We start from the raw sequence: 57,671 nt of genomic DNA on the forward strand, positions 1-57,671 counted from the left end.
CTTGCCTGCCGGGCCGAGGTGCTTGGCGTCGAGCTCCAATTTGGGTCCGCCCTCGGCATCCATTTTCCAATACCAGCCGGCATGCAGGCTGGCTTCCTGTCGCGGCAGCATTCCCTGCGGCGGGTCATCGAAGTTAAACGCCGGATCGGGCGCATACGTCCAACGCGAGTTTTTACGCGCTCGCGCAAACGCATCACCGACCGGGATCACCCGGAACCCCGTTTGCCGGGAGATCGCGAGATACGTCTCCCTGATCTGCGCTTGCATGCACTCCTGCGTGAAGCTGGGGTCGAGTTGAAACCATGGATGATCGTCGCGATACGACCATGTAGAGTGGAAAACGATTTCCGCCGAGGGCGCATGGCGGCGGATGGTTTCGATCAGTTGCTCGACGCTCGGCTGGAAGGACTCGAGCTTATGGCTAAGCTCGCTGAATTGCTGGAGCGTGACCACGTCCCACCGCGCCGCGGTCAGTGCCTCCTGGAGGGTGGCCGCACACGGCCCGCCGGTGCGCGGATCGATAAAATCCTTATAAGCCCGTCCGACGGCATCCCCCGCCTCGGCCAGCCCCAACCACCTGACATGAGCCTCGAACGAGGCTCCGCCGACGTTGGCCTTGCCGAGCACAAGGCGCTTCCCTCCAGCGGAAGCGAGCGCAGGCAGGTATTCGGTGGCATTGTCCGAAAAACTATTCCCAATCGTCAGGATGCTGATGCTTTCACGCGGCTGTGCATGCCGTTCACTCCGGGGCGGCTGATTGTTCGCGCAAGTATTCATCGCAAAAAAGAAGGGAGGTGCCGGCGAACGGCGCCTCCAGTCGGGCCTTTGGGCTTATTTCACTCCCTCGAAGACGTAGAGGAAGATCGCCGCCGGCGGCAGGCCTTTCTTGTCGCCACCGGTCGTCTCGTTGATTTGCCAGGCGCCGTTTTGGTTAAACTGCGGCTGTCTCGGGTTAAGTGACAAGGATTCGATTTTAACCTCCTCCGAAGTAATATTATTCGCACGCGGATTACCTGCGAGCTTGTGGAGGCTGATCTTAGCGGCCGACTTGAACGGCAGCTTGAGGGAGACCGCGGAATAGCCGTCCCCGAAATCGATCCCGTGTGCCTGGCCATCGATCTTGCGCGAGAGCACAAAGACCGACCATCGGTCACCGTCCCGCATCGCATACACGCCAACCAGCGGAATCTGGGCCGTGGTCTCTTTGCCCTCGGTGTGCTCTATGGTCGGCAGTTGCACAGTCTCGACCTTCATGAGCGCACCACTGGCGAACCTGTTGCGCAGGGTCATCGCAAGCCAGGAGATATGTGGACGAAATCCATCCGATCTCATGGTGTGACTCGACCAATACTGGCCTTGCTGGAAACTGAAGTAGTTCTGATACGTCCAACCCTGCAGGTAACTGCCAAGCCAAGCGTCAAGCGATGCCACCGCCATCGCCTGTGATTTACCATAACGTTCAGCTGATTCAACGAGGCCGGGTATCTTGCGTGTTTCACGATCGATCGAATACCCGCTGGGGCCCCCTTCATAAGCGATCAAGTCGTAAACAATGCCCTTTTGAGCCAAAAGCTTTTGGGCTTCGAAAGTGCGTTCCTGACTCGCCTTCACGCCAATCTGATAGCCCATGATGGTCGCGAGCAACCCATCGTTATCGAAGGTGGCCAATGGCTTGTCTCCCGTTTCCCATTTAGGACCGACGTAGTTCGCCCGACCGACATAGGCAGCCTGCGAAGTGCGTTGGATGGCCTCCTCGCCGTAGCCACGAGCCATGCCGTGCTCCACGCGGCCGGAATAATTGCTGCCTAGGTTAAACTTAATTTTGCCGTCGAGCTTTGCCTTATTCCACCAAGGACTGCTCTTGATCTGGGTGATCAGGAAATCGGCGAACAATCCGTATTCGGGTCCGCCTCTGTGCACTGCTCCCAATGTTGAAAAACCGATCCAGTCGTCAGGCTTTCCGTTGTGCCAGGTCTCGTTGCCCAGCTCCACAATGACCTCGCGAAATTCATCCGTCCAAGGCGTGCCGTTGCCGCCGCGCTGCAAGGTGCGTTTGTAGGCCCAAGGCTTCGTCTTCGGCGTGTCCGTCTTCGCATCGTAAGGCGCGGCCATGTATTCGACAAAGTTCAGCCAGTCCTGCTCATCGTGCAGGATATGCTGCATGACGATATGCGGCATCATGCGCGTGCTCGGGCTGTCGCCTGTCGCAAAATCAAACAGGAGTTCCTGCGGGAGCGACAGGTCCTTGTTCTGGCTGGTGATTGACGTGCGCCAACCCGGGTTGAGCTGGCTGCTGGGATGCAGACTGAGCAGCGAGTCCATGGTAATGTCCCGCTCAAGCACCCAGATGCGGTGCGTGCCTTTTGGCCCCGTCGCGGGCTGGGACGCCACCAACGCTGCCAGCATGTCCGGATCGGGCACATAGGGGAGCTCCAGCTCCTTGGGCGAATCGAAGCGAAAGAGCCGGCTGTTATCCATCCAGAGCTTGCCGGGGCCCGTGAATGAAAAGGCCGGGCCGTAATGTCTGGAGCCCACGGGACGCGCTGGAGCGACGAAATCATAAGTGTATTTTTTCCACATGCCATCGACCGTGAACGCGCTGCGAATCCCCGCATGTCCCGAAGTTTTTTCCGGATTGATGAAAAACGTCACCTTGCCGCCGTCGCCGAGTCCTTCCTGCCGCAGCCAAACCTCGAGGCGGTAATTTTTTCCCGGCTCGAGTTGTGTGTAGTAAAGGCTCTCCTTGTCTTGATCAGGACCGATGAAACGGGTCTGGCTCATGGTCGTCCGGCCCGCGGTGGGTTCGATCAACAACGCCGAGTCGCCCGGCTCGATCATTCCTGCGGGAGGTTGTCCATTGTAAGAAGAAAACGAGAGTTTGGTGTCCTCCGGCTTGAGGGTCCAAGGCCACTGGGGACGCACTGAGGCATTTGGCAACGAGCGCACACGGTTGTGAACCCAGTCCATGTTAAAATCAGCGAGGTCTTTTTCGAGCACCACGTAATCGAACTCCTTCAGTTCAGGGGAATCCGCAGAGAGATAGACGCGGTTCGGTTTTTTCCCCGGCGGAGGGGCATCCACAACCCACCCACCCTTGGGGAATCCTTCTTTTCCTTCAGGAATCACCGTGGTGGAGCCAACCAGAATGACGTGAGCGCCCGCTGGAATCTCCTTGAACATCTTTACGCGTCCATTGTCGGCCACCTCGAGGGCGCCGCCCGCTTTGTCCACGATCCGATAGATGCGAACCTTTGCCCCGCTCAGGAAGCCATCGGCCCAGAGTTTATACCACGAGGTGCCGCCAGGCGAATCCAGCTCGAAGGAGCGATCTTCGACTTTCACCGCGCGGTGCATGTTCTGCCACACCGGACGTTCATTGCCGGCATTGACGATGTAGTTTCCAGCCGCGGCTTGGACTCCGCGTCCACCAAAATCATTGGCTCCGAGCGGCGGGACTTTGTCCGCGGGCCGGGCGACTTCAGTGGTGACGACGATCTTGGCTTCAAGAGTCACATTGGATTGGGCATGGCCCGCCGTTATGGAAAACGCCAAGGCGATGGCCGCGACGGGAAATGACAACGAATGCTTCATGGGGGGGGTAAAAGTGGGAGTCCTGCACGCAAAAGGCGTATCGGTTCCTGCCAGCAATTCACTGCCGCGCCAGGCTCGCAAATCCTCCGTTTCGGGACCGTCCCGTTTTAGCTTTTTCAGAGGCCCGCCGTTGTGTTGGGGACTGGTCCCGCCTGCATGAAATTGAGATCAGCGTTAAAGCCAGCCCCAATGTGCCCGCCCTCTTCTATGCCGGCCTAGGCCGGGCGGGACCTGCGCAAAAAAACGTCACGCACCTCGTCCGCATTCTTCCTTCAGATTTTTCCATGAGCACACCTCCCACCAAACGCCTGCTGATTCGCCTCGATGACGCCGGTCTCAATCTCGATACCAACCGAGGGATCGAAGCCGCCGCCCGCACCGGCCCCGGTCGCTCCGTGGGCATCATGGCCTGCACGCCCGCTTTTGAAGACGCCGCCCGCCGGTTGCGCAACCTGCCCCGCCTCGCGATCGGTGTTCACCTGACGCTCAACTCCGAATGGACCAACCTCCGTTGGGGTCCCGTTCTTCCCGCTTCAGACGTTCCCTCATTGGTCGATGAAGAGGGATTCCTTCCCCTGAATCACCAACTCTACCGCAACCGCCCCCCGGTCATTGCCGAAGTCATCGCAGAGCTTCGTGCGCAAATTGCGGCGGTGCGCGCCGCCGGCCTCAAGCCTTGCTACGCCGACGAACACATGGTGTTCGCCTCGATCAGCCCGCAACTGGCCCAACCTATTCGTGAACTGCTCTCCGATGAGGGCCTGTTTTATGCCCGTGACGCTCGCCTACTCACTTTCAAGCCGGAGGACAGACCCGCCGGATCGCGGATGTCCGCTTGGTGCCAGGCACTCCACGCCGCGGCGCCTGGCGACTATCTCTTGGTTACTCACCCTGCCTGTGCAGGTGAGGAACTCGCTGGCCTCACCCTGCCCGGTAAACCACCGGGAGAAGCCGCCCTGTCACGTATCGACGAATACACTGCGCTATCGGATCCGGAACTGGCGCAGGGCCTGACCACGGCAGACGTGCGCCCCATCACTTACCGGGACTTACAACAGGCTTGAGACTATAAGGGCTGATCCGGTTAGCGTTTTCCGGGCATGGACAAGATACCCGTGCTACGGCCACAAGCATCCTGCCAGTGAGAGCCTGTTCAATGCCAAGTGCCTTAGGGCTAGAAAATCGGGACAGGTCCCGAAGTCATTCGTTTGCACTCACAGGTCCTTGGGTCGCCCTTTTAAAAGGTAACGCCAAGCCCATCATTGTCACATCGCCATCGCTTCGTCTTTATATTCCCCGTGTCTGACGCCCCTACCATCCGTGACCTTGCAGATAAACTGGGACTTGGAAAATCCACCGTGCAGCGTGCTCTCGCGGGGCTTTCAGGTATCTCTCCCGCCACCGCCAGGCGGGTGCAGGCGGTGGCCGCGGAAATGGGCTATCGCCCCGATCCACTTTTCTCCTCGCTCGCTATGCAGCGTTCCCGGTCTCGGCGGCACACCTTGGAGATCGCCTACCTTCGTAGCTCCAATGCTCGGGGCGGTCTCAACCCCTTCGAACAGGTAAAAGCCCACGCATTCCCCCTCGGTTATGATGTCCAGATGATCGACCCGGAGGCTCTGGGTGTCGGCAAACGCCTGATGAAGGTGCTTTATCATCGCGGCAATGTCGGTGTCATTGTTGCACCGGTTAATCCCTCATGCCATGAGGCCATTCTGGCCAATACCCAGCTGCCGGTGGTGTGTTGCGGACGGATCGACCCGCTTCCCCTGCACACGGTGCAACCCGATATCACCGATCATGTGCGCGTGGTCTGGCGACACATCCGCGCGGCCGGTTATTCCCGAATAGGCCCCGCCATCGCCCAGCATACGCCCGCCGTTGAAGACGATATAGACCGCCTCGGTGCGGTTCTCGCCTGCCAGCTGGAGCTGCGCACAAAAGATCGCATCCCTCCGCTGCTCACCCCGCTTCCCGATCACGCTTCTCTCGTCGCGTGGTTCCGCCGACACAAGCCCGACGCCATCTTGGGTTTTTCAGCCGGGCAATATTATGCCCTCAAGCAAGCGGGCATCGACATGTCCCGGATCGGCTTCGCCTCTCTGCATGCCTCGCACGACGTCTACACCGTTAACATAGCCGGCACCGAGGAGCTCAATGACTCGGTCGCCCAAGAGGCAGTGCATCTCTTGGATCAATTCATCCGACGCCGCGCCGTCGGCCTGCCTCGCGAGCCCCTGCATCTGCTGATACCCGGCCGTTGGAAACCGGGCTCGAGTCTGCCCAACAAGGCCCGACGTAACCTCGCGTCCGCATAATTTCTCAAGCTTGCCGGAGTCCCTGCCACGAGGGACAGGTCCCGAATTGTGGCGGTTGTCCCGCCTGATGTTCTCTCCTGAAGTAGCGGGGTTTTACCACCCTTGCCACCCCGGCGCGCCCAGCCAGTTCTGGCTGTGTGCGTGAACCCGAGCAATCCGCCTCCGCCCCTGCCCTCTGCCTTACGCCGGACCTTTTCATGAGTCTCCCCCCCGCCGCGCCCTTCCCCTCTGGTCACACCGTTACGCGCAAGCGCGGACAACAAGGCTTCGCGCTGCTGATTACTATCACCCTTCTGTCGTTTCTGGTGCTGCTGCTCGTGTCACTGGCGAGTCTCACGCGAGTGGAAACCCAAGTGGCGAGCAACAGCATTCAACTCGCACAGGCCCGCCAGAATGCCCTCATGGGCCTCCAGATCGCCCTCGGTGAATTGCAGAAACATGCCGGCCCCGACCAGCGGGTGACCGCGCCGGCGACCGCTGTGTATCCAAAAAAAGATGTCACCACCGCCACGGGGGAACTCTTCGACAAATACCGCGCACGCGCCGTCACTGCCGCGCACAATACCTACCTCACTCCTGCTGAACGTATCAATTGGGAAACAGACCTGCGCGCGTGGTGGAACACCGGCAATCGCAATCCTTATTGGACTGCCGTTTTCGACAGCAGCCTGCGCCGTGACGGCCAGACAAGCTCCAGTCAATACGGGGAGCCGAAGCGCAACCAACTTCCGGTATGGCTCGTCAGCGGCAACGAGCGCCTTGGCTTCAATCCGCGAATCGACACGACCTATCCCACGGGTTACTTCACGCCTGACGTGGACGTGGCCACCCTCGCGCCCACGGCCGACGACATCATCAAACTCGTCGACAAGACCGGCCCCGCCGCAGCTGATTCGGTGGACGGCATGAGCGGACGTGTGCAGGTGGTCCGCCAGCCGGTCAGCGATCCCTCCAACAACACGCTCGGCCACTACGCGTATTGGGTGGCGGACGAAAGCACCAAGGCCAACTTCTCGGTCCGTGACCCTTATTTCAACAACAACGACCCAACCTCCGTAGATTATCGCAACCGGCTCCAAGTGCCCCAGCGCGTCGGCTGGGAGAGGATAACGGGTTTCGATACCTCGGGCAGCACCGTGGCGTTGAACGATCCCGTCTTCGAAAAGGCCCTCGTCCACCAACAACTGCAGCTGATCGACCCGAATTTCACTGCGCCCGTCAAAAATAATTTCCACCATCTCACCACCTATTCGCGTAGTATTTTAACGGATACAGTAATCGGCGGTCTTAAAAAAGACCTCACCGTCTTCTTCGAAGGCACCGGCGCGGGCATTAATCCAACCGATCCGATATTTGACCGATCGCTCTACGCATCCAACGATCCACGCTTCGGCACCTCCAATGCCGGGTTTCCCAAGATCGCCTCCGCAACCAATATCCCAACATGGGGCGAAGCGAAGGAGTGGTTCGACAGCACCGCAACCGGCTTCGCGGGGACGGTGCCGGTAACCCGCGGTCGTGCACCAATCCTCGCGAACTTCCAGGTTTTTTATGCGTTCACTCACGAAAATGGCGTGATCCAAATGCACATGCTGCCCTGCGTGGTTCTCTGGAACCCGTTTGATGCCGGTCTCTCCTCCACCACCTATCGTCTGAAATGGAGGCACAATTTCGCCTATGCCAATTTTGGCGTCGCAACCCAAGGCATGGCCGACCCGACGCCAGCAGACGCCACCGACGGCACGGCCATCACGGATAGCAGCAACGTCAAGCACCTCGTGCACAAGCTTCAGGGGATGGACTGGTTCGATGGCAGTGCATCCAATTTCAAGACATTTTACGCGAATTTCTCTGCCGCGAATCCATGGAGCTCGATCACCGGCCCCGCCTATCGATTTGCCCCTTTTGATCGCGGCCCCTCCGCCGCCGCCAATGCTTACGCACCAGCGCCCTCGGATCCGAACAGCACTTGGGTGACCTATGAGTTCACCACTTCGTTCGAAGCGGGACAGGCGAAGATATTCACAGTCGGTTCTTCCCAAAAAGTGAGTGCCTCTGACCTCCATGCAGGCACTCAGGTCGTGCAACTCCTCAACGACTTCGTTCCTGATTTTCCCGCCTCATACTATTTCGATGTCGCGCGGATTGTTGATCCTTCCGGCACCGGAACGGCCACGCCGTCGTCCTCCAACACGGTGCGCGTCTATGCCACGCAAAGTCCGATCGCCAGTCCCACCGTCATGTCGATGCAGCTCTCGACCAAAGGCGGCGACCTGCTCTGGCGCAACGAGTATAACGGAAATCCAGGCAATCCGGCCCACAGCGTCAGAACGAATCCGGGCATGGTTTACGATCAACCGTCCACTTGGCGACTCCTACGTGATCGACACCAGTGGGAAATCACACCCAAGGGAACGGTTTCGAGCGGGGATCCCGCATCTGCAGTGATTGGCATAACACGCGGCCGCCTCGAGCCGTTTTCGGTCAGTCAAAGCAGCTTTTACGGCAGCAGCCAAGGCACCCGTATGCAGGCATCCACCCTCTTTGTGCGTGCGTTTTCGCTCTACAACATTGCCGCACCGAGTCTCGACCTGAATACCAAACTCGAAGGATCTCGTGCAGGGGCGTCCACAAATAACACCGACAAGTTCTCTCTCCTCCAATTGATGCGAGGTGAGTCAGGGGAAAAAGCAGCTTGGGACATCGACCAATCTCAAGTCACGGGTGCCGACACCGAAGGGTTTGCGCTTATCTCTTGGACGATTTCGAACGGGCTCAACAATGACGGGCTCAACCGGCTGCCCCTTCGTCAGGTCAAACGCGCGAGCGCTCGCTTGCTCTCCTTGGGGCAGCTCCAGCAAGCCAATCTGTCTCCCCTCGCGTGGGAACCTGCATTTCCGGTCGGAAACAGCGAGGCCTCCCCTTACGTCGACCGGGCAAGGATCGCCGGCATTGAATCCTACCCCGTCGGCAGTGCGACCAGCTCCACATTTTCAGCCGACACCACCTACTATCGCCCGCAGGGCATCTTGCCAAACGACAGCCAAAACCGCGGTCTAGATAACTCTTACCTGCTCAACGAAAGCCTGTGGGACGGCTACTTCCTCTCTAGCATACCGCAATCAGGCAGCCTCGAACTCGACAACTCTCAGCCGCTCCCTAATTCACGTCATCGTTTTTCAAATACCAACGGGCTTACAACGGGCGACGTCCGCGATTTCAACACAGGCGCGGCTTATCTAACCAATATCGGCGCGCTCAACGTCAACTCCACTTCGGTGGAGGCTTGGAAAGCCCTGCTCATCGCCTTCCGTGGTCTCAGCTACGCATCGGATGACCGCACTGGAGCCGCTGTTGCTGCGGCCATTCCCATTTCACGCACGCTTGATCCTCTAGGCGGCAACGTGGAATTCACTTTCTCAGGAAAAAACAACGCGAGCATTGCAGCTGTCTCCACTCATCGGAACTACACCAAGCTTTTCACCGGATTCCGGTATCTAACGGACAGCATGATCCAGGCGCTTGCCGAACGGATCGTGGACGAAGTGCGTTTGAGAGGCCCATTTTATTCCTTGGGCGATTTTATCAATCGGCGCTTGGTGGCCCCTGAAGGGGCCTACACGTCCGGATCAACATGGCAGACCGCTCGCACCAGTAATCAAAACCCCGCTTATGCCACAGATGGTGTTCACACCTACGGCAACGGCGGCGGTTCGGCTTACAATTCCTTTGTCGGTCTTGCGGGCCTCAATGGCGCTTTGCAACGAGCTATCAATGTTTCCGGCATCAACGGCGGTATCAATTATCCAATCTCGCCCGTCGATAATAACGACCGGGTTTTCCGTTTCGAGCTCGATCCCACCAAGCTCAACAATGCCACCAACATCCCAATGGAGGTTCTGCCGCAGGTAGGTCACTATCTCGATACCGAGCACTTGGCCGGCGCCCCTATCGGTGAGGCGGGATCACTCATGTCACATGCCCCCGGCTTTGTTACCCAAGCCGATATTCTTTCGATGATTGGCCCGGCCCTCACCGCCCGTGGGGACACCTTTCTCATTCGCACCTACGGCGATACCCTCAACCCTGCCACCGGTGAAGTCACCGGACGGGCGTGGCTTGAGGCGGTCGTTCAACGCACCGTTACCCCGGTTACCCCGGCTGCCGTCACCGGAGCCGACCGGTTCAAACCTAACGACGCATTCGGACGACGCTTTGTCGTCGTTTCAATGCGCTGGCTCTCGCCCGAAGATCTCTGATCCCCATGAAAACGACCCTGCTATTCTGCCTCCTGTCGGGAATTCTGGCCTGCCCTCTGCCGCAAGAGGTCCACGCTGCGGAGCCGCCTGTGCTGCGCGAAATCTGCGCATTAACCTTGGGCGATACCCCGCCCCCCCTCTTCTTCTCCGTCCAAGGTAAATACCAACCGTTTCTCGTCGGAAATATCGAGCGTGGCCCTGCGAACAAAGTTCCCGTCAAGGACGCCTTGATTCTATTCCGCCAGGCAGTCGATGCCGAGGGGAAAACGGCTATGATGGCTATGGTCAGCGTGCCCTTGCCGGCGGCTCCTGGTCCGTTGCTGCTTGTGTTTTTCTACGACCAGTCCGGTCGCACCACGTATCGCCTCATCGAAGACGCTTCTTCTCTTTATGCCGCGGGAACGGTGCGTCTCATCAACCTTTCGTCCGAACCCGTTTACTGCAAAGTAAAGGAAAACATCCTGACTCTGGCGTCACAAGCGTCATCCGTCGGCGGCTCTGGATTGGTGGACGGAAAGTCCTTTGAGTTCGCTTACGGCGTTATGCAGCCGGACGGGATGCTTTTCAAGTCACCAGTCAAAAGACTTCGCCTGCCGCGGGAGGATATGCGCCTCCTGATTCTCTTCGCCTCTCGTTACGAGCAGCGCGATGGCCAGCCTCCGCTACTCACTGTTCGTGATGCGCGGATTTATGATGTGGTGCCGAAAACACCTACCCCCGCTCTCGCCCAAGTGTCCTCCCGACACTGATACCCCTCTTCGCCATCGTGCATACGCCACTTTCTGTGGGGTGTGCACGATGGCTTTGCCCACCCCAAACCCCCAAAAACATGAACATGATGAAACGAAATCCCGGCCTTCTTGTAGCCGCGGTGCTCGCCCTCACCTGCGTCACCTCGCGCAGTTTTGCCCAGACCGTCACCGTCTTCAGTGACAGTTTCACCTCGGCCTCCGCGTGGACCCTCACGGCGCCCGCCGGCCTCATCGGCTCCGCCGCCAACGGCAAAATTCGCATTCGCGATGGCAACGGCACGCTAGGCACGACTGCCTCTGCTCGTTATGCTCAATATGCCAAGACCGCTGCACTCACCGCCTCCGGGGCCTACAATCCCGTTCTCCGGAACAGCACCGCCGATCTCGAGTGGTATTTCGCCTTCACCAATTCCTTCGGCACGAGCACGGCCACTCCGCTCGCTGGCGTCGTCACCAACTCCGCAGGCGACGCTCAAGGTTTTGTAGTCGCCGCCTCCAATTCCGATTTCCGCAACGCTGGTGTTGGCTATGCGGTCACCGTCTCCGACAACAAGCGCTTATCGCTAGTCCGCTATTCCGGCGGCCTCGCGGGCACGGTGACCTCTTTGATAACCTGGACCACCACTACTCCGAGTGACACAGGGCTCTCCAATGTCGGAGCGAAGACGATCGTCGTGCGCCTGCGTTATGTTCCCGCGACCGAGCAATGGACGCTCTCCGGTGCTGCCATCGACTCGGGTAACGCCTACACCTACCCCTTCCCCGATCCGATCACCACGACCTACACGGCGGCCGACACGCAATCGGTCATAGATGGAACGCACACGGGGCAATCATTGGGGAATTTGGGCCTGACCGTCAGCTCCGACAATTCCGCTCCTCAGATCTATCTCGACAACCTCACGCTGCGCACCGTCGCCAGCTCCCTGCCTGTCGAAGTGCCCATCTACACCGATTCATTCATCAACACCGCATCTTGGACCAGCGTGCGCCCCGCCACCGGCTTTACCGCCGGCGTCGCCGGTGATCCCGATCCAAAATATCGCATCCGTGACAGCGGCACCCCGGGCACGACTTCCGCGGATCGCTTCGCCTACGCCCGCTTTACCAATGGCCTTCAGACCTCCTCCTCTGGCGGCTTTAATCCCACCTTGAGGAACGCCCTCGCCACGCAGATTCAGTGGTCGTTCGCCTTCGGCGGCAACCTCACCAACCTCACTAGCAATAACCTCGGTGGTAATCCGGTGAACGGCAGCGGCGACGCCATGGGCGTGGTCATCGCCGCATCCGACCCTGATGTGCGCTCCGCCGGCTCTGGCTATGCGGTCGTCGTGGCAGAGAACCGCCTGAAGTTCATCCGCTACACTGGCGGTCTTGCCGGCACTGTCACCGAACTGCTCGGATGGACTGCCGCCGACGCCTCAACAGGCAGTCTCCACGCAATCGGTAACCGTGCCGTCCATTGTGTGCTAACTTACACCCGGGCGACTGATACCTGGCAGCTCAAGGCCGGCGCCACCACCGCCAATCTCTACAGCGGCATCCTGCAGCAGCCTCGCGAGGCCGCCTACGATCCTACCACGATTAAGTCCGTCGTGGACGCCACGTATGTGACCACCGCCCTGCCCCAACTCGCGCTCTTCGCATCCACCGACAACACCGTGGGTCAGTATATCTACGACAATCTCGGCCTTTACATGACCGTGCCCAAGGCGTTGACCGCAACGCTCAATCTCACCCAGACCACCGGTGGCACGCTCAATACCGCCGCCACCACGACCTATGAGGTGGGCTCTCGCGCGGTCCTTCAAGCCACACCGGCAGCCGGCTATTGGTTCCGCGGCTGGACAGGCGGCGGCAATCCGCGCGCAAATCCGCTCCCCCTTACATTCAGTGGGGACCTCAGCCTGCAGGCCGTCTTCGAACCTGTGCCTGCGCCCGCCATGGCCGTCGGCACCAATCTCACCCAACCCAAGGACTGGGTTTCAAACTACCCCTTCACGGACCTATTCTCTCAGATGCGGGTCTGGTTGACCGCCACTCACGATGGCAGCGGTGGGGCCTTCGCCACGGGGTTTAGTGCCGAGATTCCAGTCAACGCCGATGGCTGGCCCACTCAAGTCCCCTTTCTGAGTTCCACCGGCGTTCTTCAGGATGTTCACACCCTCCTTACTGCAGGGCTGCCAGAAAGCGGCACCTACCTGCTTACGTGGGAAGGCGAAGGCACCTTCAAAATCGATGTTCAGAACAATCAGGTCGGAGGAACTCGCTACCAGGCAACCCTCACGCCCACATCCACCAAGCCAGGGACATTCCATGGAGACAGACGCGCGATCTTAGCTATTCGCATCACCAGTAGTAATCCGGCCAATCCGCTGCGCAACATCCGCATTATCCGCCCCGGCTACGCCACGACTTATACAACCGACAGACTTCATGCCGGCCTTCAAAACAGGCTCGTCGAGTTCGGCTGCAGCGCCTTGCGCTTCATGGATTGGGGCGGAACCAATGGAAGCGAGCTGATCACTTGGAGCCAGCGCACCCGACCCGCCACCTATGTCCAGACAAGGGACGTAGCCTTCGAGCACATGATCACCACGTGCAATCTTCAACAGGCTGACATGTGGGTCTGCGTGCCACACAAGGCCGACGACACGTTCATCACCAACCTCGCCCGTCTGATCCGTTACGGTAGCGATGGCGTTAATCCCTACACGTCCGTCCAGACCAATCCTGTTTACCCACCGCTCGACCCAGGACTGCGCGTCTTCATCGAATACTCGAACGAGACTTGGAACACGGACTTCGCCCAGACCAGTTATGCTATCACGCAAGGCACCGCCCTTGGCTACGGCGTCAATTCAGGAGACAAGTTCGTCGCCCATCGCTCCGCGGAGATTTGGACGCTTTTCGATGCGGTCTTCACTGGTCAATCCAATCGCGTAGTCCGGGTTCTCGCGACCCAAGCTGCCAACACCGTGGTCACCACCCGACGCCTTGCAGCCCTGTCCGATCCCGCCATCAATCCCAACTTGGCTTGGCCGGACGTGCTCGCATTCGCGCCTTACTACGGAAAAAACTATACCCCCACCGATATTACAGCTAACGGCTACCCAACCGAGGCCGATCTGGAAGCCGTTGCTGATTCCAGTATCGAGGTGCAACGCACTCAAACCGCTGCGCATTGGAACATGTGCCGCTCGGCCGGCCTCCAGTTGGTCTGCTACGAAGGTGGCCAGCACTACTCCGGTCGTTATGCGGCCCTAAGTGACTCCACGCTCTCCGCACGCTTCCACGATTATTTCGTGAGCCCGGCGATCTACGACGATTATTTGAACTATATGGACATGCTCAAAGTCGGGCACGTCTCGCTGTTCGTGCACTTCGCCTTCATCCAGCGCTACGACCCCACAAAGGCCGCTTGGTGGACGATTCTTGATGAACTTGATACGCCGACGAACCAGTCGCCACGCTATCAGGCACTCCTTGATTGGATGGCGGCCAATCCCACGCCCTAATCAGAGATCGGGAAAAAAGCCTCCGTCGCTTCATCAGCCCCCGGCGCCCACCCGCGCCGGGGGCTTTTTTATCCTAAAAGAAGCAACACGAGATTACTGGGGTCGGGCTGGGAGTATTCAAATAAAGCTGTAGCCGTATTGAGGTGGCATCGATGTCCCACCCATGTTCCGACGGACGGATCACCGAGACGGGTAGCCCTACCGTTGAAAAGAAGCTTCGCGTTGGAAACCACGGGCGGACCTGCATCGAATCGGACCGAGTAGTGTCAGGGGAAAAGCGACCGGCCCAGCGGCCCGTGCCGCCAGGGTCAACGCCAGCCCACCTTATAAATTCACTTCTGATCACACCGCCACCGGAACCGACGGATCCGCCTCATCCCGCGCCCGTGTCAGAAGACATCAAACCAGCTAAACGACAAAGGCGCCGCATGCATGCGGCGCCTTCACTTAATCGGGCTTATATATAGTAGCTGGAATCTTTAGAGCGGGTGCGATTAACGACGGCGCCTCCAGTATACGGTGCCGACGAGACCGGCCAATCCGGCAATGAACGCATAAGTAGACGGTTCAGGAACGGCCGAAGTGGATACAATTTGAATCGAGTTGAGGAAGCCTCGCAATTCCTGTCCACCTCCGGCAGAGGCAATATTGAGGTAGTCTCCAGAGGTTAATGAAATGGATAGTTTTACGTAGACACCGTCTTCCGTCCACGTCGTCGGGGAACTTGTGCTCGAATAATTCAGCGACTTGTTGCTATAGCCGCTGAAATCGAAGTTCCCGGCCGATGAAGAAACGCCTGCATACAACGCCTGACTGTATACGGTGGTGCCGGTGGCATTGGTGTTTCGAGCCGAAATGTAAATGTCATAGCTGCCCGCAGCGAGTCCGCCTACTTGAATGCCGGTGCTACTTGTGCTGCCAGCAGTGCCAGAAAAAATAGCGTCCCTTCCCACGGAAGGAGACGTGTAAATGCCGCCGCCAACCGTCGTTCCCAAGGCAGAGCTTGTAGCAGGCTGAGTTGCCAAGTTTATGGTGGTAGAGGTCGTTGACACGACACTGCCGAGGTTAATCGAGACTCCTGTAGCCGACGTGCCATCGGACCAATTCAGGCTGCCTGTCGCTATATCGACTTTTTCCACTTGATTCCAAAAGGTCCCCGTGAACGCCGTATCGGCTGAATGATAAGGGCTGTTTGTAAGCGAAGCGCCGCTGACTGGGGTCGGGCCGAAATCAATCATTAAGACCTGAGAACAAACAAGGGACGGAGCTGCGAGCGCACAAGCGCAGCATGAGAGGATGACGGGGAGTTTCATGTGATTATGGGGCGGAACCGGGCTAACGAAGGTGAAGCCCGATTGGACACTCGGATTACCTGATAACCATTCATCGACCAGTAAGCGGAGAACAACGGCCCCAATTCGGGACCTGTCCCGTATCGGCGGGACGGGTCCCGATAGGGCAAAATTGAGGCCGCCCGATCGCTGAGCCAATGTCATCAAAACACCGCCCATGAGTTTTGCGCGTTCCTGACGCCCGCGTCGTTGAGCGTGCCCTTCATGCCTTGCCGCAGCCGGCGTGCCCTTAAGACCCGTCGCAAGCTCTGCTGAACTGTCCTCCGTCCCTTTTTCATGCCCACATCCCCGTCCCTCCCGTCCCAACGCCCCGCGCCTGACCAGCGCCGCTTTAAGAACGCCGCCATCGAGGCGTTGATCACGGACGTTTCGAGCGCCATCGCCGACCCCGAACTCGCCTGGCTGTTCACCAATTGCCTGCCCAATACCCTCGATACCACGGTCGATCACCGCATCGACGAGAAAGGATCGCCCGATACCTATGTGATCACCGGCGATATTCCCGCGATGTGGTTGCGCGACTCGGCCGCTCAAATCTGGCCCTACCTCCCGCTCGCCCGCACCGATATCGCGCTGCGCTCCTTAATCGCCGGCGTCATCCGCCGCCAGACAGACGGCGTTCTACTCGATCCTTATGCCAACGCCTTTTATCGCGAGCCAGTCTTGGGCGAGTGGAAAGACGACGACACGGAGATGCGCCCCGGCGTCCATGAGCGCAAGTGGGAGATCGACAGCCTCGCCTACTTCTTGCGCCTTTCACACGGCTATTGGGCCGCAACCGGGGATGCCTCGCCTTTCGATGAACACTGGCGACACGCTGTCGCCGCGGTGTTCTCCGTCATTCGAGTGGAACAGGCCTCGGGCGACCCTGATGGCAACGTGCGTTCACCCTATTCATTTGTGCGACCGGGGCAGGCGCATGAGTCCCTGCCTTGCGATGGCTACGGCCTTCCCAGCCGGACCTGCGGATTGATCCGCTGCGGATTCCGCCCGTCCGACGACCGAGTCGCATACCCCTTTCTGGTGTCCGCCAATGCCATGATGGCGGTCTCCCTGCGCAACCTCTCTCTGCTGCTCGATGCCCTCGCCTGCGCCGAACTTGCGACCCAAGCGAAGGCTCTCGCGACGGAAATCAACCGGGCGCTGGATATGCATGCCGTCGTCCAACATCCGAGCCATGGCGAAATCTGGGCCTACGAAGTCGACGGGCTTGGGGGCATCAATCTCATGGACGATGCCAATATTCCCTCGCTCATCTCCCTGCCTTATTTCGGCTTTTGCGCAAAGGATGACCCCCGTTACTTGCGCACGCGCGCCTTTTTGTTGAGCACCGACAATCCTCAATACGTCGCCGGCAAAGCCGCCCGTGGAATCGGCGGCCCGCACACCGGCCCGGGCACGATCTGGCCCATGGCCCTCATCATGCAGGCCCTCACCGCAACGGAAGACACGGAGATCCTTGAATGTCTTCGTTATCTCAAAACCACCCATGCCGGCACCGGGTTTATGCACGAATCGTTTCACGGCGATGATGCCCACCGCTTCACCCGTCACTGGTTCGCCTGGGCCAACACTCTTTTCGGCGAACTCATCGTCACTTTGTATCACCAGCGCCGGCACCTTCTGGCATCCCATCCCGCGTAAGAAACGCTCTCTTTGAGGCCTCCATGAACACCTACAACCATCCAAAATCCCTGCCCCGATCCAACGCCTGCACGCTTCGGATCAACGACCATCCTGTTGAAGTGCTTTCCACGGGCGTGGCCGACTTCGCCCTTTGCGCTCTCGCCCCGTCCGATTTTCCCGCTCGCGTGGAAATCACATCGGTGCAGCCCGTATCCGCAGTTACATTACGCCCGCTTTCGAAAAAACTGATCGCCTCCGTCGAAGGGAAAACCGTGCGTTTTATTCTTCACAAACCGGAGAAGCTCTCGGTTGATTTCGCGCGAAGCCCCAAACCGCTCTATCTTTTTGCCCAGCCACCCGAGACCAATCCACCTGAGCCTGGCGCACCCGGCGTCATAACCTTCCCAGCCGGCCAGATCACCGAGTCACCGCTGCTTACCCTTCAGGACGATCAAACACTCTACTTGCCGGGCGGCTCCGTTTTCAAAGGACGGATTCATGTCAAGGGGAAGCGAGGCATCCGCCTGTGCGGTCATGGCATCTTTGACGGCTCATTTTATTCCAAGGAAGCGGGCGAAGGATTCCCTTCCATCATTCTCGAACGCTGCCCTGGCGTGCTCATCGAAGACCTCACGATGATACGTCCCCAGTCATGGATGCTCATCTTGGCCGCCTGCGTTGGTGCCAGCGTCCGCAACCTCAAACAGATCGGAGAAGTCATGAACTCCGACGGCATCGACATTCTCGGATCACGCGATGTCCTCATCGAGGACTCCTTCTTCCACAACAACGACGACTGTATCGTCGTGAAGGCCTTCGAACTTGGGAGAAAAGGCGCCGGTCCCATTCAGATCGATGGACGCGAAAACGTCGAAAATGTCCTGGTTCGTAACTGCACCCTCGCCAACTGGCAGGGAGGCAATGCCATGGAGATTGGTCATGAACTCTCCGTTGAGCACGTGCGTGGAGTTACTTTTCGTGATATCGACGTGCTTCACGTCCACGGGACAGGAGCCGTCTTCTCACTCCATAACAACGACCGGGCTCTCATCGAAGATGTTCTCTTCGATGACATCCGGATTGAGCACTGCTACGACAAATTGATCGACTTCCGCATCTCGCGCTCGCGTTACAGCACCGATCTCGAACGCGGTCGCATACGTAATATCACCCTCCGGAATATCCACTGGACACGCACGCCTTACAATCTCGGCTACACCGTGTCGCTCATCGGCGGATGGGATGCCGAACATACCATTGAGAATGTAATCATAGAAAATTTTATCATCGATGACCGCACTGTGCTCCACCTCGACGAATTGGAAATCAACACCCGTCACTGCCACGGGCTTCAACTTGTTCGGGAAGCCTCAAGTGACATCCTCAAATCGGGCGGTATTTAGTCTTAGCCAGCCCTAGACTGGTCCGGACAACTACTCAAAAACCGCGATGCCCATCTAGACGAACCTTGATGCGAAAGGACCGTGTCCGGTCGCCCGCATTTCGGTGTCGCCGCAGAGGAGCCATGCGACTCTAACGCTATGCAAATGGATGCCACGCCCCTCTTGTTTATAAGAATCAGTGGCAAGGAGCTTCAGACCAGAATGGCCGTGGCGCGGAAGCGCCCGACGCCCTCAAATCGGGCGACATGCAGACCGCTCTCCTCAGTCCAAGCGATGGCGACGTTGGACTCGGGATGTTCACTGCCTTCGATTGGAGAGAGACTCAAAGAACGCAGGCGGCGGGTGAAGACAAGTTCGCCGAAGCCGAAGGACTCAAGATCGTAGCAGACGGCGTCGCTTTCCGCGATGGCTCGATGAAGAGCGAGGTTGGACCGGGCCAGCACGGGGCTGGCTGGTAATGATCCTACAGAAACGACGACACGCCCAGGAGACAGCGATTCTGCAGGTAGCTGCAACGAGCCGACGAGGGGAAAGCCGTCGATGCACACGCCCTCGTGATTTGCACCGAACACGAAGTCAATGCGGCTCTCGCCCCAAGCGTAGGCGGAGAGCTTTTCCATGAATCGAGTCGGTCGGACCGCAAGACCGAAGGGCAGTCGTCGCACGCCGAGGCTGGTGCAGGCAGCGAGGTAGGAACTCTGCGAAAAGGCCTGCGGGCGGATGTCGTCGTAGGGAATGCCCTCTGGGGCGTCGTATTTTTCCGGCAGAGTGCCAGGCATGGGCAGATATTTTCCGGAACGCTGCCCTTGGGCAGCGATGTAATGGATCGCGCGAATGAGTTCCTGCTCATCGCACACGAGCGGATCCACTGCGGCGATCAAGGCGGTGATGGCATTTAGCCAGTGGCCTCGCGGCCGTGCCGTGACGTCGCGCAGGAGATTTAGCCGCACCGCATCGATGTTGGGCAAAGGTGCGAGCCCGGGAAGGGCGAAGGCCCAAATGTAGCATGCGGTCTTGGGAATGTAAGGAGGTGCCAGCACACAGGAGCCGTCATCGAGCACCAACTCGCCGGCAGGTGGCAGGCCTTCGGAGGGAAGGAAGGCGGCGAGCTGACGCCAAAGGCGCGCGGCCTTTGCTCGGTATTCGGCGGCCAAGGTGGCGCTAGGGAGCGCCGCAAGCATGCTGTAAGTTCCAAACATGAGCAGGTTCATGTAGGCGCTGTAGGCCCAGCGGATCTGACGCCCTTGGAAGCGCATACCACCTTCGCGCTGAAGATCGCCGGTAGCCGCGTCCCACCCGTCGTCGCGGGAACCGATGAAAGGACTCTCGTCCACGAGTCGCTCACGGAAAAGCCCGCGTCCCTCGTCAAATGCATAGGTCTCAGTCCAGCGGACGGTCTCCTCCAGCAGGGCGAGGTGCGCGGGTGTCACCAGCGTAGGGTCGCCGGTCTGGACCCAGGCGGTAAAGACGGACCAGACCACGTAGTAAGGGCCGTCTTCTTCCAGCTTGCCAAAGCGCTGTGCCACGAGTTGGCCGTAGGTCCTGCCCGGCGGCAGCGCGGGCTCTTCGGCACCGATCACTAGAGGATTAGCTAGCAGGTAGCGGCACCACGCAACGTGCTTGTGGAGCCAGCCGGCGGCGGCTTGGGAGTTGAAGCAGAAGGCGCCGTCGCGCACCCAGATCAGGTAATAGATGTCCTTCAACGCAGCGCGGAGCGCTCCCGAGTCGTCGATCGCGCCATGGAGGGAGCGACGCGTCTGCTCGTAGAGCCGGTCGAGATCGGGCGCGGAGCGGAAGACCGGCGTTCCCTCGGTCAAATCCTTGGCGACGTTTTCGTCGGTGGCGGTGTTAATCTCGGCGAGAGAGCGTGCAGCGAGGTCATCAAGCCGGCCGGCGATGTCCTTGCCCTCCATACCGACGCCGATCAAGAGCGTCTGGCCCTCGGCGAGTTCGACGCGCCCATGGATGGCGCGGCCAGACTCGAAGATCGGCTGGTGGCGAAAGCCCCCCCCGCCCTCGCCGACGCAGGCGGCGAACTCGAAGGTGCGCCCGCCCTCCTCGTGACGCACGGCCCAACTTCTGGCGTTAGCCGCGAGAAGCCTGTCGTGCCGCGCGCTCTTGAAGCGGACGCAAAGATTACCTCGACGGGCGGTGAGCAACACGACGGGCACGTCCGGCACGGTGGCGAGTTCGATGTCGCGGCCGGCGTAGCGCAGGTGAACTCGATAGGCGTCGTAGTCGCACGACCGAAAGGAATCTAGCGGCGTGTCCTCAAGGACGATGCGCTCGAAAACATCCAAATGGTCGTCGCGATTCGAGTAATTGCGCTCCAGCGCGTCATTGTCATGACCGGCACCCGGCGACCACCAGAGTAGGAGGCGGGCGTCATCGAGACGGAATTCGGCGCGGAGCGCCTGCGGGTTGTGAAGGAAGATTTGGGTCGGATGGGAAGTCATGGCGTGGCAGAGCGGCGTCCCTGAGTGGGCGAGGGAATAGGGCTTGGTGCGGAGATCAAAAATGTCACATTACAGAAAATGTGCTCTCGAATCCCAGATAGGGCCGGGGATTGGCGCGACGTGCCCCAGTCGGAAGCGGTGTCGGTCGAACAGGCGGCTGAATGGATGCGGAAGCTCGCGGAGACGCCTTGTGCGGACGCGCGCGCCTGGCATTTCCACGGACAGCCGGAAGGCATCGGCGGGCACCGATTGACGCGCCGCCCCTTTTTGAAATTTTTCCTCGCGGGCTCGGCGCGGCTGCGGGACGCCCGCGGCGAGACAGTGCGTGTGATGCAGCCTGGTGAACTGGCGTATTTCCCGCCTGGAACGTATTCGAATATTCATTACACCGGACCGGTGCGTTTCTTTCGCGTTACGCTGCTACAGGACATGACCTTTTTCGCGTGGAGCGAGATCACAGAGGTGAAGCCGGACAGCGGAGACCAGCAAAGCGGTCGTTTGCGAGGCATCTCGCTGACACGGCGGCCCTCGGGGCTGACGCGAGCGCTGCTATCGCGACTGGAGCGGTGGAGCGGGGCGGCGGCCGCCGCCGAGCTCTGGCCCGTCCTGTGCCGGGAGTGGGTCGAGCAGTTGCACGCACCAGAGATGGATGGGCGGGCCCGGGAGCGGGCAAGGCATTGGGAGATTCTACGATATCTGGAGGAGAACGCGCACGAGCCGATCAATCGGAAGAGCACGGCGCAGGCGCTAGGCCTCTCGGTGGGGCATGTGTCGCGAGTGTTTCGACGGGCCGGCGAGGACAATTTCAACACGGCACTGCTACGCCTGAGGCTAGAGCACGCGAAGGCCCTGTTGCGAAAGGGCAACTTGCCGGTTAGCGAGATCGCGCCGCGCTGCGGCTTCACAAGCGCGAACTACTTTGCGCAAGTGTTCCGACGGGTGGAAGGACTAAGCCCGCAGGCTTGGAAAACCGAAGAAAAGCACTAAGATTTCCTCTTCCTTTTAACCTTTACGACGGTAACGCAAAAGCGGCGGTCACTTTCGTGACCGCCGCCGAACAAACCCTGTGGCCGTTACGCCCGAATCCCCTGCGACGTTTTGACCGTTTGGTTCATCGCCTCCGTCTTCGCGGCCGTGAGGAACGCGCGCTGACGGTTGGCTTCCGGAACGTTTTTCACGCGCGCTTCGATCTCCGCCTTAATGTCGGGATGTTCCTCGACCCAAGCGATGATCTCTTCGTTACGTTGATTAGCGTATCCGGCCCTCTGCATTTTCCCCAGTTGAGCTATCTATTTGGGGAGTAACCGAAGCTAGCCTCGATTTACTCATAAGGTAATTTAAGGATTTGAGAGCTTATTAAGTGCTTTTCTAGGTCCATACGTAAACTCGGCCTCCATTCCACACATACAGTCCGGTCCGACTCGAACGCGATAATCGCCGTTACTTGTAGTCCATCCACGCTCTTGGGTAAAATAAAAGGCCGCGTCTTCAGGGCTCACCGAGAACCGCACGCGGCGCGATTCTCCTGGAGCCAATGTCACCTTATCAAAGCCGCGCAATTCCCACTTCGGCCTACTCACAGAAGGATTCACCGCGCCCACGTAAAGCTGGACGACTTCGGAGGCGGTGCACCGCCCCACGTTGGTGAGTTGAATCGAGACTTCGAAATCACCTCCGGCTGACAACTCACGCTTGGAAAGGATGAGGTTGGCATAATCAAATTTTGAATACGTGAGTCCGTATCCAAATGGAAAAAGCGGAGTGACCCTCTGCTGCGAAACAAAGTGGCGGTAACCGACAAAAACTCCTTCACCAAAAACCATATGACGTTCATCTCCGGGATAAAAAGCCATGCCCGCCACATCCTCCAGTCTTCGAGGAAGCGTGATCGGCAAACGTCCTGATGGGGACACATCGCCACACAGGATGCGCGCCAGCGCAGCGCCACCTTCCTGGCCGGGATAATAGGCATGCAACACGGCGCGCACTCGATCCAGCCAAGGCATCGCCATGGCGGTGGCTCCGTTCAGCACCACGACTGTATTGGTGTTTGCTGCCGCCACTGCCTCGATTAGTGCGTCTTGCCCGTCAGGAAGCGTCAACGTTGCACGGTCACAGCCTCCGCCCTCAAAGCGGTTGTTCAAGCCGGCGCACACGATAACCACGTCCGCAGTGCGCGCCAGCGCGACTGCTTCATCCTGAAGCGCGTGGCTTTCGACGGCGGGCCACTCCAAACGCAACGCAGACCCTGACGCAAGCTGGCGGAAATCGATACGCACCGAGACGGCAACGCCTCGTTTGAAGACGATCGGGATGTCTGCGATAAATGCGCCGTAACGGTTTTCAAAAAGTCCGTGCTCTGCCGGGTCCCAGTTATCGTGCACCAATTCACCATCGATCCATACGCGGGCTCCACCGGATTCATACAGCAAGTGCAGAGTCTCAAGCCCCTCACGGTCCGGAGCGTTAAGTTCGCCACTAAATCGCACGCCAAAATGTCCGCGTCGCACCCCCGTGGCCGGCGCAGCCCAACCCCACGCATAGTTTATTTGCGAAGTAATGCTCCGGCACACCGGTGCCCCGTCGAGCGTGATGTTATTAAAAAACTCAACGCTCAGGCCGTTACCCCCGCTACCATCTGAAGTGCTATGCGCAAATCCCTGATCCACCGGACGGCCCTTTCCATGAGACGGACTGCCCTCCGCATAAACCACCTCGATCTCCGGACCAAGTCGCTGGCGCAGTCCGGCCAGCGGCGAGATAGAATAACTGGGAGTGACGGAGGCGCTTCCGCTGCCACCGAGCCGGGCGGTGGCTGCGTTAGGTCCGATGACTGCCACGCGGCGCAACCGGTGGGGATTCAATGGAAGAAAGTCGTCTTCATTTTTTAGCAACGTAATCGACGACTCCGCCACCTCTCGCGCGAGCTGACGATGCGCCGGAGAATCCAGCTCCGCCGGTTGATCCGGTCTGATGGCATGGCGCAGATTCGTCCTCAGAACACGTGCCGCGTGCTCATCGATTTCATCCTCGGTTAGCGCGCCGGAAGCGATCTGCGCATACATGGATTCCGCGGTGACGTGCTTGGGCGGACCAGGCATTTCCAAGTCGAGTCCCGCCGCAATCACCTCGGGACCGTGCACGCCACCCCAGTCCGACAAAACGAGTCCGTCGTAGCCGAGCGTGTCGCGGACGAATTCCCGAATGAGGTGATTGTGCGCGGCGGTATCTTCGCCGTTCACCCGATTATAGGAGGTCATCATCGCGGCAGGATTCGCGTGCCGCACGATGTAATCGAAATGTCGCAAATACAGCTCGTGCAGCGTGCGTTCATCGACCTCCACGCTGTGTTTGTGGGAAAACTTAGTCTGACCGTAGCAGGCGATGTGTTTCGCGCAGGCGCCTGTTCCCGTGTCCTGAATGCCCATGATCATTGCCGTGCCGAGGACGGCGGTCAAAAACGTGTCTTCCGAATACGTTTCGAAATTTCGCCCGCCCACCGGCAGTCGTTGGAGATTGACCATCGGGCCAAGCAGAATGCCGATGCCCGTCGCGCGGCATTCGCGGCCGAGTAATCCCCCCGCCCGCCGGATGAGCGCGGCGTCCCAGGTTGCGCCCATGCCTATCCCCGTGGGCAGGCAGGTTGTCGCTGGGGCGCCTTCGTCCACGAAGGTGATGCCATGTCCGCAATCGGCGACTCGCAGCGGAGGAATTCCCAGCCGCGGAACCCCGCCGAAATGCCAGGTGTCGCTTCCCGCCAGAAGCGAAATCTTTTCTTCAAAAGTGAGCTGGGCGACGATGTCGTCGACTTGTTGGGACGATGAAAGAGTGGTTTTCACGTGATCAATCCAGGCGAACGCGAGCGGCGCTCATGCGGACGCTCCCGCCTTGGTTAAGGACAAAAATCCGGCGCTCAAAATCGCCATGTCGATACCCAGCGCGACTTGAGTAAACCCCCGCTTCAGCAAAGGCGCGGTGTCTGCCTGATCACGGATGAGTATGCCCGCTTCAATGCGATTCCGCTGAGCCGCGTGCACTACGCAGTCCAGCGCGTCATCGTAGTTCGGCGCCTCCGGTATCGTTGAAAGGCTGAGTTTCAAATCGGCCGGACCGACGAACAAAACATGCACACCCGCAACACCTGCGATGGCCTCCGCGTTTTTGACGCCTTCTGCACTTTCTATCTGAACAAACAGACGTGCCTCGCCCGCGGCCTCCTTCGCTCGCAGGCCATAGCCGTAGGCACGCACGGCAGGCGAAAACCCGCGCGTGCCGAGAGGCGGATACTTCATGGCTCGGACCAGCGCGGCCGCCTCCTCGGCGGTTTTGACATGCGGAACCATGATCGCATCCGCCCCCCAATCCAGCGCACGACCAATCAATCCGGCTTCGTGCGTGGGCACGCGCACCACGACCTCGACGTCATAACCGCTGACCGCCCGCAGATTGGTCAACAGCTCGGCCTCCGGCAAACATCCGTGCTCCATGTCGAGCAGTAACCAGCCGAAACCGCATTGCGCGGCCAGCTCCGCCACCGTGGGTGAGCCGGATGCAAGCCAGGCGCCGAAACCGGGGACGCGAGGCGTTATTTTTTGATTCGAAGTATTCATATATTGTTAGGTAAAATTTAGCAGATCACCCCTCGGAGTGAGCATTCGGTATCATAAAACGGATACACCTTTCCGTTGGATTTCTATTTCCCGGGCGCCTGCCTTCCCCGCGAGCTCGCCGAAACCGCACTGCTTCATGATCGTCCTCAAAATACGTTCGTTCGGCTGGTGGAAACCCACCGGGCCGCACTGCTCGATCAAGCCGAAGTTCACATCGCCTCTTTCCGCATGTGATACCTCATAAAGGAGAATGCCGTTTACGTTTTCATCGGACTCCACTCGGTTGAAAAACTGCGCGTTCAGCTCACGCCCCTGGGACAGATAGCAATGCACCCACACGCGTTTTCCCTGCGAACGGGCGTAGCGTTTGATGTCGATGGCCACAGTCGGATCGTAGCGGTTGAAGTGATAATCCTTGAGTGTGATCTCGTCCGCCAGATCCACCAAATGACGCCATTGCTCCAGCCATATCTTGGGCATCGCCCAAAAACCCAGCTCATTGAATTCAGTGCTAAGCCGCGGCTTTTCGTGACAATTCCTCAGGTGAATCTGCAACTTGCGACCTGCTTGATGGAGCAGCACGGATGCCTGTTCGACAAACCGGGTAAAGAAGTCGCCGCGCACCGCCATGACTTTCAGCGGATCCGCTTCGTCCCGTAAAATATCTACACCGTATTTTGTCTGGTAGGCCTCAATGATCGGCTCGTTGTAACCGTAGTTCACATAGTCGCTGACCATGCCCGAATGATTCTGCAGACGCAGATCCACTCCATCGAAACCCATGTCGATGCACTTGCGCACCCAATCGAGCCAATATTCGCGCACTTCCGGATACGCCTCACAGGGCGTGCCCTTCATCCACTGAAGCTTTCCCCGGGCAATGCCGAACGCACAACTCGACGACCATCCGGGGCCCCAAAATCCCGCGCCATGCCATTCATGCTCAAAGCCCCATTCCGACAACCCGGCGATGGCGGCGGCGAAGGACTCCTCCACGCGCGGGTGCTGCTCCATGCCCCAGATGCGCTCGCCAGGAGGCCGGGCCGCCTGCACTGGATTTCCGCCATGGCGAATGTGCGTCGATACCGTGGACGGCAACGGTCCTTCCGCGCTATGCAGCCCAACCATCGATTGCGGTATCGTGTGGAGCTTGGAGCCGCATTCCACCACCAGTGCGAAGTAGCGGACATCCGGAGAGAAACTGAATCCCGTCAAAACGAATGATCGGCATTGCTTACGCTCGACGAAAATCGGGAATCCATTGGGATCGATCACCCGCTCCGGCGCGACCGTTTCACTCACGCTAAGCGGCTTCTCGTAGCGCGAATAGGCTCCGTTGTCCGCACTGATAAAGAGGTGAAACTTCACCTGAACCGAGACCGATTCGCCTGGCGTTTTCGCACTCTCCGCATCCGGGATATCCTCCACACAAAATTGCGCGATGATTTTTTCCACGGGCTGCGCCATGAGACGTTCGTAGTCAGGGTCAGGCTTGCGTTTGACACGCAATTCAGGGCGACGCCCCAGCAGATTATCGAAACCGACACGGTCTCCGCCCACATCGGGCACGCGCGGCGTGTTCCATGACAATTGCGCGCCATGAGGCACGGTCACTCCACCGCCACCTTCGTAAGGCTTGAGGATCGCGTAGGCCTCCATGCCCAAGCGGCGGCAGTGGTGGACGTAGGCGAAATTCGGATCTCCCAGTGACGCGATCGACCTGAACGAATGATTTTCCAAGCCCGGCAAATCCGGCGGATGTAGCGCGAGAACCGGATTGGAGAACATCGGATAGCCCGGATTGCACAGCACAAAATACACACGCTCGAAACCGAGACTTTTCAGCAGCCTCATTTCCTCGGCGATGCGAGCATCGTCATGATGGCCCATCGTGATCTGTGGGAAAATATCCACCACCGGAGCCACAGCCTTGCCGCCCCGCGTCGTCTTTAGCCTGGAGAGCATGTTAATGGGCACGCGCTTCCTCGCCGAACGACTCAATCAAATGACGCAGGACAATGAAATACATCACATATTTCACATAGGCTAAAATGCTTTTTCGATTCTAGCCTATAGATTGGTTTATCTGTCCTAAATTAGCATTCACAAATTTACCATCAAGAGGGAGTGAAATACTCCAACCATAGACCCTTCAGGAAGCAGGTGCCGCCGGGGAGGGGATTTGAGTGCGCAGGTGCCGATAGGCACCGGGCGATAGATGGAACTGGGTCCGGAACGTTTTGCAGAGGTGGTTGGCGTCGGCAAAACCCGTTCGCGCCGCAACCTCCTTCACCGACAGATTCTGATCCCTCAGCAAGCCAGCCGCTGCATGCAAGCGGACCTCGCGCATAAACGTGGCGGGCAACAATCCCGTAGTCCGCGTAAAGTGATGCGTGAAATGCGTGCGACTCATGCCGAACTGTTTCGCCACCCACTCGACCGGCACCGCTTCCTCAATGTGCGCCATCGTCAAGCGGCGCACTTCATCCAGCAAGGTCTGGCGCGGCTCCTCCGGATGACGCTGCGCAAACATCCATCGCTCCATCTCAAGCATCCATCGATAAAGCGCCTGCTCGACGGCGAACGCGTCGGCATTCTTGCCCCAAACAATTTTCAACACCCCCACGGCAGCCCGCACCGGCGCGGAGTTCGCTGGCAAGTTGACCACACGATTGAGCATCTCGGGCTTCGCGTAGAGCCGCTCAATTATGTAGGGATGGTCAAAGACCATCCAAAAAAAACTCCAGCGCCCGCAGTCTTGCGCGCTCCGATAGCAGTGCCGCGAAGGCACCTTTACACTCAAGGCATGTTCGGCCCCCACCGGAGTTGTCACGCCGTCTGTCTCCAACTCTCCCCAACCATCCAGCGTATATTGAAATACTCCGATGGGAGGCTTCGACCTGGCCTGCGGACGCATGCCGTCAAAACGATAGCGGTGCTGCGGCGTGACGACCTCAAGTCCGGTATTAATGCCACCGGCGGCCCCCAGAGGCATATAGGTGGAATGCCCGTGCTTACCATCATTCTCGTTGAGCGCATCCGAAATGCCATAGGTAAGCTCCTGCGGGATCCAGAGCCGGTTAACCTCGGAGATCAAATTTGTCACATATTTACCACTCATTGATGCGATCTTCCCACCTTACGCTCTTGTTTCAAATTAAAATCGCACCATTTTTTTGAACACAAATCTTACATACCCCCAAGAAAAGACCACCACCTTGCCAGGATGAAGACGGGGGGAAAGCCACAAAAAGACCACCCTAGTCACAAATATAATAACCTTACTCTTTGGCGTTAAAAAAACACGAGTTCATCATCTTCAACGCTTTCAGTCTCCACCCCTTCCTTCGCACCTCGAAAATTCGACGGTGCGCATGGCTCCAAACCCAACACCCCGACCCATATCAGATCCACTCCGCCGCCGTTATTCCGGCTGAAAATCTCCGGAGTAAATCAGCGCGACTTGCCCTGCCAAATGACCGCGCAATCGCGCTCCACTCCCCTTCGTCGTCCACTTTAAATCCATGCAAATCCCTCGCTTATTCATCACGACCGTCGCGGCAATTATCACCGCGTTCAGCTGCGCCGCTCAAACCAACCTCATCAGCAACGGAACGTTTGAGTCATGGGACCACGGTATGCCGTCCGACTGGAAATACAGTCTCGATGCGAGCAAAACCGGCATCATCAAACAAGCGGAAGGTATCGGGTCCGGTAGCGTTGTCTTGGTTCAGAATAAAGCCAACATTACACAGGCAACCAGCCTCTCGCCCAAGAGCTTTGTGCTGAGCTTCAACTTCACGCTCAATCAGGATCCATCCGCTCCGGAATTCAGCCAGTCTTTCATCATTAATCTCTACCAGACGCCCGCGCTCATGGACTCGGGCAATGCTTGGATCAGCCTGCGCTTCCAAAGCAACAACGTCAGCACCGCGCCCTTCAGTCTCTGGGCGCTCAACGATTCCAGCGGCTGGCAGAGCCTTACTGGAGCTGTTTTTGAGCCCTCTATTCTTAAGGAAGACAACGTATCGTTTACCGAGGCCAAACAATACCAGCTGGTCCTGGCCTTCAACGGCACCTCCAACACCTACGTGATCTCATACACACCGCAGGGAGGTAAAACCACCACGCTCAAGCCCGTGGCTCATTTCCGCAACCCCACGACCCACGCCGGACTGAAAGGTCTGCAGTTTTACTCCAACAACAGTGGCTTCGCGCTGGATGACGTCACCGTAAACGCGGCCCGATAGATCCCTTCGTTCAGCCCGCACACAAAAAACTTCGCTCAAACCATCCCATGAAACTCCAACAATTGCTTCTCGCGACCGCCGCCATGATCGGCGGCGCTCTTTCCTGCACTGCCCAGACCAACCTTATCTCGAACGGAACGTTTGAAACCTGGAGCAGCGGCGTGCCCACAAATTGGAACACCAATATCAGTTCCAATCTTTATCAAAACACCGGATTGGGGTCAGGCACCTCAGCCGTGGCGCAAGGCACCGCAGACCTCAGACAGTTGACCTCCGCCGCCGCGAAAGACTTCAACCTGAGTTTTGATTTCACAGTTAATCAAGGTGCCCCCAGCGCTTTCAGCCAGTCCTTCATTATCAATCTCTATCAAACGACGGACCTTGTCAGTTCAGGGACTGCTTGGATCAGCCTTCGCATCCAGACCAACAACGCCAGCAACCAGCCTTTCAGCCTGTCGGCAAATACAGGCAGCGGCTGGCAAAGCCTTACCGGTGCGATTTTCACGGCGTCTGTTCTTAATTCAGGAAACACTACATTCTCCAGCGTCAGTAAGTATCAACTGAACATCGCTTTTGATGATGCATCCAACACTTACTCGATCGGCTACGGCGCGGCCGGAGGTTCACTGACCACGCTCAGTTCTCTCGCCTATTTCCGTAATGCGACGACGCATGACGGCCTGAAAGGACTTCAACTCTACTCAAACGACGGCGGTTTCGCCGTGGATAACGTGGTGGCAACCGCAATTCCCGAACCCAGCACCTATGCCCTTGCTGCGAGTGCTTGCGCCATGATCGCCGTGATGGGCCGTCGGCGCCGTCAGGTCTGATAGCACAGGACCGGGATCAGCAAGTGCCCCACACGTCTTCATTAATTGGCGGACTTTACCATCGAATCATGAAACGGAAAACCCCCGACGGATTCACTCTCGTAGAACTCCTTGCGACCATAGCCATCATCGGAGTGCTCAGTGGAATCCTGATAGTGGTGATCGGTAGGGCGCGCGACAAAGCGAAATCCACCCAGTGCCTCAGTAACCTGCGTCAGATCACCTTGGCCATGATCGCCTATACGGGTGAAAACAAAGGCCGGCTGCCTGCTCAGCAGACCACGGTAGACGGCCAGCCGTTCACTTGGCGTGCACGACTGCTGCCGTATTTGGGCGATAACAAAAGCATGGAGGTCTTCCTTTGCCCTGCGGATGACATAGGCCGTGCATCGATATCCCCTCCTTACGATATGGCTTATATCACACGCACGGGTGTCATGCCTGCGTCTTATGGTCCTGCCGTAGTCTGGTATTATATCTCATCAGGCACGCTACCCTATCCCGGTGCCTACACCGGAGAATACAGAATCAACACAATCGCGAAACCGGCCAGCACTCTCTTCGTAACCGATACAGGCAGACCTGCAAATATCTCACTGCCGCCTGAACAGTGGACAGAAACCTCCCGATTCCCCACCACGCAATTTAGCGAATCGGTCATGCCCTCCGTTTACTATTCGAACGCTTGGACTGCTTATCCGAGACATGGAGGAGACAAGGTAAACAGTGCCTTTTTTGACGGCCATGCAGCTGTCGTCAGCATTCAGGAATTGCGCGACAATACCCCGGGCAATCCCAACTGCCTCTACTGGCCCTATCGTTGAAGTGTGAGCCTTCCGCCAAGGAAGGCTCCAGCCCTCCCATGCTCGAACGTAATGATTTCTAAAAAATGAAACCCCGTCTTCTTTCCGCACTTCTTCTCCTCCTGCCAATCGCCGCCATCCCCGCAAGTCTGTTTGCCGCCACACCGGACTCAGCCGCGCCGGTTGTCATCAACGGCCGAAATCCACTGGACGGCCCGTTCCTCGGCTTCGGTGCTGAGTGGGATTCGATGGCCTATCGTCACTATAAGATGAACGATGAGGACTTTTCGCTCATCCGCAGCCGTCTCGAGTGGATGAAGATGCCGGTCGTCCGCACGATGATGCTATCCAACTGGTGCTACTTCGGGGAAGATCGCTACGACTTCGAGTCCTCTGCCATGCAGATGCTCTACCGGCAGCTGGATATCTGCGAAGAGCTCGGCATCAAAGTGCTTCTCACCGATTGGGGATTGAACGACACGTGGATGAAGACGCCTGGATTGTCCGGCGTATCCGATCCCAAATACGCCGAGATCATCGGCGCCTATCTGGATCACCTGCTCAACGTCAAAAAATACACCTGCATCCAGCAGTTCATTTTTATGAATGAACCCGAATGGATGGGTTACACCAAGTCCACCGGCTTGAACAACACCCAGGCACGGGACACCTGGCATCAGGGATTCAAGAATGTTATCTCGGTCTTGGAAAAGCGCGGCCTGCGCAACCGGCTCATGATTTCGGGACCGGACCAATCAGGAAATCAATACGACTGGCTCAAGCACATGTTGCTTAACGCACCCGGGGAACTCGATGCCTACGAGATCCACCTCTACGCCAACCAGCGCCGACAACACCCGACCATCCGCGAATCCGCCGACAAAGGATTTGTTCGGGACTACCTGCGCGAAGTGTGGAGCATGGTCCGTCAGAACGATCCCGATAAATCCAAACCCCTGATTCTGGGTGAAGCGGGTTTCGCCGTGTTCCCGCCGGACGTTCCTCAAGGTGAGCAATTCAGCGGTCGCAACAACGCCCTGCACCAAGACTGGCAATACGGTCTCTACATGACTCAGTATGCCATCCAGTCCGTCGAGGCCGGCACCTGGAGTGTGCTGGCATGGATGCTCGATGACAGTTCGCACTTCAACTTCACCTGGGGCATGTGGGGCAACAAGACCGACGGCTCCCGTCCCAAACCGTGGTTCTATACGTGGGCATTGCTCACCCGCGCATTTCCGCCCGACAGCACTTTTTCGCTGCTCAAGGGTCTGCCTGCCGGCGTCGAAGGTATCGCGGCCCGCTTGCCCGCGGCAAAAGACACGCCATCCGCCGGCTGGTCCGTTGTGCTGACCAACACGGCTGATACGCCGGCGACCGTCAATTTGTCGCTGCCCGAAGGCTCGTCGGCTTCGCTGGCCCGCTACCTTTATGCGGAAGGCTCCGCCAAGACGGATGCCAACGGCTTCCCCTCACCCGTCGAAACGATCACCGCCTCGGTTGGCGAGCCACTGCCGATTGAACTGCCCGCGCGCAGCGTCACGTTTTTCATTCCTGCATCCCTGTCCGCCTCGAAGTGACCCACGATGCACTCCTTTTTGGCCAGACTCACCCCCTTGATCATCGCGCTCGGCCTTACGTGGACCACACTCCACGCGATTGAGCCCGCGATCGCTTCCCTCCCCGACTCTGCGGAGATCGTTTCGCGGTCAGTGGTCGCCGAGGGCGATCTCTCCCGGCTGAAAGCGGTGCTCGCCAAAGCGCAGCGCGGCGAACCGGTGACTCTCGGCTTTATCGGCGGCTCCATCACCCAAGGCGCGATCGCCACCAAACCAGCAAACCGCTATGTCAACCGCGTGGCCGACTGGTGGAAAACAACCTTTCCCCACACCCGGTTCACCCTCGTCAACGCCGGCATCGGCGCCACGAATTCGCTCTACGGGAGTCTGCGCGCTCAACGCGACTTGCTCTCGCGGTCCCCCGACTTCGTCGTGGTTGACTTCGCAGTGAACGACAAGGCTGGACCGGAACTCGCCGAAAGTTACGAAGGCTTGGTGCGCCAGATTTTGAAGCAACCGCAAGCGCCCGCGGTGGTGCTGCTTTTCATGTCGCGCAACGACGGAATCAACGCGCAGGAATGGCAGGAAAAAATCGGCAGCCACTACCAACTGCCGATGATCAGTTATCGGAATGCCTTCTGGCCCGAGCTCCAATCGGGCCGTGTGCAGTGGTCGCAGATCGGTGCGGATTACATCCATCCCAACAATCAAGGCCATGCCAGCACCGCCACGTTCATCACGACATTGCTGGAAAAAGGCCGCGTATCCGTCCCGGTGGACGCGGCTTCATCCCCCGTCTCGCCGACACTTCCCTCCCCCGTGTTGAGCGATGCGTTTGAACGAACCACGTTGCTCGAGGCCGCCGATCTTCAGCCGCTCAACAACGAGGGCTGGACTTACATGCCGGAAAAAAAGGCCTGGGTTAGTTCAACGCCCGGAAGCGTGATCGAGTTCAAAATCAGTGGCACCCGCATTTTCCTGATGGATTATCACATTAACGGACCGATGGGGAAAGTTCGTGTGCAGGTGGATAAACTGCCGCCGGTCACGCGCGATGGCTGGTTCGAGAAAACCTGGGGCGGCTACCGCGAAACCCTCACGCTCGTCCAAGATATCCCCGCCGGCCCTCACCGGGTGCGGTTCGAACTCCTCGAAGAAGCCCACCCGCAAAGCACCGGACACGAGTTTCAGATACTGGGTCTAGGCGCGACCGGTCTTACCGGCTCCCACTCCACTGAACAGGCGCCCTAAGGCCGCCCCCCACGTCAACGCGGCGGCAACGCCGATAACAAATCGGTGCTTCGGAGGCACCACCTTCATCCAGCTTTCATGCATCTCCTCGATTGGGCAGTCATCCTCGTCCCCCTGATCATTATCCTGATCGTGGGCATTATCACGCAGCGCCAAATGAAAAGCGTGGCCCATTTTGTTTCCGGTGGACGTGTAGGCGGGCGCTACCTGCTCGCCGTGGCCCGAGGCGAAATGCAAGCCGGCGCGGTCGTGTTCGTGGCGGTGTGGGAGATGTTCGCGCAGTCGGGTTTTGTGCCATGGTGGTGGGGCATGATCACGGTCCCTATCGGGCTCGTAGTGGCCATCTTCGGCTTTGTGATTTATCGTTTCCGCGAGACAAAGGCCATGACGCTGGCTGAGTTTTTTGAGATGCGTTACAGCCGCAATTTTCGCTCGTTTACGGGGATCCTCGGGGTGCTCGCGGGCGTGATCAACTTCGGTATCATCCCCGCCGTAGGTGCACGGTTCATCGTGTATTTCATGCAGTTTCCCCAAGAGATCGCCTTCGGATCTTGGACGCTTCCCACTTATGTTCCGGTCATGGCGGTTCTACTGACGATCAGCCTAACGCTCACGATTTCCGGAGGGCTTATCACCCTGATGGTCACGGACTGCCTTGAAGGTATTTTTTCCCAGTTGATCTACATCGTGCTAATCGTGGGCGTGCTCTGGGTCGTGCCATGGCGTGACATGGCGGCGACGATCGGAGATCGGCCGCCGAATCATTCGCTGGTCAATCCGTTCGATGCGTGGGCGGTGCAGGACTTCAATTTGTGGTATATCCTGATCGGCCTGTTTCTATCCATTTACGGAACGATGGCCTGGCAAAACTCCAGCGCCTATAATTCGGCCGGAGCCACGCCGCATGAGGCGCGCATGGGCGGACTGCTTAGTCGCTGGCGCGAAATGGGCAAAGGTGCCGTGATCGTGCTAATGGCATTGGCCGCGCTGACCTTCTTGCAGCACGCCGACTACGGAGTCGCCGCGGAGTCTGCCCATCAGGCGATTGCCGGCATCGAATCTGCGCAGATCCAAAAACAGATGACCATCCCGGTGGCGCTTTCCTACCTGCTGCCAATCGGCGTAAAAGGCGCGCTCTGTGCTGTGCTCCTTATGGGAATCTTCGGCGGCGATTCGACCCACCTACATTCGTGGGGCGGCATTCTCGCGCAGGATGTAATCCTGCCCCGCCTGAAAAAGGCCCCTTCGCCGAAAGAACACATCACCTTGTTACGCCGATGCATCACCGGGGTCGCAATCTTCGCATTCTTATTCGGCACTTTTTTCCGCTCAACGGAATACATCGTGATGTGGTTTATGATCACGACCGCCATGTATGTGGGCGGCGCTGGTGCGGCCATCATCGGTGGACTTTATTGGAAAAAAGGAACAACCGCTGGCGCTTGGTCTGCATTGCTGGCGGGTGCGATTCTTTCCTGCGGCGGGATTTTCGCTTACAAGATTTGGGGCGACGACTTTCTTTCGCGCGCCCTGCAATCGCTGGGCTTGCCCGTTCCCGACTTCACACTCAACGGAAGCCAGATTTCGTTTTTCACCACGTTGATCGCGATCACGCTCTACATCGGAGTATCGTTGCTGACCTGCCGTCAGGACTTCCCGATCAACAAAATGCTCCACCGGGATGAACTGCCGCTCGATTCCGAGGGACGACCGATCATCCAGAAACGTCCATGGACGCTGGGACGAATCATCGGCTTTGATGCCAACTTTACCAAGGGCGACAAGTGGATCGCGGGCGGCCTGTTCGGCTGGAGCATACTCTGGCTGTTTGTAATGCTGGCGGGCACTGCTTGGAACATCATCGGATACGCTGGCTGGATGCCTGGGATCAAACCTTGGTCGAACGACCTTTGGTTGTCCTACTGGCATGTGACTGCCATCGGACTCTCCATCGTCATGACGGTGGTTACCGGCATCTGGTTTACGTGGGGCGGCATTCACGATATACGCGCGCTCTTCCGGTCGCTGAAGACTTACAAGGTGGATGATTCGGATAACGGCACGGTGAAGCAGCACAAGCCGTATTGAGAACGGACCAAAATCAGGAATGACACCTGCATCCAAAGCCTTTGCCCGAGCTCAATGGATTTGGCCCGAGAGCCCCAATTGGGATATCCACAACGGCTATGCGCTGTTCCGCACCGGCATCAAAATCGCCTCCGTGCCCAAACGCGCACCGCTCTTCATCACTGCGGACCAGTCCTACAGGCTCTACATCAACGGCCGCTTCGTAGCCTCTGGTCCGGCCCGCGGCTACCAGGCCAGCTGGCCCTACGATGAGATCGACCTGCACGCATATCTAAAAAAAGGATACAACCAAGTCGCGATCCGCGCCTACAACCCCGGCTTCAGCAACTTTCAATATCTCAGCCAAGCTTGGGCCGGCCTGCTCGTCGCCGCCAAATGGGGGAAGACGGAGATCAACAGCGGGCCGCACTGGAAAGCTATCCGGCAAGCCGGCATCCGGCGCGACACTGTCGTGACGAGCCTGCAACTTTTTCCGCAAGAACACATCGACCTGCGGGAAACTCCCGCCGACTGGATGGAACCCGACTTTGATGACAGTTCTTGGGACAACCCCATCGCTCAGAAACTCAACTCCGCGCCTTGGTTTTCCTTGGAAGAACGAGGCATACCCCTGCTGGAAAGACGCATGATGTCCCCCGCCGCCCTCCTCGGCATCCGAGAGGGTCGATCGGCCGCCGGTTATACCGATACGCGCGATGTGGTTAGCCTCCGCCAGAAAGAAGATCGCAGTCACCGGCCGGCCGTGGACATCCCCTTTTCGCCGTTGTCGCTTGCTGCGACCGGCGCCGGACGCTTCCGCAGTTTCCTCTTCGACTTCAAACGCACTGTCGTCGGCAATCTCAGGCTGTCCCTTCACGGAGCGAACGGCGGCGAAATCATCGACACTCATTTCGCCGAAACGATCGACACGGCCACGCTGACGCCCGACCAAGTCATGCCCGCAAATAGCCGCATGGCATTCGGAGGTCGGGCGACTCTACGTGCCGGCAGCAACGACCACACGTTTTACCACGCCTTCGGTTTCCGCTTCCTGATGCTCACGGTGCGCGACACCACGTCGGACCTGCGTGTCGCCCCAAGCCTGGAGTGGATCGGTTATCCCTTGCCGCGCAAAGGAAGCTTCCACTCGTCCGACACGGCGCTGAAACGCATTTGGGAAACCTGCGCCTGGACCCAGCAATGCTGCAGCCTCGACGCCTACGTGGACACACCGTGGCGCGAACAAGCCCAATGGTGGGGTGACGCCCGCGTGCAGGCATGGAACACCTTTCATCTCAACGGCGACACCCGGCTCTTTGCGCGCGGCATTCGCCAGATCGGGCAACAGACGACTCCCGACGGCATCACCTACGGACACGCGCCCACCATGGCGCACAACTGCATCCTCCCCGACTTCACGCTTATTTGGTTTCTCACCCTTTGGGATGCCTATTGGCAGACGGGATCAACCGCGTTGCTTGCGGAGAACGAATCCACCGTCGAACGCGCGCTCGATTACTTCCGCAAGCACACCGATGCCAAGACCGGTCTCGTCGGTTATGACAAACGCTTCTGGCTCTTTCTCGACTGGACCGACCTCTTCAAAGACGGCTCTCCGGCAATCTATAACCTGTGGCTGCTGATCGCGTTGGAAAAACTGGCGCTCATGTATCGACAAGGTGGAAACAAATCGAAGGCCGCTCCGCTCACCGCGTGGGCCGCACGCCTTCGCACCGCCCTTGGAAAACTCATAGACGCCGATGGCCTCATGCGTGACGGCCTCGACCGCAAAGGTAAGATCGCCTCAACAACCAGTATCCACGCGCAGACTCTGGCAATCACTGCCAACCTCCGCGGCCTCAACACCGAAGCGGCCCTCACCCGCGTCATCTTGCCGTGGATCAGGGGCGTCAGTCGTCCGGCCGCCACTCCGTCCGCCTATTGGGTCACCTATGTGTTTACGGTCCTCATTGAGCGGGGCTACTCGGCGGATGTGGTCGCGTTCATCCGCAAGCATTGGGCAGCCATGGCCGACCATGGAACCACCTGGGAAAACTTCTCTCCCAAGCGCGGAGACGAAAGTCACTCGCACGCCTGGTCTGCTCATCCGATTTATCACCTCATGCAGACCATCGGAGGCCTCACCCAGACGGGACCCGCTTGGAGTTCGGTTCGCTTCGCTCCGCTGTTTGAGGGCGATCAGGGCGGCGCGATTATTCCCTTACCCGCCGGCAAAATCACCAGCGCATGGAAACGCACGCCCTCGGGAATTATCCAAGTCGCGCTTTCCCTGCCCAAAGGGGTGACCGCTGACGTCATTTTTCCCGGCGCAAAACGTCTCACCGTGACCGGAAAAAACCGCTGGACGCTGCACGGGTAACTTCAAGCGGGTCGCTCAACCGTCCGAATGCCCAAGCGGTTTATCGGACCGCCTGAGCGCACGAACCGAGCACTTCAGCAAAGAGCCGCGAAGACGATCAATGGCCTTCACGGGTGACGAGCGCGTAGTGGCCGCTTCGCGAAGAGCTTCTGACACTGCCGTTCCAGCCCACGCGACAGGCGCCATGAGCATCGCCCAGCGCACCCGCACCCACCACGAAATCCATGTAGAAGGGATCACCCGTTTTCTCCACGACTCCGATTATGGCGAGATCGGCGGCCAGCCTGAAATCGTAGCCACCCTTGTCGATCGCAACCTTGAAGGTCACGTCCTTGACCGGCTTGAAGTCCCTACCCAGCACGGTCGCGCCTTTCGTGCGCGGCAGCAGGAAAAATTGCTTCACCGCTCCATGCGGGCCCTTCACAAAGAATTCGACCACCGACGCATCCCACGGCGCCTTCTCGTCGATTTTCACGGCGGTATCAATGACACGTCCGGTCACCTCGAGCTTGTTTCCTTTAACGGTCAGGCCGCCCTTGAGCAGCTTGTTAGCCATGAACTCGATTTCCACCGGAACGGGGCCGCCCTCTGCGGAAACGTTGAGCACCCGCGGCTCGGTATAAATATACTCGCGACCAACCACGCGCTCATCGTTCGAGACCGCCCGCAGGAACAACGATGTAGCCGCGGCGGGACGCAGCACCACCTGCTTGGTGAGCGTCGCCCCTCCGGCAACCTTGAGTGAAACCGCTCCGCCCTTTGCAACAACCTCGCCGGCCTCGGATATAAAAATAAGTTTTCCGCTGAAGGCTTTTGCGCCCTGATTGACCGCCGTGAGCGTGAACTCAATCGACTGGCCTGCGATGGACGCCAAGGCTTTCACGGGCTCCAGCGTAACGATTACCCGGTCGCCCAGACCGGCGTAGGCACGGCCCGTGTTTTTGATCGTCGGAGCGAAATCGCCGAGAAGACCCGCTTTCTGGTGCGCTTCGATCAGCTCGTCGCACATGGCCCAGATCTTGTCGAGCGGCAGCGTGGCGGCGGCGTGCGGGTCGGTCATGACCGCGTGATAAATGTGTTCGCGCTTGCCCGTGAGCGCGGCCTCGACGGTGAGTTCCTGCACGTTGACGTTGGTCCGGCAGATCGCGGCGAGTTGCGGCGGCAGGTTGCCGATATGGGTGGGTTGCAAGCCTTGCGCGTCCACCAGCACGGGCAGCTCCACGCAGCAGCGATCCGGCAGATTCGTGATGAGTCCGGTATTGGGCACGTTGCCGTAAATCACGCGCGGCGTGTTGGTCTCCATCGAATGAATGATGAAGCTGCCGTATTCGTGCGTCTGCGGATTCACCACGATATCACCGTCTTCGCCGATCAACTCGGCCTCGGCCTTTTTCCACGTCGAGATGATCGACTCGCAGCGGCGCAGGTATTCGTCGATCGGAATGTCGAACTTAGAGATCACATCCTTACCGTGATGGATGAAATGCGGATTGTATTCGCTCTGATGCTCGGACGACTCCGTCACGAAGTAGCCGAGACGACGCATCATCTCGAAACGCACCTTGTCCTGCGAAAACGACGGATCGTTGAGCAGGTTGAACAGCAGTGGATACGCGTCTTTTCCGCGATACTTGTAGTCGAGGAAGAACGCCATGTGGTTAATGCCTGCCACACGATAAGTGACATGCTTGTAATGCAGCCCCGCGTAATTGGCGAGCTGCTGGCTGGTGCCCTGCACGCTGTGGCACAGGCCCACCATCGGCACGCCCACGGCCTTGTCGGCCGCCATGCACAACATCGCCATCGGGTTCGTGTAGTTGAGGAACGTGCATCCCGGTGCGCCCACCTCGGCGATGTCCCGCGCGATTTCCAATATCTTCGGGATCGTGCGCAATCCGCGGAACACTCCGCCCACGCCGAGCGTGTCGCCGATAGTCTGGAGCAGGCCGAATTTGCGAGGGATTTCAAAATCGATGACCGTGCCCGGCTTGTAACCGCCGACCTGGATCGTGCAGATGACGTAGTTCGCGCCAGTGATCGCCTTGCGACGGTCCAGCGTCGCCTCGATCTTCGCCTTCACTCCAAGCTTGCGCACCACGCGCTCGGCCATGACGCGGGCCGTCTCGAGACGCGCCGGATCGATGTCCATCAGCGTGATGGTCGAGCCGCTCAGCTCGGGGAATTGCAGGATGTCGGAGATCAGGTTCTTCGCGAAGACGACCGAACCGGCGCCAATCAGGGTAATTTTAGCCATGGGAGAAATATGATTTCAATAAATCCAAAGGAGAGTTCCCCTTACCAAAGCAGACCGTGATGAACTGCATACTCATGAAAAGTTTGATACGAAGGGTGCAATTTGTGATCAAACGTCATGTCTGGCGCATTTTTTACTACGGTAATCTACAGCAACGACGAAGAGTGGTCATCCTCAGTCTACTCCTACGATAATTCGCGTCGCGGAAGCTCGGCGGATCACGTCGCCATTCAGCTCACTCTCCGCGGTCAAGGCTGGTTCCGTGATTCGCGCGGCATGCAGGCGGTGCCGTCCGGCCATGCCATGCTGTTCTCTCATGATGAAGCCACCTCTTATGGCCGCATTGATACGGCGGCCGATCCCTACGTCCTCCGTTACGTGAGCGCGAAAATCGGTGGACTGGGACCGCTGTTCAATCTCATCCGAACCGACTTCGGCTCGGTAGTGAACATGCCCCCCGGATCCGAGGCCGCGGCGCTGTTCAACGAGCTGAACGCGCGGTTCACCCAGCACACCTTCCGCGACCGTTTTCACGAAACCGGACTGTTTCACCATCTGCTGGTCGCCCTCTATCGCGAACAGGTCCACGCCACTCGAGCCAGCGATCCCATCGAATTCGGATATCATTACCTGCGCAGTCATTTTCGCTCACCCATCAACCTCAAGCTCGTTGCCGAAAAATGCGGCGTGAGCCGTGAACATTTCATCCGGGAGTTCACAGACCGTTACAGCGAATCCCCCGGTGGATTCCTGCGCGGCCTACGCCTAGATCACGCCCGGACGATGCTCGCAGCAACCAACAACAACGTAGAATCCATTGCCCTCTCAAGTGGCTATGCGAGCAGTAACTCTTTCCGCCGAGCCTACAGTCAAAAATTCGGGCGTAGCCCTCGTGCTCAATGACTCAGTCGAAACGAAGCGGCTTCGATTGGGCGAAGACGTATGACGTGAAGACATTGGCAATCTCGATTTCCGACGCCGGTCGGACCGACGAAGAGGAACGAGCCGCGCGGGCGGTTTGGATTCCCGACTGGTGTCATGTCGGAAGGCCGCACCGATCACGTTGCCTGTCTCCCGCTCGGCCTGCGCGCCGTCCTTACGGACTCGTGTCGCCGCTAGCTTTTCCAGCTCCGACATGGCCGTCCGCACCGCGCGATCATGCAGCGCCAAAATGCGGTCATCCTGATAAAGCGCGACGACCGAAACGCTCTTCGGAGGACTGATCGTGAAATCATAAAATACCTGGCCGTTCGCCAACTCACCGCCCAGCGATTCCCGCCGCAGCGAATTCAACCGCTGGGTCAGTCGCTCGCCGGTCTTCGGATTCTGACCGTCACAAAGCGAGGAAATCCGCCTCACCAACGACACCCGTCAAACCGAGCCGAATCGCAGCCTCCCCGAACCATTCTCCGCGCACCTGCGCTTCCACCGAGCAGTAATCACCCACGCTCAGATGCTCGCGAAAGTAAGACTTCGCGTGCTTCAAATTCATCTGTGCTTTTGGACTCAGCATGGGTTCAGGCGCGACTCGCGCGCGTTTAACTTAGGAAACGCATCCGCGTTTCTCTCCAGGTGGGACGCCCTACTCCTTACGCTGCCGCGTAACGTTTGAGATTTCGTAAAAACGACTGGCATGTCGCATTTGCTCGCGCGTCAACCCACGCGACCAACGACACACCTGCTGAAATGAGGTCACGCACAGGGGCGGCCGCTGACCTAATTCCCGACCGAGCAAGACACCGCGCCAACATTCCGCTGCGCTCCACTTTTGGCCCGGCGACTTGCCCTGGCGGGAACATAAACGGCACACGCGCGAAGACTCTGGGCACGGTCGTCGCTCCGCCCGCCGTCCGCCTGCGCGGGCTGCCTACGGCAACTCCGCTCCGGCTCCCGGCCAGCTGCGTTCCTCCCGTCCCGGAGACTTCGCGCAGGCCGACAGATCGTCCGACCCGCAGCCGATTCCGACTTGCCGAAAATAGGGACACTGGCCGATCCCCAAATAACAGCGGAACAAACCTCACTTCGACAGCCGACATCCGCAAATGCATGCATCAAGCGAGAAGCCTACGACGAAGTTGGTGCAGTCGTTTGCTCTTGGCGGGCACCTATAACGAGATGTGTGGTTAGATGTGACGAAGGAGGATGCTCTCGTAGAGCTCCTGCTTGCCGCTCTTCGGAGTTACCTCGCCTTGTTCATGGGCGATCTTGTGGAGGTCGGTGAGCGTAAGATTGCCGTCTTCGTAAGCCTTGCCGCTGCCGGTATCGAAACTGGCGTAGCGGGCTTTCACGAGGCCGGGTATCTCGGACTTGGTGAGAATCTTCTCGGTGGCGATGGCGGCGCGGGCGAAGGCGTCCATTCCGGATACGTGGGCGATGAAGATATCCTCAAGGTCGGTTGAGTTGCGGCGGATCTTCGCGTCGAAATTGACACCGCCGTGGCTGAAGCCGCCGGCTTTGATGATGACCATCATGGCTTCGGTGAGTTCGAGCGGATCGATGGGGAACTGGTCGGTGTCCCAGCCATTTTGCACGTCGCCACGGTTGGCATCGACGCTGCCGAGGAGACCGGCGTCGGCGGAGACTTGCAGTTCGTGCGGGAAGGTGTGGCCGGCGAGCGTGGCGTGGTTGACCTCGATGTTGAGAGCGAAGTCGGCGAGCAGGTTGAACTCGCGCAGGAAGCCGATGACGGTCGCGGCATCGAAGTCATACTGGTGCTTGGTGGGCTCGCAGGGCTTGGGCTCGATGAAGAACTTGCCCTTGAAACCTTGGGCGCGGGCGTAGTCGCGGGCGATGGTGAGGAAGCGGCCGAGGTGTTCGCGTTCACGCTTCATGTCGGTGTTGAGCAGCGAGAGGTAGCCTTCGCGGCCACCCCAGAACACGTAGCCTTCGCCGCCAAGGGCGATGGTGGCGTCGATCGCTCCTTTGAGTTGGCCACCAGCGCGGGCGAGGATGGAAAACTCGGGGTTGGTGGACGCGCCGTTCATGAAGCGCGGATTGCTGAAGAGATTGGCGGTGCCCCAGAGGAGTTTCACTCCGGAGGCGGCCTGCTTCTCTTTCAGATACGGAACAATGGCGGCCATGCGTTTCTCGAACTCGGCGAGCGTGGTGTCGGACTCGTCGATGATATCGGTGTCGTGGAAGCAGTAGTAGGGCGCGCCGATCTTGGTGATGAACTCGAAAGCGGCGTCGGCTTTATCCTTGGCGCGCTGGATCGGGTCGGCGGCGGTGAGCCAGGGCATGGGACGCGTGGGCGCGCCGAACGGATCGCCGCCGTTGCCACAGAAGCTGTGCCAGTAAGAGACGGCGTAACGCAGCCAGCTTTCGAGCGAGCGACCGGCAACGACGCGGTTGGCGTCGTAATAACGGAACGCGAGCGGATTGGAGGAATCAGGGCCTTCGTAGGCGATGCGGCCGATGTTCGGGAAGTAGGTTTTGGAACCGGTGGTGAGTTTCGTGGGCATGGGAGCTTGGGAGAAATTGGAACTGAATCAGGAAAGAGCCTTGGCGAGCGCAGCTTCCCAACGCGCGGCTGCATCTTGGCAAGGGGCGACGAGTGCGGGGTTCGGATGGATGGTCTCGATAACCTCGAGGCCGGTGAAGGCGTCGGCGGGCTTTGAGTAGATACCTGCTCCGATACCCGCGCCGCGAGCGGCACCGGCGGAGCCGTCGGTGCGGACGAGCTCGATACTCACGTCGAGCGTCGCGGCGAGCGTGTCACGGAATACTGGGCTGAGGAAAAGATTGGCGTTGCCCGCGCGGATTTTCTTCGGCGTGAGACCGGTGGCCTTCATGCCGGCGATGCCGTGACTGAACGAGAATGCGATGCCCTCTTGCACGGCACGCGCGAGGTGACCGGGCGTGTGGCGGAGGAAATCGAGACCGCTCCACTGCGAACCAATGCGGCGGTTGCCGAGCATGCGCTCGGAGCCGTTGCCGAAGGGAAGCACCGAGAGGCCTTCGCTTCCAGCAGGCACGGCGGCGGCGAGCGCGTTGAGCTGGGGATACGAGAGATTGGCGCCGAGCGTGCGGCGCAGCCATGCATAGAGGATGCCGGTGCCGTTAATGCAGAGGAGCACACCGACACGCGGATCGGCCGCAGTATGATTGACGTGGGCAAAACCGTTGACGCGGCTCTGCGAGTCGTAGGCGAGTTTGTCGGTCACGCCGTAAACGACGCCCGAAGTGCCGCCGGTCGCGACGATTTCACCAGGATTTAGCACGTTGAGCGAGAAAGCGTTGTTGGGCTGGTCGCCTGCGCGGTAGGCCACCGGGATGCCGGCGGGCAAGCCGAGCTCGGCGGCTACGGAAGCAAGCACACCGGCCTGTTTGCCAAAAGTCGGCGTGAGCGCAGAAAGGAGAGAACGATCGAGCCTCCAGTGATCGAGCAGGAAATCGGCGGGGGCGTTGGTGGAAAAATCCCAAAGAGTGCCTTCGGAAAGACCGGAGACCGTGGTCTGCGCTTCACCGGTCAGACGCAAGGCGAGGTAGTCCCCAGGCAACATGATTCTGCGGATGCGTGCAAAATTGGCCGTCTCATTTTGTTGAACCCAGCGCAGCTTCGACGCGGTGAAGTTTCCGGGCGAGTTCAGCAGGCGGCCGAGACAGACCTCGACGCCGAGTTCGGCAAAGGCCTGCGCACCGATCTCCACGGCCCGGCTGTCGCACCAGATGATGGCGGGACGCACGGGTTGCTGATGCGTATCGAGCATGACGAGTCCGTGCATCTGGTAGGAGATGCCCATGGCGACGATTCGAGATGTGTCTCGTCCGGCGAGCGCGGCGCGGATAGCGAGCGCGGTGTGTTTCCACCACATCGCCGGATCCTGCTCGGCCCAGCCCGGCTGGGGCGCGGAAATAGGCAGCTCCTCACCCTGCGGTGATTGCGCCGAGGAAACGACGCGGCCGGTGGCTGCATCAAGAAGCGAGGCTTTGACGGCAGAGCTGCCGAGATCGAGTCCGAGAAGGAACATGGCGGGGAGTAAAGCGCCCCATTCTATCAGGAAGTCAGTTACGTTACCTTCACAAAAAGACCATAACGCCCTCAAATTAGCACAATCGGAAAGGAATCATGTCCGCCCCGACCGGCGGAATTCCGATGGAGTGCGTCCGGCCACGAGCCGGAACTGGCGAGCGAAGTAGTTGCTGTCGCCAAAACCCGTCTCAATACCGATCTCCGTCATGGAACGATTGCTCTGCCGGAGAAGTCGTTTGGCCGCCTCAATGCGCAGGCCGATGAGATAATCGATGGGTGATTTACCCGTCGCTTGCCGGAACACCCGCAGCAGATTCGTGCGCGAAACGCGCGCAAATCTGGCCATCTCCGCGAGTGTCCACGGTTCGTTGAAACGTTGTTCGAGCGTCGAGATAAGCTTTCCCATTTCAAGCAACGCGCGACTCTCGCGCACGTCGCTTTCACCGTAGCGACGCGACAGAAAAACCATCAGTTCGATAAGAAGGCCCAGGAGAATCGCCTCATGGCCGGGATAAGCCTGCTTTGACTCTGATTCGATGCGCTCGACCAACGCCTCGGCCGCACCCAAATCCTCGCGATCAAGCTGTAACCTGCTCGAAAATTGGTGTGCACTCCGAAACGTCGGTTCCAGCAAAAAAAGCGCACTATAACCCGGCAGCCGGCGCAGTAAACCTGCAGGCAACAAAACGCGCATGGGGTCATACATGACATTGACGACAACGAGATCTTCGCGATCACGGAAGCTGTGCACCTGGTTGCCCTGCACGACGAACACATTGCCCGCCACAACCGGAAAAGATTCTCCCTCCAAAAGGTGCCGGCCTCGTCCGCGCAAAATCAAAACCAATTCACTGAAGTCATGATAATGGTCGATTTCGGTAACGTCATTTCTGTGGGATGGACGTCCGCCCGGCTCTGTGCGCACCCGGCGTGCCGTGATCGGAAACCCCTCTGCGCCGAAATAATCGATGCCTTTTGCCAGCACTGCCATTAATCCAGTAGCACAAACAGAGAACTTTTCCGCAATAGGATTAACTAACGATCATTCAATCTACGGCACCCAAACTACAGCAGGTCTAATCACTCAAAAGTTCACATCAACTTAGTGCGAGGTCGGCCCGCACGTATGTCGCGGCGAATCCCATGCATACCACAGAAACGTCAAATGTTTTTCGTTCCGACCTCTATTCCAAGATCGGCAACGATGGAGTTAAACTTCAACGGCATGATGGTCGGCACGACCGTCTCCATCAGGGTGAAGCAAAAATCACCCGATAACAGAAACAGCAAAACTGTGATCATGCCTGCCTTGATATAGACGAGCGTGCCGACTTTGAAACGACTGTCGGCGGCGGGCGCGGACGCCACGTTACGTCGCGCGCGGAGGGGGGATGCATGGAGTGCGAGGTGAAGACTGCCGTGAACGCCCGGACTTACGGAGTGCCCTCGGGCACGACGGTGCTCGGAATGACGACACCGGGGTGTTTCCACACACGGATGTAATCGATGACAAAATCCCAGTTGGATTCGTCGGCGGTCATCAGCTTCATGTCGTCCTTGGCGAATTCGATGCCGAGGCTGTTGCAGATCAGAATGTGCGCGGCGGGCGCATTCCACTCGTAGTAGGTCTGCTTGATGGGGCGGCCGTCGAGCAGCCAGACGGGACGGTTTTCCTGCCAGTCGAGCGCGAAGACATGGAACTCCTCCGAGAAATCCATGCCCGGCGTGTAGTGACCTTTGCGAAACACCGAGAAAATATCATAAGGCATTCCGTATTTCTCGGGCTTCTTGTTGGTCTGCACATTGGACTCAAAGGTTCGCGGCGTCGCCTGGTTCCTGAAACCGAAGAACTCGAAGATATCGATTTCGGGCGGCCACGGGAGTTTGGAGAACGTGCCGTTTTCATATTGGATGCCGGGGTTGATCCAGAAGTTGGGCCAGGAGCCGACCCCCTTGGTGACCTTGCAGCGCATCTCGACATACATGCCGGGGACAAACGGAATCTTGGAGCGCAGCATGCCCGACTCGATGCCCCGGCGATGCAAACCGCCTCCCGGGGGAATGCGGCCCTTGAGGGTCAACGTGTCGTCACCAAACACGTGCAGCGAACGCGGATCACCCTCCGGATAATCGCGGTGGTAGCTCCAGTAAGTGGATAGAATGTCGAGCTTCGCACCGTCGTAAATGTAGCGGAAATAAAACTCTTGATCGAGCTGGCCCTTGTTGCGAATGGTCGCGTCGGCGCGCTTGTTGCCGAAAGTCCAGTCCTTCACCAGCAGCCATTCCTGACCGTAAGGCACCGTGTGGTTTTTCGGCGAGGTCGAGCTCGTGATGTAGGGCTTGGTCGGAGCTTCCGGTGCGGCAGGAGCCGACGCGGCGGCGGCGCTTTTGAACGCAATGGGCTTGGCCACGATGATGGTCGTGGGCTTTTTGAGTGCCTGGACAAAGAGCTTCACGCGAATAACGCGCGAGCGATCCAAGGCGTAGCCGGGTTGGCCGAAGGATTTCCCGAAGACAACTTTGACCGTCTGGGTCGCACCGGGAGCAACGGTGGCCACCTCGGAGTTGGCCGGATTGGGATCGTCAGTCGGAGGATTATCGACCTTGAGCGTGACCGCGACCGGATCGGTGCCGGGATTGTGCACGGCGATGCCGATGCCGGCGTAACCGGAGAGGTCCCAGCCTTCTTTCGGCACCGGAAAATTGACGCCGGGGTAACCCTTGAGCACGGGGAAATCGATTTTGATCAGGCGCGAACCGTTGAGATCGGTGATGCCGGCGCTGACGCCGGCGTCGGACTGGAGGTCGCCGAGATTAAGCGTGCCCTCATAGCTGTAGAGTTCTCCGGTAACCGGCGGAACGACCCCGGCGGCGCGAGCCGACGACGGAAAGAAATTCAGGGCCAGAAAGGAAGCGAGCACCGCAAAGACGATGGCCGGAAATCGACCGGGGCGAAGAACAGGGGAGGAACTCATAATGTCAGGAAGGGGCGGTGTAGGAAGGACGCCTGTCGCGAAGGACCAAACGTCGAGTAAGAGGTAAGGCCAAACAGACGATGAATCGATTGCCTGATCGTGCAGGCCACGACCGAGCATCCACTCAGTCGAAGTCGTGTTTTTCCACAATCGCCGGATTGATGAACAGTTAATCCGATCCCTCCCCCTGCGCCAAAGTCGAAAACTTCGCCTTATGCCTCCGAGTGCAGGATGAGCGTATGGAATGATTCCGGCGCCAGCGTAAGCACGTAATCCGCCCCATCGGCCAGAGTGAGCCGGAGGGTGCGCTCCGTGGTCGCGGCGTTTTGGATCACCGCCACCGTTTCGCCGCCGGGATTAACAAAGCCCACCGCGTTCACACACCAATTACCGGCGAGTTCGAGACGCCGGGCACCGCGCCGGACATAGGCCGAGAAGTGCCGCATGAGATAAAACTCGGGGTTGTAAATCGCCCGCCCGGTCGCGGGATCGATCGTGATCATCGCGTTTTGATTCCAGCCCCACGTGCTGGCTCCGCCCGGCTCCAGCACCATGTTCCAGTAAACGTAGGCACTCACGCCGTTTTGCAGGTAGTGCCAGATCAGGTCGAAAACGTAGTGGGCCTGATACCACGAATTCGTGCCGTCGCAGCACTCGTTTTCCGTCTGCACGATGGGCAGCTCCGGGTAGGCCAGATGCGTGCGCTGCACCGCGCCTTTGCCCGCCCATTGATAGCCGACGCCTTTCACGATCCCGCGGACTTTTTCATCGTCGAGAATGAATCCGGCCCAGTCCTTGTAGCCCTCGCGTGCCCCGTAGTGGTCGATGCCGCGCTCGATGGTTCCGAGCCAGATTTGACAGGGCAGACCGGCACTTTCAAATTCAGGCGAAAGGTAGTCGCGGATGAAGTCGCGCATCTGCGGCGGAGTCCACACGCACGAAGGAAACTTCTGATCGGAGTTGGGCTCGTTCTGCACATGCACCGCGGCGATCTGCACGCCTTCGACCGCGCAGGCTTCGACAAACTTGCGGAAATACAACGCATACGCGCGGAGATTGTCGGGCGTCTGGATCAAGGTCCCCCGATTGTAGGCTTTCGGGAATTTCATCCACGTGGGCGGCGACCACGGGGACGCGAACAGCGTCATCTCCGGACAATAAGCCAGGCTCTCTCGAATATACGGCAGGAGGTAACGGCGATCCCGTTCGATGGAAAACCGCTCCATCGCGAAATCGCCGTCGTGCTCGTTATGGCTATACCATTCGGCGGCATAGTCGTTGGCGCCGATCGGCAGCCGGCAGTAGTTGAAAGCGCAGCCCTTCTCGGGATCAAAAAGCGCGGCCATCACCGTGCGCCGTTCGACCTCCGGTGCTTTTTGCAGCGCGATCCACCCCAGTTCGTTGAAACACCCCCCGAATCCCAAAATCGGTTGGCCGACCGGCCCGCCGATGCGCAACCGGGCGGAAGCAGGGGCTTCGCCCTCGCCGGCGGGCGGAAGAGTTTGCGTTGTCCAAGGCTGGTTGGCCGTGCTCTGGATCCACTGGATTCTCATGATGATTTCAAAATGCGAGGACCCTGGCGCTCTTCGACGCCAGACATCGGTTAACAGTTATTCAGCACTGCGGTTGTTTGCCCGTAACGTTTTCAAGAACGTTTTTCCGGATGAAAGATACCCTGCACTACGGATGCTGGTCCAAGGACGAAGCCGGGCTGCCCTGCTTCGACGGACGCTTTCTTGGCGCGGCAGCCATCGAGCGGCCGTTCACCCACGGCTTTTCGAGCGGGCGCCTGCAGGTGCTCGTCAACCGTCAGGGCCTCGTGCGGCTTTTTACCACGGAGGGCGGCTACACCGATCTCTGCGCGAACACCTTCAGGGCGAGAAGCGGACTTTATCTGGAATTTGAACGAGGCATGGATCGCTTTCCGCTCATCCATGACGGCTTGGCGACGAAACTATCGGTGCGCTACGGCATCGGCTACGCCCGCTACTCGGCAATCTGGCGTGATGCGCACGGCGGCGAACTCACCGTGGAACAGGAGTTTTACACTCCTCCGGACAAACAGCCGCGCCTGGCCGCGTGTTTCCGGCTCACCAACAGCGGCGATGTGCGCGTGTCCGGCCGCCTGCGTCTGCGTTCCGACGTGGTTCCCGGCGGCGAACCAGGCCCGTCACCGCGCGTGGTCGCGGCCGCACCCGGCTCCGTTTCGTGGAAAAACTTCCATTCCGGCCTCGGTGATTTTCAATTACGCGGAGACGCCACGTTCGGCTCCGGCGAATCCGAAGGCATTTCGCTGCTATTGTCGTCGGAGCTCGATCTTGCGCCCGGTGAAAGCCGCCTGGTGACCGCCCAGGTTGGCTATGGTTGTGACGTTCTGCCTGACGCGCCCCCGCCTGAAACCTCCCGCTTCGCCTGGGCGGCTCAACTCGGCGATCTCCAGTTTCACGACAGGGAAACGTGGATGGGCGACGAAGCGGTCTGGAGCGCCGGCCAGCTTTATTCCTACCTCGCGTGGGACAACTCCGTGGGCGAACACTATCTCAATCTCGGCGGATACGGCTGGGTGGGTTTCGGTGCCCGCGAAGTGCCTGAGACCGCTCTCGCAGTCGCCGGCCATGACCCGGCGCTTGCGTTCGGTTGCCTGCGCTGGACCGCCAAGATTCAATACGCGAACGGCGACATTCCCCACTGCCACGCTTTCCGCCGTCCCGCCGCCGGTGAAACCCTTTCGACCGGCCACAACGAAAGCGACAACGAGATCTGGTTCGTGCTCGCCTGCGCCGAGGTCGTCCAACTCACCGAAAACACCGCTTTCTTCGACGAAGAGCTTCCTTTCTGGGAGGGCGAAACCGCCACCGTATGGGAACACCTTCGCCGCGCCGTCCGCTGGATTTTCACGGGCGTCGGCCTGGGTTCGCACGGCCTCATCCGCATCGCCGACGGCGATTGGAACGACTACCTTTCCCTCGTCGGCGCGCGCGGCTTCGGCGAATCCATGATGAACACCGGCATGGCATGCCGCGCCCTGGACCAACTCATTCCCTTCGCCCGCGCCCGCGATCCTCACTTTGCCCGCGAATGCGAAGAACGCCTCGCCGCGCTTCGCACCGCCGCCACCGCGGGCTTCGACCGGCACTGGTTCGTGCGCGGTTACACCGACGAAGGCGCGCCGTTCGGCACCCTCGCGGACGACCGTGTTTTCCTGAATGCCCAAAGCTGGTGCGTCCTCGGCGGCTGCGGCACGCCCGCCATGCGCGAGAGCGCGATGCGCGCCGTGCTTGCGAAATGCCGGAGCGCCATCGGCCTCACCCTCGTCAGCCGTCCTTATCCGAGTCCGCCTCCGCCCGACGTATCCACCTGTCCGATACCTCCGGGTGAAGGTGAAAATTCCGGCATCTGGCCGCAGACCGTTCACTGGGCGATCTGGGCGCTTTGCGAACTCGGCTGGCGCGACGAGGCGGAGGAAGTCTGGAAGCTGATGAGTCTGCGCAACCACGCGACCGTCCACCCCGAGGTGCCCTTCGGGATTTTCAACGGTCCCGACTGCTACTCATCCCATCATGCCGGCGAACGCGAGGGCTGGACGCAGGTCGAAATGCTCGAGCGCGCCAAATTCCCTCCCATGAACCCCATGGTCGCCTGGCAGTCATTTAGCCTTTCCCGCATCGGCAATCTCCCGGCTCGCCAAACCCCTCTCGCACTCAACTCATGAAACTGCCCCTTCGCCCCCTGCTCGCTTTGTTCGCTGGTCTGCTTGCTTTCAACGGTGACCTTCCCGCGCAAACCGGTCCCACACCCTACCCCGATCCCAAGAACGAAGCCGCCTGGCCCGGGGTCGGCCCCATCCGCACCGGCGCATGGATGAGCGAAAACCGCGCTTATTACTGGACCCAGCGCGCCCAGGATCAGGGTGGCGTGGTCTTCGTCGGCGACTCTCTCATTGGCGGATGGAAGGACATCGGCGCCGCTTTCCCGGGACTGAAAATCATCAAACGCGGTGTCGGCGGTGACACCAGTCGAGGCACGCTCTTCCGCTTTCAAGAGGACGTCGTTGATCTGAACCCGCGCGCCATCGTGTTTTGCGTCGGCACCAACGACCTCAGTGCGCATGGCCGTCCCGAAGACGTGATCTCCAACCTTGGCACGATGGTGGACATTGCGCGCCGCGCCAACCCCGCCCTCCCGATCATCATCTGCACAATCCCCCCGCGCAACGTCCCCAAGGCTCCCGTCCAACCCGGCGCCTTGCCGCGTCTCAACGCACTCCTTAAGCAGTTCGCCGCCGGTAAACCCGCCGTCGCCGTCGTCGATCTGTTTCCCGCCTTCGCCACCCCGGCCGGCGAACCCGATCCCGCCTACATCAAAGAAGACGGCATCCATTTTGCCGCCCCGGCTTACGAAAAATGGGCCGCCCTGCTCCGCCCCGTGTTTGATTCCTCGGGAATAAAGTAATCCTATCCGCCCGGGACAGTGCCGCGCACTTCCCGGACACCCCTCCGCCCCACCCCGCCCCATCATGTCTCCCCGCGCCCAGCCCCGGTGCCGCCGCTCCGGCTTCGCCTTGCTGATCACCATCACGCTCCTCGCGTTTTTGGTGCTTCTGCTTGTTTCCCTCGCCTCGCTCACTCGCGTCGAGACGCAGGTCGCGGCCAACAACCAGCAGCTCACCCGTGCGCGCCAGAATGCGCTCATGGGCCTGAACATCGCGCTCGGCCAGCTTCAGCTCATGATGGGCCCCGATGCGCGCATCAGCGCCCCCGCCTCTCAGAAGGGTGATGGCATCGCCTCGTATGCCACGGCCGACGCGGACAACAACCCCAACTGGATCGGCGTGTATCGCCAAAATCCCTCCGCCGCCACTCCGCGCGATCCCCAACTGCTGGCCTGGCTGGTCAGCGGCAATCAAACACTCACCGTAAACACCTCCACGGCTAACACCCCGCCCGTCACGCCCGACTTCGCCGTCACCACGGCAAGCGGTCCGCTATCCAAGTCCGTCACCGCCGAAACCTCCGGACTTAAAATCGGCAGCCGCGACGCCGTCCTGCTGGTCGGCCCCGCCAGCACGCTCGAAGTGCCCGCGACCGCCGCGCCGGCTTCCGTTGCCGAACGGTTCGTGGTCGCTCCCACCGAGCCGATCACCGCCGCCGCTGGGACCGTTCCGGGTCTCGACCCAGCGATCACTCCCACCATCGGCCACTTTGCCTACTGGGTCGGCGACGAGGGCGTAAAGGCCAAGGCCTCCATCAACGACCCGTGGCTAAACCCCGCCGCCGTCACTCCGTCCACTCCTGCGGCCCAGACCGAAGACTATCGGTTTATCAACGCCCAACGCCTCGGGATCGAAGCCGTCGGACAGGACACTGCTGACACGAGACTCGGGGCCTCCTTCCCCGGCGCCGACCCTGTGTTTCTGGCAGCACTTCCCAAGGCGCTTTCACTCGCCCAGCTCCCCCTTGCCAACGCCGATCCGGCGGGACGAACCGCTCTCGGGCTCGCGGCCAAAAGCCGTTTCCACGATCTCACCCTCGACTCCTACAGCCTTCCCGTCGATGTCGCCCGGGGCGGGCTCAAACGTGATCTCGGTGCTTGGATCAGATCCGCGATGTCCACGCCCCATCCATCGTCGCCCGCCTCGCCGGACGACAACTTCATCACCCCGGGTGATCCGGCGGACCCCTCCAAGTTCAGCCTGCCCAAATGGCAGCTGATACGCGACTACGCAACCACGACCACCGGCAACACCGCCGTCCAGCCAAGCCGGCAGACCGCCACGCAGCAAGGCGTCGCCCCGGTCATCACGTATTTGAGAATGGGATACAACCTCACGTGCCCGGCCGCCGACACCCCGCCGGACTTCAATATCATGCCAGTCGTCACGCTGTGGAATCCCTACAACGTAAAACTTGCCGCCAAGACCTACGAGTTCTGCGTCCAATACTCCAACCTCGTGCCCGCCTCGGCGACCGGCGCAGGGCTTCGCTATCGGACCGGCGCCTACAGTCCCATTTCGCCCACCAACCCCGCCCTCGAGCCCGAGGACTTCGACCTGATGGTCATACGCGTGAAGCACGGCTCCAGCCCCATCGTCACCAAGGAGTATGGAGAAAACCCCTCCGACACCGAAGCCGAATACTTTCGTTTCAAGCTGGAAGTCTCCCGGGATATGGAGCCGGGCGAGAGCCGTATCTTCACGATCTGCGACGCGGTCGACAGTCCCGACGGCTACGACGGCACGCTCTACAAAGGCGGCGTCTCCAAGCTCAGCGACCGCGGCGCCCTCAGAAATGATGTGGGTATCAACAATGCCGTGCGCATGCAGGGCCAGGTTCCGTTCAACCAATACATCGTAGCGCAAACCCAGACCATCTTTCTGGAATGTTTTCCCCAGACCAGCTCGACCACTTACAACTCCGCGCGCATGGAGGTGCTGCTGACCGAACCGCTCCCCTCCTCCATCGCGCCCGGCAACATCACGGCGGTCCGGCAATACCTTCGCGCCAACGCCTATCAAAAAATCGTCGGTGCCGGCGTCGAATGGCGGTTCACCATGAACAGCCGCACGATCCCGCCCCAGAATACCGGCGAGCCGCTCCTGTATCACCGTTTGGAGCTGATGATGTCGGATCTGCCGACCACGCCGCCGGAATCCAATGCACAGGACCGATTGGACAAACCCAACCCGGGCGCCCCTCGCTGGCTCTCCACGCTCAATCCGCAGGCCTCCATCATGCTGCGCAAGCCGTTCGTCGAACAGGTTTCCAGCGGGTATCGCTCCAACTTCAACCCGTCCTACCTCACGGAATTCTACGTGGAGCCGCCCGTCGGCGGCACGACGCTGAACTTGACCAAACACGACATACCCAACGCCGATTCCCAAGGCCGCGTCTCCGCCGGCACCCGTGTGTCCATTACTTCGGGCGGCGCCCAAAACATGGTGATACGCGAACTTCCGTCGCCCGATGTCCCACTGTTCTCGATCGCCCAGCTTCAGCACGCCAACGCTTCGCTCATCAACCTGAACCCCGCCTACGCCATCGGAAATTCGCACGCCAATCTCTACGTGAACCGCAACGCTTCCTTCACGGTGCTGCCCACCGACGACTCGTTCGCTCTCTCCGACCCCACCGGTTTCCCGAGCAGGGCCGTGTTCAACCGGATCTACGATCTCTCCTACTGGCTCAACCAGGCGCTCTGGGACGGTTATTTTTTCTCTACCGTTCCCGACACGCTCACTGTTACCCAGGCGGAAGCCGCCAGCTACCGCCTGCCCAACAGTCGACACGCGTTCGTCTGGTCTTCCGGCGGCGCCAACGCTGCCGACGTCGCCGCGCTCAAGACCGTTGATCAAGCCGCCGCGCACCTCCGCATCGATGGCGGCTTTAACGTCAACTCCACGTCCATCCAAGCTTGGCGCGCCCTGCTCCACACACACAACGGCATCGCCACCGATCCCGCCGACCCGCTCAACAAACACCCCTTCTCCCGCTTCAGCACCGCGCTTTCGCGCCCGTTTGCAGGCATCACGCCCAATGACACGTGGATGGGTTACCGCATTTTGTCCGACGCCCAAATCGACGACCTCGCCCCGAGGATCGTCGCCGAAATCCGCGCCCGCGGCCCCTTTCTCTCGCTGGCGGACTTCGTCAACCGTCGTCTCGTCGCCGACCGCACCGGACTGAAGGGCGTGCTGCAGGCCGCCATCGATGCCGGAACCATCAACCAAGACAGCGCCAACGACGGCCTGAAGTCCGACACGTATCCTCGCGACATCAAGGACAGCTCCGGAAAAGTCCCCCAGGACATCGAACAACAAATCGTTTATTCCGGCACGGTGAACGCCGCCAACACCGCCCCCGACACCACGCAATCCGCCGCTTCCCGCGCGGCCCTCACCCCGGGCTACCTGTCGCAGGCCGACCTGCTCACCGCCATCGGCCCCTCGCTCACCGCACGCTCCGACACCTTCCGCATCCGCACCTATGGCGACAGTCAAAATCCCGCCACCGGTGAAATCTCCGGGCGTGCCTGGTGCGAAGCCGTCGTCCAGCGCTGTCATGAGTATCTGGATACTACTGACGCCGCGACCGTCGCTCCCGCCGATCTCGGCGCCACCGCCAACCAGACTTTCGGCCGCAGGTTCAAAATCATTTCTTTCCGCTGGCTCTCCGCCCATGACATCTAATTCCCTTCACCGCCTGGCGCTTGTCTTCGCGCTCGCCCTCGTTGCCGGCATCGCGCCCGCCCGAGCCGTCCAATTCCGCCTCCTCGCCTGGGGTTCATATGATCTCAACCTCCAGTTTCAGAATGGAAAGGGCGCGCAGGAACTCGCCGTTTTCCCCAAAAGCTTTTCCATCACTTACGAAATCCCGCAAGGACCCATCGTGCTTTTCAAGACGGTCGAGGTGGACGGAAAACCCCAACGCCAGACCGCCTGCACGATTG

The 57,671-nt window shown here is 59.3% G+C and carries 36 protein-coding genes and 1 pseudogene (2 of these 37 cut by a window edge); 21 read left to right on the plus strand and 16 right to left on the minus strand.

Features of this window, described 5'->3' with window-relative positions:
• Together FPL22_RS04295 and FPL22_RS04300 are read right to left on the minus strand one after the other, a co-directional pair.
• Positions 1 to 777: the 5' portion of a DUF4886 domain-containing protein gene (locus FPL22_RS04295; RefSeq protein ID WP_144228867.1), read on the minus strand. 147 nt of this gene lie to the left of the window's left edge; the window shows 777 of its 924 coding nt (coding positions 1–777); it begins with the start codon at positions 775 to 777; its stop codon lies off the left edge, out of view.
• A 54-nt stretch (positions 778 to 831) separates the two neighbouring features.
• Positions 832 to 3,591 carry a hypothetical protein gene (locus tag FPL22_RS04300; RefSeq protein ID WP_144228868.1) on the minus strand — a complete coding sequence of 920 codons (2,760 nt, stop codon included), beginning with the start codon at positions 3,589 to 3,591 and terminating at the stop codon, positions 832 to 834.
• 284 nt (positions 3,592 to 3,875) lie between these two features.
• On the opposite strand from FPL22_RS04300, the gene FPL22_RS04305 reads away from it, so the two are divergent.
• The 5 genes from FPL22_RS04305 (at position 3,876) to FPL22_RS04325 (ending at position 14,438) form a co-directional block, all read left to right on the plus strand.
• The gene (locus tag FPL22_RS04305; RefSeq protein ID WP_144228869.1) at positions 3,876 to 4,655 is read left to right on the plus strand and encodes a carbohydrate deacetylase; all 780 of its coding nucleotides are present in this window, start codon (positions 3,876 to 3,878) and stop codon (positions 4,653 to 4,655) included.
• Positions 4,656 to 4,889: 234 nt separating this feature from the next.
• Entirely contained in the window at positions 4,890 to 5,909 is a 1,020-nt protein-coding gene (locus FPL22_RS04310; RefSeq protein WP_162525187.1) for a LacI family DNA-binding transcriptional regulator, read from the plus strand.
• 197 nt (positions 5,910 to 6,106) lie between these two features.
• Positions 6,107 to 10,168 (plus strand): hypothetical protein, encoded by a 4,062-nt coding sequence (locus tag FPL22_RS04315; protein WP_144228871.1) that lies wholly within the window; start codon positions 6,107 to 6,109, stop codon positions 10,166 to 10,168.
• Between the two features lie 5 nt (positions 10,169 to 10,173).
• Positions 10,174 to 10,917, plus strand: a complete 744-nt coding sequence (locus FPL22_RS04320) for a hypothetical protein (protein ID WP_144228872.1) — start codon at positions 10,174 to 10,176, stop codon at positions 10,915 to 10,917.
• Positions 10,918 to 11,003: 86 nt separating this feature from the next.
• The gene (locus FPL22_RS04325; protein WP_144228873.1) at positions 11,004 to 14,438 is read left to right on the plus strand and encodes an InlB B-repeat-containing protein; all 3,435 of its coding nucleotides are present in this window, start codon (positions 11,004 to 11,006) and stop codon (positions 14,436 to 14,438) included.
• Between the two features lie 494 nt (positions 14,439 to 14,932).
• Here FPL22_RS04325 and FPL22_RS04330 read toward each other — a convergent pair whose 3' ends face one another.
• The gene (locus FPL22_RS04330) at positions 14,933 to 15,751 is read right to left on the minus strand and encodes a PEP-CTERM sorting domain-containing protein (RefSeq protein ID WP_144228874.1); all 819 of its coding nucleotides are present in this window, start codon (positions 15,749 to 15,751) and stop codon (positions 14,933 to 14,935) included.
• A gap of 315 nt (positions 15,752 to 16,066) precedes the next feature.
• On the opposite strand from FPL22_RS04330, the gene FPL22_RS04335 reads away from it, so the two are divergent.
• Together FPL22_RS04335 and FPL22_RS04340 are read left to right on the plus strand one after the other, a co-directional pair.
• On the plus strand, positions 16,067 to 17,434 hold the full coding sequence (locus FPL22_RS04335) for a glycoside hydrolase family 125 protein (protein WP_144228875.1): 1,368 nt from the start codon (positions 16,067 to 16,069) through the stop codon (positions 17,432 to 17,434).
• A gap of 23 nt (positions 17,435 to 17,457) precedes the next feature.
• The gene (locus FPL22_RS04340) at positions 17,458 to 18,819 is read left to right on the plus strand and encodes a glycosyl hydrolase family 28 protein (protein ID WP_144228876.1); all 1,362 of its coding nucleotides are present in this window, start codon (positions 17,458 to 17,460) and stop codon (positions 18,817 to 18,819) included.
• Between the two features lie 191 nt (positions 18,820 to 19,010).
• Here FPL22_RS04340 and FPL22_RS04345 read toward each other — a convergent pair whose 3' ends face one another.
• Complete coding sequence (locus tag FPL22_RS04345) at positions 19,011 to 21,275, minus strand: hypothetical protein (protein WP_144228877.1); 2,265 nt, start codon at positions 21,273 to 21,275, stop codon at positions 19,011 to 19,013.
• A gap of 120 nt (positions 21,276 to 21,395) precedes the next feature.
• On the opposite strand from FPL22_RS04345, the gene FPL22_RS04350 reads away from it, so the two are divergent.
• On the plus strand, positions 21,396 to 22,262 hold the full coding sequence (locus tag FPL22_RS04350; RefSeq protein ID WP_162525188.1) for a helix-turn-helix transcriptional regulator: 867 nt from the start codon (positions 21,396 to 21,398) through the stop codon (positions 22,260 to 22,262).
• Positions 22,263 to 22,318: 56 nt separating this feature from the next.
• Positions 22,319 to 22,579, plus strand: coding sequence for a hypothetical protein (locus tag FPL22_RS04355; RefSeq protein WP_144228879.1), 261 nt, complete (start codon positions 22,319 to 22,321; stop codon positions 22,577 to 22,579).
• A 33-nt stretch (positions 22,580 to 22,612) separates the two neighbouring features.
• Here the strand turns inward: FPL22_RS04355 and FPL22_RS04360 are convergent, their stop codons facing one another.
• From FPL22_RS04360 to FPL22_RS04375, 4 genes are all read right to left on the minus strand, one after another.
• Positions 22,613 to 25,114: a beta-glucosidase gene (locus FPL22_RS04360; RefSeq protein ID WP_238991311.1), complete on the minus strand. Its 2,502-nt coding sequence runs from the start codon at positions 25,112 to 25,114 to the stop codon at positions 22,613 to 22,615.
• 30 nt (positions 25,115 to 25,144) lie between these two features.
• Positions 25,145 to 25,885, minus strand: coding sequence for an HpcH/HpaI aldolase family protein (locus tag FPL22_RS04365; protein ID WP_144228881.1), 741 nt, complete (start codon positions 25,883 to 25,885; stop codon positions 25,145 to 25,147).
• 51 nt (positions 25,886 to 25,936) lie between these two features.
• Positions 25,937 to 27,850 (minus strand): hypothetical protein, encoded by a 1,914-nt coding sequence (locus tag FPL22_RS04370; protein WP_144228882.1) that lies wholly within the window; start codon positions 27,848 to 27,850, stop codon positions 25,937 to 25,939.
• Between the two features lie 187 nt (positions 27,851 to 28,037).
• A complete protein-coding gene (locus FPL22_RS04375; RefSeq protein ID WP_238991312.1) occupies positions 28,038 to 29,006 on the minus strand; it encodes a helix-turn-helix domain-containing protein in 969 nt (322 codons plus the stop codon).
• Positions 29,007 to 29,409: 403 nt separating this feature from the next.
• Here FPL22_RS04375 and FPL22_RS04380 point away from each other — a divergent pair, with 403 nt between their 5' ends.
• The 7 genes from FPL22_RS04380 to FPL22_RS04410 all read left to right on the plus strand — a co-directional run bounded on the left by FPL22_RS04380 (position 29,410) and on the right by FPL22_RS04410 (position 39,025).
• Positions 29,410 to 30,135, plus strand: a complete 726-nt coding sequence (locus FPL22_RS04380; protein WP_144228883.1) for a hypothetical protein — start codon at positions 29,410 to 29,412, stop codon at positions 30,133 to 30,135.
• A 47-nt stretch (positions 30,136 to 30,182) separates the two neighbouring features.
• Entirely contained in the window at positions 30,183 to 30,965 is a 783-nt protein-coding gene (locus FPL22_RS04385; protein WP_144228884.1) for a hypothetical protein, read from the plus strand.
• 68 nt (positions 30,966 to 31,033) lie between these two features.
• Positions 31,034 to 31,789, plus strand: coding sequence for a DUF1559 family PulG-like putative transporter (locus tag FPL22_RS04390; protein ID WP_144228885.1), 756 nt, complete (start codon positions 31,034 to 31,036; stop codon positions 31,787 to 31,789).
• 65 nt (positions 31,790 to 31,854) lie between these two features.
• Positions 31,855 to 33,348 (plus strand): cellulase family glycosylhydrolase, encoded by a 1,494-nt coding sequence (locus tag FPL22_RS04395; protein WP_144228886.1) that lies wholly within the window; start codon positions 31,855 to 31,857, stop codon positions 33,346 to 33,348.
• 18 nt (positions 33,349 to 33,366) lie between these two features.
• On the plus strand, positions 33,367 to 34,578 hold the full coding sequence (locus FPL22_RS04400) for an SGNH/GDSL hydrolase family protein (RefSeq protein ID WP_162525189.1): 1,212 nt from the start codon (positions 33,367 to 33,369) through the stop codon (positions 34,576 to 34,578).
• 78 nt (positions 34,579 to 34,656) lie between these two features.
• Positions 34,657 to 36,666 (plus strand): sodium:proline symporter, encoded by a 2,010-nt coding sequence (locus FPL22_RS04405; RefSeq protein ID WP_144228888.1) that lies wholly within the window; start codon positions 34,657 to 34,659, stop codon positions 36,664 to 36,666.
• 19 nt (positions 36,667 to 36,685) lie between these two features.
• The gene (locus tag FPL22_RS04410) at positions 36,686 to 39,025 is read left to right on the plus strand and encodes an alpha-L-rhamnosidase-related protein (RefSeq protein ID WP_144228889.1); all 2,340 of its coding nucleotides are present in this window, start codon (positions 36,686 to 36,688) and stop codon (positions 39,023 to 39,025) included.
• A gap of 928 nt (positions 39,026 to 39,953) precedes the next feature.
• Here FPL22_RS04410 and melA read toward each other — a convergent pair.
• Positions 39,954 to 41,288: pseudogene (melA, locus tag FPL22_RS18205) on the minus strand (alpha-galactosidase); the annotation flags it as partial.
• Between the two features lie 108 nt (positions 41,289 to 41,396).
• Here melA and FPL22_RS04420 point away from each other — a divergent pair.
• Positions 41,397 to 42,182, plus strand: coding sequence for an AraC family transcriptional regulator (locus FPL22_RS04420; RefSeq protein ID WP_144228891.1), 786 nt, complete (start codon positions 41,397 to 41,399; stop codon positions 42,180 to 42,182).
• Here the strand turns inward: FPL22_RS04420 and FPL22_RS04425 are convergent.
• The 7 genes from FPL22_RS04425 to FPL22_RS04455 all read right to left on the minus strand — a co-directional run bounded on the left by FPL22_RS04425 (position 42,105) and on the right by FPL22_RS04455 (position 50,779).
• Positions 42,105 to 42,647, minus strand: coding sequence for a relaxase domain-containing protein (locus FPL22_RS04425; RefSeq protein ID WP_144228892.1), 543 nt, complete (start codon positions 42,645 to 42,647; stop codon positions 42,105 to 42,107). The two genes, FPL22_RS04420 and FPL22_RS04425, sit on opposite strands and share 78 nt — an antisense overlap.
• A 755-nt stretch (positions 42,648 to 43,402) precedes the next feature.
• A complete protein-coding gene (gene xylA, locus FPL22_RS04430) occupies positions 43,403 to 44,740 on the minus strand; it encodes a xylose isomerase (RefSeq protein ID WP_144228893.1) in 1,338 nt (445 codons plus the stop codon).
• A gap of 27 nt (positions 44,741 to 44,767) precedes the next feature.
• Entirely contained in the window at positions 44,768 to 46,249 is a 1,482-nt protein-coding gene (locus FPL22_RS04435) for a xylulokinase (protein ID WP_144228894.1), read from the minus strand.
• A 96-nt stretch (positions 46,250 to 46,345) separates the two neighbouring features.
• Positions 46,346 to 47,242: a helix-turn-helix domain-containing protein gene (locus tag FPL22_RS04440; protein WP_144228895.1), complete on the minus strand. Its 897-nt coding sequence runs from the start codon at positions 47,240 to 47,242 to the stop codon at positions 46,346 to 46,348.
• 170 nt (positions 47,243 to 47,412) lie between these two features.
• Positions 47,413 to 47,619 carry a hypothetical protein gene (locus FPL22_RS04445; protein WP_144228896.1) on the minus strand — a complete coding sequence of 69 codons (207 nt, stop codon included), beginning with the start codon at positions 47,617 to 47,619 and terminating at the stop codon, positions 47,413 to 47,415.
• 65 nt (positions 47,620 to 47,684) lie between these two features.
• Positions 47,685 to 49,226, minus strand: a complete 1,542-nt coding sequence (locus FPL22_RS18075) for a family 16 glycosylhydrolase (protein ID WP_162525190.1) — start codon at positions 49,224 to 49,226, stop codon at positions 47,685 to 47,687.
• A 212-nt stretch (positions 49,227 to 49,438) separates the two neighbouring features.
• Positions 49,439 to 50,779, minus strand: coding sequence for a glycoside hydrolase family 30 protein (locus tag FPL22_RS04455; RefSeq protein WP_144228898.1), 1,341 nt, complete (start codon positions 50,777 to 50,779; stop codon positions 49,439 to 49,441).
• 110 nt (positions 50,780 to 50,889) lie between these two features.
• Between FPL22_RS04455 and FPL22_RS04460 the strand changes: the two genes are divergently transcribed.
• The 4 genes from FPL22_RS04460 to FPL22_RS04475 form a co-directional block, all read left to right on the plus strand.
• Complete coding sequence (locus FPL22_RS04460; RefSeq protein WP_144228899.1) at positions 50,890 to 52,938, plus strand: GH36-type glycosyl hydrolase domain-containing protein; 2,049 nt, start codon at positions 50,890 to 50,892, stop codon at positions 52,936 to 52,938.
• A complete protein-coding gene (locus tag FPL22_RS04465; RefSeq protein WP_144228900.1) occupies positions 52,935 to 53,678 on the plus strand; it encodes a GDSL-type esterase/lipase family protein in 744 nt (247 codons plus the stop codon). The genes FPL22_RS04460 and FPL22_RS04465 overlap by 4 nt, the downstream gene beginning before the upstream one ends.
• 64 nt (positions 53,679 to 53,742) lie before the next feature.
• Complete coding sequence (locus FPL22_RS04470; RefSeq protein WP_144228901.1) at positions 53,743 to 57,411, plus strand: helix-hairpin-helix domain-containing protein; 3,669 nt, start codon at positions 53,743 to 53,745, stop codon at positions 57,409 to 57,411.
• Positions 57,401 to 57,671, plus strand: partial view of a hypothetical protein gene (locus tag FPL22_RS04475; RefSeq protein ID WP_144228902.1) — the 5' end (the start) only. Its footprint extends 515 nt past the window's final position; only the first 271 of its 786 coding nucleotides appear in the window; it begins with the start codon at positions 57,401 to 57,403; the stop codon falls past the right edge of the window. Before FPL22_RS04470 ends, FPL22_RS04475 begins: the two co-directional genes overlap by 11 nt.

It is taken from the genome of Rariglobus hedericola (genome assembly GCF_007559335.1).
Classification (GTDB): domain Bacteria; phylum Verrucomicrobiota; class Verrucomicrobiia; order Opitutales; family Opitutaceae; genus Rariglobus; species Rariglobus hedericola.

Excerpts from the sequence above, each read along its gene's own strand:
- FPL22_RS04300 (WP_144228868.1), bottom strand. The coding sequence starts at position 3,591 with ATGAAGCATTCGTTGTCATTTCCCGTCGCGGCCATCGCCTTGGCGTTT.
- FPL22_RS04385 (WP_144228884.1), top strand. The coding sequence starts at position 30,183 with ATGAAACTCCAACAATTGCTTCTCGCGACCGCCGCCATGATCGGCGGC.
- FPL22_RS04460 (WP_144228899.1), top strand. The coding sequence starts at position 50,890 with ATGAAAGATACCCTGCACTACGGATGCTGGTCCAAGGACGAAGCCGGG.
- FPL22_RS04370 (WP_144228882.1), bottom strand. The coding sequence starts at position 27,850 with ATGCTCTCCAGGCTAAAGACGACGCGGGGCGGCAAGGCTGTGGCTCCG.
- FPL22_RS04375 (WP_238991312.1), bottom strand. The coding sequence starts at position 29,006 with ATGAGTGGTAAATATGTGACAAATTTGATCTCCGAGGTTAACCGGCTC.
- FPL22_RS04470 (WP_144228901.1), top strand. The coding sequence starts at position 53,743 with ATGTCTCCCCGCGCCCAGCCCCGGTGCCGCCGCTCCGGCTTCGCCTTG.
- FPL22_RS04315 (WP_144228871.1), top strand. The coding sequence starts at position 6,107 with ATGAGTCTCCCCCCCGCCGCGCCCTTCCCCTCTGGTCACACCGTTACG.
- FPL22_RS04380 (WP_144228883.1), top strand. The coding sequence starts at position 29,410 with ATGCAAATCCCTCGCTTATTCATCACGACCGTCGCGGCAATTATCACC.
- FPL22_RS04320 (WP_144228872.1), top strand. The coding sequence starts at position 10,174 with ATGAAAACGACCCTGCTATTCTGCCTCCTGTCGGGAATTCTGGCCTGC.
- FPL22_RS04390 (WP_144228885.1), top strand. The coding sequence starts at position 31,034 with ATGAAACGGAAAACCCCCGACGGATTCACTCTCGTAGAACTCCTTGCG.
- FPL22_RS04410 (WP_144228889.1), top strand. The coding sequence starts at position 36,686 with ATGACACCTGCATCCAAAGCCTTTGCCCGAGCTCAATGGATTTGGCCC.
- FPL22_RS04340 (WP_144228876.1), top strand. The coding sequence starts at position 17,458 with ATGAACACCTACAACCATCCAAAATCCCTGCCCCGATCCAACGCCTGC.
- FPL22_RS04405 (WP_144228888.1), top strand. The coding sequence starts at position 34,657 with ATGCATCTCCTCGATTGGGCAGTCATCCTCGTCCCCCTGATCATTATC.
- FPL22_RS04335 (WP_144228875.1), top strand. The coding sequence starts at position 16,067 with ATGCCCACATCCCCGTCCCTCCCGTCCCAACGCCCCGCGCCTGACCAG.
- FPL22_RS04465 (WP_144228900.1), top strand. The coding sequence starts at position 52,935 with ATGAAACTGCCCCTTCGCCCCCTGCTCGCTTTGTTCGCTGGTCTGCTT.
- FPL22_RS18075 (WP_162525190.1), bottom strand. The coding sequence starts at position 49,226 with ATGAGTTCCTCCCCTGTTCTTCGCCCCGGTCGATTTCCGGCCATCGTC.
- FPL22_RS04395 (WP_144228886.1), top strand. The coding sequence starts at position 31,855 with ATGAAACCCCGTCTTCTTTCCGCACTTCTTCTCCTCCTGCCAATCGCC.
- FPL22_RS04440 (WP_144228895.1), bottom strand. The coding sequence starts at position 47,242 with ATGGCAGTGCTGGCAAAAGGCATCGATTATTTCGGCGCAGAGGGGTTT.
- FPL22_RS04305 (WP_144228869.1), top strand. The coding sequence starts at position 3,876 with ATGAGCACACCTCCCACCAAACGCCTGCTGATTCGCCTCGATGACGCC.
- xylA (WP_144228893.1), bottom strand. The coding sequence starts at position 44,740 with ATGCCCACGAAACTCACCACCGGTTCCAAAACCTACTTCCCGAACATC.
- FPL22_RS04325 (WP_144228873.1), top strand. The coding sequence starts at position 11,004 with ATGATGAAACGAAATCCCGGCCTTCTTGTAGCCGCGGTGCTCGCCCTC.
- FPL22_RS04455 (WP_144228898.1), bottom strand. The coding sequence starts at position 50,779 with ATGAGAATCCAGTGGATCCAGAGCACGGCCAACCAGCCTTGGACAACG.
- FPL22_RS04330 (WP_144228874.1), bottom strand. The coding sequence starts at position 15,751 with ATGAAACTCCCCGTCATCCTCTCATGCTGCGCTTGTGCGCTCGCAGCT.
- FPL22_RS04420 (WP_144228891.1), top strand. The coding sequence starts at position 41,397 with ATGTCTGGCGCATTTTTTACTACGGTAATCTACAGCAACGACGAAGAG.
- FPL22_RS04365 (WP_144228881.1), bottom strand. The coding sequence starts at position 25,885 with ATGAATACTTCGAATCAAAAAATAACGCCTCGCGTCCCCGGTTTCGGC.
- FPL22_RS04345 (WP_144228877.1), bottom strand. The coding sequence starts at position 21,275 with ATGACTTCCCATCCGACCCAAATCTTCCTTCACAACCCGCAGGCGCTC.
- FPL22_RS04435 (WP_144228894.1), bottom strand. The coding sequence starts at position 46,249 with ATGTTCCTTCTCGGACTCGATCTCGGCAGCTCTGCCGTCAAAGCCTCG.